A 57385-nucleotide genomic window follows, 5' to 3' on the forward strand; every position below is an offset into this window, starting at 1 on the left:
GCTTTTGATCGGGTGATCGTAGCGCTTCCAGAAACCCGTTAATCGCTTAACTCATTGAATCTCAAGGAGTTTTGCGTTCCGTTGTCGCTGGAAGTGGGGCGCATTATAAGGGGATTCGAGAGGGCGTCAACCGTTTATTTCATTAAAGTGAAACAAAGGCTGAAAACAGCGCCGCCACTGGCGGCGCATCGCGAGCTACGCTCGCTCCTACCTTAATAGGAGGTTACTCAGGCTTTAGGGTAACCCGGGCGAACGACTTCTTGCCGGCCTGGCACACATGGCTGGCACCCAGGGCAAACATGAAATCACGGTCGACAGCAGCGCCATCAACTTTTACCGCTCCCCCGGCCAGTAGGTCACGCGCCTGCGCCGAGTTCTTCACCAGGCCAGCGCGGTTCAGCACGGCAGCAATAGGCAGGCTTTCGACAGACACCACGTCAACCTCCGGCAGGTCTTCTGGAAGCTCGCCTTCCTTCATACGGTTACCCGCCGCACGGTGGGCATTGGCCGCTGCTTCCTCACCGTGGAAACGCGCAACGATCTCCTCGGCCAGCTTGATCTTGATGTCACGCGGGTTGGCACCCTTGGCCACATCAGCACGCAGCCCCTCGATCTCTTCCATCGAGCGGAAGCTCAGCAGTTCGAAATAGCGCCACATCAAGGTGTCAGGAATCGACACCAACTTGCTGTACATCACCCCTGGCGCTTCCTGGATACCCACATAATTGCCCAGCGACTTGGACATCTTCTTCACGCCGTCCAGCCCCTCGAGCAATGGCATGGTGACGATGTTCTGGGCCTCCTGGCCATAGGCACGCTGCAACTCGCGGCCCATCAGCAGGTTGAACTTCTGATCGGTACCGCCCAACTCGACGTCAGCCTTGAGCGCTACCGAGTCATAGCCCTGCACCAGCGGGTAAAGGAACTCATGGATGGCAATGGGCTGATTGGTGGTGTAGCGCTTGTCGAAGTCATCACGCTCGAGCATGCGCGCCACGGTGTACTGCGACGCCAAGCGAATGAAGTCTGCCGGTGACAGGGTGTCCATCCAGGTGGAGTTGAACGCGACCTCGGTCTTGGCCGGGTCGAGAATCTTGAACACCTGCTGTTTATAGGTTTCGGCGTTTTCCAGCACCTGCTCGCGGGTCAGGGGTGGGCGCGTGGCGCTCTTGCCGCTGGGGTCGCCGATCATGCCGGTGAAGTCACCAATGAGGAACACCACCTGATGGCCAAGGTCCTGGAACTGACGCAGCTTGTTGATCAGCACCGTGTGACCGAGATGAAGATCGGGCGCCGTGGGATCGAAGCCTGCCTTGATGCGCAAGGGCTGACCGCGCTTGAGCTTCTCAACCAGTTCCGACTCGACCAGTACTTCTTCGGCACCGCGCTTGATAAGCGCCAGCTGCTCTTCAACCGACTTCATAGACAAACCCGCAAGGCTCAGATTCAGGGGGAGCCAACCATACAAGATCGGCTGTCAAATACAAGTTCACAAAGGGATGTGACCCGGACCCGGCGTCGCGACGTCTACGCGCCCTTGCGTGAAAATGCTTTTGGTTATATTTTATACAGTTATTTCATCTTCATCATGTCATTCATCTTTTCCATTTCACCTTTTCAAAGTCCTTAGCCCATGACCAACGAACCGCCTAAAGCGCCCCCGCTTTATCCGAAGACACATATTCTGGCCGCCAGTGGCATCGCGGCCTTGCTCAGCCTGGCCCTGCTGGTGTTCCCCTCCAGCGACGTAGAAGCCAAGAAAACCACCCTTAACCTGGAGCTGGAAAGCCCAGCCGAGCAGCTCAAGGACGAATCGCGCACTGCCCCGCTGGTACAGGCCGAAGGTGAGCAAGGCTCGCCGTTCGCCCAGATCGAAGAGCCGGCACCCAGCACACAGAATGCTGAGCAAAAAGCGACGGCGACCGAGCCCGCCGCACAGGCTGTCAAGGCACCTGGCCACCGCGAGGTGACCGTCGCCAGCGGTGACACCCTCTCTACTTTGTTCGCCAAGGTTGGCCTCCCTGCCAATGCCGTCCACGACATCCTGGCCAGCAGCAAGCAGGCCAAGCAGTTCAGCCAGCTGAAGCATGGCCAGGTACTGCAGTTCGAGCTGGACAAAGACGGTCAACTCGCCAACCTGCACAGCAAAGTCAGCAGCCTTGAAACCATTCGCCTGACCAAGACCGACAAGGGCTACACGTTCAACCGAGAAATCAGCAAACCGGTCGTACGCACCGCTTACGCCCACGGCGTGATCAAAAGCTCCCTGTCGGCCTCTGCCCAACGCGCCGGGCTGTCCCACAACCTGACCATGGACATGGCACGGGTGCTGGGCTACGACATCGACTTTGCCCAGGATATTCGCCAGGGCGATGAATTCGATGTGGTCTACGAGCAGAAGGTGATGGATGGCAAAGTGGTCGGCACCGGCAACATCCTGTCGGCGCGCTTTACCAACCGCGGCAAGACCTACACCGCTGTGCGCTACACCAACAAGCAGGGCAACACCACCTACTACACGGCCGATGGCAACAGCTTGCGCAAGGCGTTCATCCGTACCCCGGTAGACTTTGCCCGCATCAGCTCGCGGTTTTCTGCAGGCCGCAAGCACCCCATTCTGAACAAGATCCGTGCGCATAAAGGCGTCGACTATGCAGCCCCTCGCGGCACACCGATCAAGGCTGCAGGCGATGGCCGTATCGAACTTGCCGGGCGCCGCGGCGGTTACGGCAACACGGTCGTTATCCAGCACGGCAATCGCTACAAGACCCTTTACGGGCACATGCAAGGTTTCGCCAAGGGCATCAAGACCGGCAGCACGGTCAAGCAAGGCCAGATCATCGGGTATATCGGCACCACCGGCCTGTCCACTGGCCCTCACCTGCACTACGAGTTCCAGGTGAACGGTGTGCACGTCGACCCACTGAGCCAGAAAGTGCCGATGGCCGACCCGATCGCCAAGAACGAGCGCCAGCGCTTCCTGCAGCAGAGCCAGCCCCTGATCGCCCGCATGGATCAGGAAAAGGCCACGCTGCTCGCTTCGAACAAGCGCTGACACCATGGCCCTCTACATTGGGGTAATGTCTGGCACCAGCCTCGACGGCCTGGACATTGCCTTGGTAGAACAAGGCGAGCAGCTTCATCTGCTCGCCACCCATTACCTGCCGATGCCCGCCGAGCTGCGCCAGGCGCTACTCAGCCTGTGCAGTAGCGGGCCCGACGAAATCGCCCGAGCCGCACTGGCGGAAAACCGCTGGGCCACACTGGCCGGTGAAGGTGTTGCGCAGCTGCTGGCACGTCAGGGGCTAAGCCCCGAGGATATCCGCGCCATCGGCAGCCATGGGCAGACCATTCGCCATGAACCTGCACGGGGGTTTACGGTGCAGATTGGCAACCCGGCGCTGCTGGCCGAGGTCACGGGTATCCGCGTTGTGGCCGATTTCAGACGCCGCGATGTGGCTGCCGGAGGCCAGGGTGCGCCCCTGGTACCGGCCTTTCACGAAACCTTGTTCAGCCACATTGGCCAGCGCCTGGCAATCCTCAACGTCGGTGGCTTCAGCAACCTGAGCCTGATTGCACAAGGCACACCCGTACACGGCTTCGACTGTGGCCCCGGCAACGTGCTGCTGGATGCCTGGGTAGAGCGCAAGCGCGGCCAGGCCTACGATGCTGACGGCGCTTGGGCCGCAACCGGGAGGGTGCAACCTGCCCTGCTCGGCAAACTGCTGGCTGATCCGTTCTTTGCGGGGAGCGGCCCAAAAAGCACAGGCCGTGAGGTGTTCAACCTGCCCTGGCTGGACAGCCATCTGGCCACGCTGCCCGCTTACCGCGACGAAGACGTCCAGGCGACCCTGCTGGAACTGAGTGCGCGCAGCATCATCGACTCGCTGAACAATGCCCAACCGGGTACCCAGGCCCTGCTGGTGTGTGGGGGCGGCGCCCGCAACGGCGCATTGATGGCTCGCCTGGCACAGTTGCTGCCGCAGGCGAAGGTTGCAAGCACAGCCGCCTATGGCATCGACCCTGACTGGGTGGAGGCCATGGCGTTCGCCTGGCTGGCCCATTGCTGCCTCGAAGGGGTTGCGGCCAACCGCCCCAGTGTCACCGCTGCACGCGGGCTACGCATACTGGGCGCCATCTACCCTGCATAGCACCCTGCTGCAGATAGCAAAACGCCGCGCAATTGCGCGGCGTTTTTTTGCAGCAAACTTCAGATCGAGAAGGAAGAGCCACAGCCGCAGGTGGTGGCGGCATTCGGGTTCTTGATCACGAACCGCGAACCTTCCAGGCCTTCCTGGTAGTCCACTTCGGCACCCGCCAGGTACTGGAAGCTCATCGGATCGACCACCAGCGACACCCCTTCGCGCTCGACGATGGTGTCATCTTCGGCGACATCTTCATCGAAGGTGAAACCGTACTGGAAGCCCGAGCAGCCGCCACCGGTGACGAATACACGCAACTTCAGGCGGTCATTGCCTTCCTCGGAAACCAGTGTCTTCACCTTTTGCGCAGCGCCGTGGGTAAATTCCAAAGCCGTGGGGGTGAAGGTTTCGACGCTCATGTTGATTCTCCCGGCGTGGTAGCCGCCATAAAACTCGATGGCGGCTATTATCCGCTTTCCCGAGAAAATCGGTCAACAATAGCAAGCGTCACCATGCCGCTTGCCATCCATCACCTGTCAGGGCAACAGGCCGGCATGGCCAAGGCCCATACGCTCGTCCAGGCCGAACAGGATGTTGAGGTTCTGCACCGCCTGGCCGGAAGCACCTTTGACCAGGTTGTCGATGACCGACAGCACCACCACCAGGTCGCCACCTTGCGGGCGATGAACGGCGATGCGGCAAACGTTCGCACCGCGCACGCTGCGGGTTTCCGGGTGGCTGCCGGCGGGCATCACGTCGACGAACGGTTCGTTGGCGTAGCGCTTCTCGAACAGTGCCTGCAGGTCTACCGACCTGTCGGCAACCGTGGCGTACAGGGTCGCGTGGATGCCGCGGATCATCGGTGTCAGGTGGGGCACGAAGGTCAGGCCGATGTCCTTGCCCGCAGCCAGTCGCAAGCCCTGGCTGATTTCTGGAAGATGGCGATGGCCCTTGACCGCATAGGCTTTCATGCTCTCACCAGCCTCGCAGAACAACGAGCCCACGGCCGCGCCACGGCCCGCGCCACTGACACCGGACTTGCAGTCGGCAATCAGGCGGGTCTCGTCAGCCAGCCCCGCCTCCAGCAACGGCAAGAAACCCAACTGGGTAGCGGTAGGGTAGCAGCCCGGTACCGCAATAAGCCGTGCCTGGCGAATCTTGTCGCGGTTCACCTCAGGCAAACCATACACCGCATCTGCCAGCAACTCCGGGGCGCCGTGGGGCTGGCCATACCATTTGCCCCATTCTTCAGCGTCCTGCAGGCGGAAGTCTGCCGAAAGGTCGATCACCTTGGTGCCGGCAGCCAGCAGTTCACCCGCCAAGGCATGGGCCACACCGTGTGGCGTAGCAAAGAACACCACATCGCAGGCACCCAGCGCCTTGCTGTCAGGCACGCTGAATGCCAGCCCGTCGTAATGACCGCGCAGGTTTGGGTACATGTCCGCCACTGGCAAGCCTGCCTCGGAGCGCGAAGTGATGATCGCCACTTCCGCCTGTGGGTGCTGTGCCAGCAGGCGCAACAGTTCGACGCCGGTGTAACCCGTGCCGCCGACGATACCGACCTTGATCATAACGCTTGCCCCTTATCAACGAGTCGCCTGGAAAAGTCACGATGATAGGGGCGCGATGCGTCTGTAACAACTCTTCGGGTGCCCCTGATGACACTTGGGCACTACTATCTGACGACCGTGAATACCCTGAAGGAACCACCTCGATGCTCTATCTATGGATCAAAGCGCTGCATATCGTCAGCGTGGTCTGCTGGTTTGCCGGCCTGTTCTACCTGCCACGGCTGTTCGTGTACCACGCCCAAAGCCAGGACAGCGTCAGCCAGGACCGTTTCGTGACCATGGAACGCAAGCTGTACCGCGGCATCATGAACCCGGCGATGATCGCCACCTACGTGTTCGGCATCTGGATGCTCTACCTCACGCCGGGCTGGCTCAGCCAAGGCTGGCTGCACGCCAAGCTGACACTGGTAATCCTGCTGACCGGCTACCATCACATGTGCGGCGCCCAGCGCAAACGCTTTGCCAGCGGCAGCAACACCCGCAGCCATGTGTACTATCGCTGGTTCAACGAAGTGCCCGTGCTGTTTCTGCTGGCTATCGTGATCCTGGTGGTGGTCAAGCCCTTCTGACGCAAAACGCAACGCCAGGCACCACAAGCTGTACACTACGCGCCCTCTTCAGCCTCAGGAGCCTTGCATGACCCGTTACGCCATGATCACCGGTGCTTCCAGCGGCCTGGGCCTGGCCCTGGCGGAAGCCCTGGCAAGGCGTGGGCGCAACCTGATCCTGGTGGCCCGCCACCGAGAAACGCTGGAGCCGGTGGCTATCGAGCTGACCCAGCGCTTTGGCGTTGAAGTGCTGTTGCGCGCCTGTGACCTCAGCCAGCCCCTGCGCCTGTCGGGCTTTGTGCTGGAGCTGGAAGAAGGCGAGCGGCGCATCGACCTGCTGGTCAACTGCGCCGGCCAACGCACCTACGGGCCGTTCCTGGCCCACGAGTGGGCAGACGAGCAGGACCTGCTGGAAGTCAACGTTCTGGCCCTGAGCCGCCTGTGCCACGCCATTGGCAACCTGATGGCGGTACAGGGCGGTGGCCAGATCCTCAACGTGGCCGGCCTGGCGAGTGTTGCGCCCGGCCCCTGGCTCGCTGCCTATGCCGCCAGCAAGGCGTATGTCATGAGCTTTACACTGGCCCTGCGCGAAGAGCTCGGGCGCACCGGCATCAAGGTTTCGGTGCTCTGCCCAGGCCCGGTGCGCTCATCACGCCGGCGCATACCCCGCCTGGATGGCAAGGCCCGGTGCATCAGCCCTGAGGAACTGGCGCTGTACACCGTACGTGCGCTGGACAAGAACCGCGCAGTGATCATGCCGGGCCGGCGCAACCGTTGGCTGGCATTCGCCCCTCGCCTGCTGCCGGGCTGGCTGGTGCGCAAGCTGGCCGGGGTCATCCACAGGCGCTATTGCCCGGCTGGCATGGAATAGCCACTGGGCGAGCGGCGCCCGGCTGAGTACACTCGGGCCGGACCTTCACCATGGAGCAAGTGCTGTGGACGATTTATTCATCAAGATCATCAACCGGGAAATCCCGGCAAAGATCATCTACGAGGACGACCAGGTTCTGGCGTTCCACGACATCGCCCCCCAGGCGCCGGTGCACTTTCTGGTCATTCCGAAAAAGCACATCCGCACCCTCAACGACCTGACCGAGCAAGACAAGGGCCTGGCCGGCCACATCCTGTTCACCGCCCAGCGTCTGGCCAAGGAGCTAGGCTGCGAAGAGGGTTTCCGGGTGGTCATGAACTGCAATGAGCAGGGCGGCCAGACGGTGTACCACATCCACATGCACGTGCTTGGCCAGCGCCAGATGAACTGGCCGCCGGGCTGATCCACGGCAAGCGACCCTGATGCTATTGGGGTAAACTGTCGGGCACATTCTTGCGGAGGTGCCCGATGGCTACCGAACGTCACTATTCCCCGCTCGACCGCTTGTTGCTGCAGGCCGATACCGCCATGCGCACCTTGCTGCCCTTCAGCGGCCAGCCGTCCCGGCCTTCACCGGCCATCATCCAGCCCGACGTCGACCTCGATGCCCAACAGGCGCGCCATGTTGCCGGGCTGATGCGCATCAACCACACCGGCGAAGTCTGTGCTCAGGCGCTGTACCAGGGCCAGGCCCTGACGGCGAAACTGCCTGAAGTGCGCAAAGCCATGGAACACGCTGCAGAAGAAGAAATCGACCACCTGGTCTGGTGCGAGCAGCGCATTCGCCAACTCAACAGCCACCCCAGCGTGCTCAACCCCCTTTTCTATGGCATGTCGTTCGGCATTGGCGCACTTGCCGGGCTGGTCAGCGACAAGGTCAGCCTGGGCTTCGTCGCCGCCACCGAGCACCAGGTGTGCAAACACCTCGACCATCATCTCCAGCAGATCCCTGTCGATGACCAGAAGTCCCGGGCGATTCTCGAGCAGATGCGCATCGACGAGGAACAGCACGCCGAAACCGCACTTGAGGCGGGCGGCTACCGCTTCCCGGCGCCCGTACGTTTTGGCATGAGCCTGCTGGCCAAGGTCATGACCAAGAGCACCTACCGTATCTAAAGGGCAGGCATGACCGAACGCTTCCAAGCAACGGACCTGGCACGTGCGGTTGAGGCCGGGGTGCTGCAACCCGGCCAGGACCGGGCGCTGCTGGCGTTTCTGCGACAGCAGCCGGCCGCTACCGGCAACCTGCAACTGGCGCACACGGCGTTCTACTTCGGTGCCCTGTTGATCATGGCGGCCATGGGCTGGCTGCTGAATGAGGCCTGGTTGCGCGTGGGTGACGGCGCGTTGTTGCTGGTCGCCAGCCTCTACATCTTGTTCATTACCCTGTTTGCACTCAGGCTGCAGCGGCGCGCACAACCGGTGGCGGCCGGCGTACTGGCAGCCGTGGCGGTCAGCATCGTGCCCTTGGCGGTTTTTGCCGTCGAACGCCTTCTGGGCTGGTGGCCACTGGAAGACACCCAAAGCAACTATCACCAGTACTACACCCATGTTCAGAGTGGCTGGCTGTTGATGGAAGCTGCAACCATCCTGGCCGGGCTGCTGATGCTGCGGCTTGTGCCCTACCCTTTCATCGTGATGCCGATTGCCGTGGCGCTGTGGTTCATGTCGATGGACTTGAGCGAGTGGTTCTTCGGCTCGCCGTTCACCTGGGAGCAGCGCCGTGAAGTGTCACTGTGGTTCGGGTTGGCGACCTTACTGGTGTTTCTGGTGGTAGATGGCCGCACCCGGCAGGATTATGCCCACTGGGGTTATCTGGCGGGCCTCGCCGCGTTCTGGGGAGGGCTGACGCTGGTGGATAACGGCAGCGAATTGGGCAAGGCCGTGTATTGCCTCATCAACCTCGTACTGATCGCCATGGCCGTGCTGCTGCGCCGGCCGGTGTTCATGGTGTTCGGCGCGCTGGGCGTGGCGACTTACCTGGGGTATCTGGCTTACGAGGTATTCGCCGACTCGTTGCTCTTCCCGGTCGTACTGACCTTGATCGGGCTGGGGGTGATCGGCCTGGGGTTGTTTTACCAGAAGCGGCGTGAGCGGTTGAGCCAGTGGATGCGGGGAAGGTTGCCGGGGTGGGTACAGGTGGCCCTGCCAGCGCTGCGCAGCTGATGGCACGGGTCACCCCGCCAAATCAAGCCGTCACGTACAGTTCTGCCAGAGCCGGCGATGTAACCCAAAAACCTGCTTCAACCGAGCTCTACAATTTCGTAGCCATGGGTAATCTCGACCCCGGCACGCTCTAGCATGATCGATGCAGAGCAATACTTCTCAGCGGACAACTCGACCGCCCGTTTAACCTGGGCTTCCTTCAGCCCGCGGCCTTTGACCACGAAGTTCATGTGGATCTTGGTAAAGACTTTCGGGTCTTCGCTGGCACGTTCGGCCTCAAGGAACGCTTCGCAGCTTTCCACTGCCTGACGCGACTTCTTGAGGATGCTGACCACATCGAAGCTACTGCAGCCGCCCAGGCCCAGCAGCAGCATTTCCATCGGCCGCACACCCAGGTTGCGACCACCCGCCTCGGGCGGGCCGTCCATCACCACGACGTGGCCGCTTCCCGATTCGCCGAGGAACATTGCCTCACCGGCCCACTGGATACGTGCCTTCATCTGCCTGGACTCCTGAATTCAAAAAAGGGTGTCAGCTTAGACCTTGTGCAGCCGCGGGAAAAGTACATGAAGCATCGGTTTAATACCGAAACATTTTGTAAGCGTCTGATAAGCTGGCGCCAAATGACTGGCGCCTTCGCCGGCTTGCTGTTGTAAAAGCCTATGGGTCGTATCGAACAGGATTTCGTGATGGTTGCTTCTGCCACAACCCCCAAGCTCAAGAACATCGACAGGCTGCTGGCGCACTGTCAGCGCCGCCACTACGCCGCCAAGAGCAACATCATGTGCGCCGGTGATCGAGCAGAGACGCTGTCGTTCATCATCAAGGGTTCGGTCACCATCCTCATCGAAGACGACGAAGGCCACGAAATGATCATCGCCTACCTGAACAGTGGCGACTTTTTCGGTGAGCTGGGCCTGTTCGAACCCGGGGGAGCCGAACAACACCGCAGTGCCTGGGTCAGGGCCAAGACCGAGTGTGAAGTGGCAGAGATCACCTATGGCAAGTTCCGCGAACTGGCACGCCAGGACCCGGACATGCTCTACGCCCTCGGCAGCCAGATGGCCCAGCGCCTGCGCAACACCACGCGCAAGGTAGGCGACTTGGCCTTTTTCGACGTCACTGGCCGGGTTGCCCGCTGCCTGCTTGAGCTGTGCAAGCAACCCGACGCCATGACTCACCCCGACGGCATGCAGATCAAGATCACCCGTCAGGAGATCGGCCGCATCGTGGGGTGCTCAAGGGAAATGGTCGGCCGCGTCCTGAAAGACCTCGAGGAGCGCAGCCTGGTACAGGTCAAGGGCAAGACCATGGTGGTGCACGGTACCCGCTAGGTTTTGGGGACATCGGCCAGCACCCTGGCATACGCTTGGGACAGCCGTGCGAACCACGGCGCTTCGGGCGCCACTTCATGCAGCGCAATATGCGCATCGGCACGGCAGCGCTGTTCAAGCTCACAGCACTGATTGAACCGATTGACGGCAGCCACCATTGATTCGCGCTCGTTGTCCAGCAGCAGCGCCCCGTGCACCAGCACCACCGGGCGCTTGCCCGCCAGGCTCTGCCGCCAGCGCTGGGCGGTACCGACCAGCTTGCGGCCGTTGAGGTTGACGTTGTAACGGCCGTCGCAGAACGCGCCTTCAATTTCCCCCACCGAGGCCACACCGCCCCACTCACGTAGCACGTCGCACAATGGCAGGCATAGACGCTGATAGGCGTTTTCGATGCGGCCGTGGTCGCCTTCACTACGAGGAGCGGGGTAAACCAGCGCGATGTTCACAGTGGAATGCGATTGAGGCACTGGCTCACCGCCGGTCTCACGCAGCAGCACCGGCCAGCCGCCAATCGCCAGTTCTGCGCAGGCGGCCTCGAAGTGTTGCAGCCGGCTCATACGACGGGGCATGACCAGCGCATGGTCCGTCGGGCGCCAGAACAGCACGCCACTTTCCCGTTCGCCGCGGCACACTGCACCCAGCAGTTCCTGCTCGGCGTGCAGGCCTTGTTCCACAGTCAAGGGAAGGGGTTGATCGGTCATTGATCCACCTATGATCGTTTCTTCGCTGCCTTCAAGGCCTGCCCCGGAAGCGGCAATGGCAGGGCCTGTAAAAAAGCCGGCAGTTGCGCCGGCTTGTTTTTGCTCAGTCCAGTTGCTGAACGGTTTTCTTCACCTGCTCGGGGAAGAACAGACGCTGCAGCTCAAGGCCCGGCTGCTCGGCCCGCATGAACGCCTCGCCCACCAGGAACGAGTAGACGTCATTGATTTCCATCAGCTCGACGTCGGCACGGTTCAGGATGCCGCTCTCGGTGATGGCCAGGCGGTCGCGAGGAATACGCGGCAGCAGGTCCAGGGTGGTCTCCAGGCTGACCTCGAAGGTGTGCAGGTTGCGGTTGTTCACCCCTACCAGCGGTGTGTCCAGGGTTTTCAGGGCACGCTCCAGCTCATCGCCGTCATGCACCTCCACCAGTACATCCAGCCCGACGTCTTTGGCCGTGGCGGCAAGTTCAGCCATTTTCACATCGTCGAGCGCAGACACGATCAGCAACACACAGTCGGCGCCCAAGGCACGGGCCTCGACGATCTGGTATGGGTCGACCATGAAGTCCTTGCGGATAACCGGTAGCGACACCGCGCCGCGAGCTTGCTGCAGGTACTCATCGGCGCCCTGGAAGTAATCCACATCGGTCAGCACCGACAGGCAGGTGGCACCACCCTTCTCGTAGCTGACCGCAATCTCGGACGGCACGAATACTTCACGGATCACGCCTTTGCTGGGCGAGGCTTTCTTGATCTCGGCAATCACCGCCGGCTGCTTGCGCTTGGCCTGCTCGATCATGGCATTGGCAAAACCGCGGGGGGCGTCTGCTGACTTGGCCAGCACGTCCAGCTCGGCAAGGCTCACCCGAGCCCGGCGTTCTGCCACCTCCTGAAACTTGCGGGCGATGATCCGTTCCAGCACCGTTGGCACACTCATGCTTCGTTCTCCACCTTGAATACCGCCGTAAAGGCGCCCAGCTCCTGCATTTTCTCCCAGGCCAGCCCCGTGTGCAGTACATCGCTGGCCAGTTCCACGCCAGCCTTCAGGCTCATGGCATGGTCGGCTGCATAGAGCGCCGCACCTGCGTTGAGAACGATCATTTCTGCAGCCTTCTGGCCGTTCTCGGTCTTGCGCCTGCCGAGGGCGTCACGAATGAGCGCCAGCGAAGCCTGCGGGTTTTCTACGGCGAGGCCATGCAGACTCTGGCTCTTCATGCCGAGGTCTTCAGGCTCCACCCAGTACTCGGTGATTTCGCCGTTTTTCAGTTCCGCCACGAACGTGGGTGCGGCCAGGCTGAACTCGTCCAGGCCGTCCTTGGAATGCACCACCAGTACATGCTTGCTGCCCAGGCGGTGCAGCACCTCAGCCAGCGGGCGACACAGCGCCTGGGTGAACACCCCGACCACCTGGTGCTTCACGCCGGCCGGATTCGTAAGCGGGCCGAGCATGTTGAACAAGGTCCGCAGCCCCAGGTCGCGGCGCGGGCCAGCGGCATGCTTCATGGCGGTATGATGGCTTTGCGCGAACATGAAGCCGATGCCCAGGCTGTCGATGCAACGGGCAACCTGCACAGGCGTCAGGTTCAGGTAGATGCCCGCTGCCTCCAGCAAGTCGGCACTGCCGCTTTTACCCGAAACGGCCCGGTTGCCATGCTTGGCCACCGTGCACCCCGCCGCCGCCAGCACGAACGACGAAGCGGTGGAAACGTTGAAAATATTGGCGCCATCACCGCCTGTGCCAACAATATCCACCACGCCATCAAGATTCTGCAGTTCGACCTTGTCGGCCAGTTCGCGCATCACGGAAACGGCGCCGACGATTTCATCGATGCTCTCGCTCTTCATGCGCATGCCCATCAGGAAGGCGCCAATTTGCGCCTCGCTGCACTGCCCGGTCATGATTTCGCGCATGACACTGCGCATTTCTTCGGTGGTCAGGTCCAGGTGGCCGACGATACGGCTCAACGCGCTCTTGATATCCATATTCGATCCTTAGCGGTGGCCGCCAGTCTGCTTGAGGAAGTTGGCGAACAGCTCGTGCCCTTGTTCGGTCAGTATCGACTCAGGGTGGAACTGCACCCCTTCAACATTCAGCGTCTTGTGGCGCAGCCCCATGATTTCATCCACCGAGCCGTCTTCGAGGGCGGTCCAGGCGGTGACTTCCAGGCAGTCTGGCAGGGTGTCGCGCTTGACCACCAGCGAATGGTAGCGGGTCACGGTCAACGGGTTGTTGAGGCCGGCAAACGCACCGAGGTCACGGTGGTAGACCGGGCTGGTCTTGCCATGCATCACCTGGCGCGCGCGCACCACATCACCACCGTAGGCCTGGCCGATGGACTGGTGCCCCAGGCACACACCCAGAATCGGCAGCTTGCCGGCAAAATGCAGAATGGCCTGGATGGAGACACCGGCCTCGCTCGGCGTGCAAGGGCCGGGGGAAACGACGATGCGCTCAGGCTGCAGGGCTTCGATCTGGGCGATGGTCAGCTCGTCATTGCGAATGACCTTGACCTCGGCACCCAGCTCGCCAAGGTACTGCACGACGTTGTAAGTGAATGAGTCGTAATTGTCGATCATCAGTAACATCGGGTTAAACCTCTTGAATCTACTGACTTCATAATTCGAACCTTCCCACACCTGTCGCAGGCGCGGCTTCGCCACAAAGGGCTGATACAGGAAGGCAAACAGGGACGGGCCGGGCAGGCCGGCAGGGGATAAAGTCAGGCGCGCCAACGCCAACGGGCGTGGGCCTTGATTACGCGCATCAAGAGTTTGCTGACGATCAACACAGGGTAGGTCTCGCTCATACGTTCGGGCACAGTAGCCTACCGGGGCGGCGGGCGCAATACGCCCGTAAACACTGGGAAACGAATGGACTTCGGAGCGATGCGCGCCGATTTGCTAAGGTCGATGGGGCTCCCCTGATAAAAACAAAGAAAAGGATGTTTCATGATGCGAAAACCCGCACTGCTGCGCCTCACCCTCAGCACCTTGGCCCTGGCCTGCAGCCAGGCATTCGCCGGCCCCTCGCCCTACTCCAACCTGATCGTGTTCGGCGACAGCCTCAGCGATGCCGGGCAGTTTGGCGGCATGCGCTTCACCAACCGTGACGCCAACGGCAACTACGCACCCGTGTCGCCGATGATCCTGGGCGCACACCTTGGCGTGAACCCGGCAGCCCTTGGCCCTTCCACCTCCCCGCTCAACCAGGCCGTAGGCCTGCCTGACGGAAACAACTGGGCGGTAGGCGGTTACACCACGCGGCAAATTCTGGACTCCATCACCACCACCTCGCAGACGGTGATCCCGCCAGGGCGCCCAGGGGCCGGTCAGTTGCTGCGGGAAAAACCGGGTTACCTGGCCAACGGCCTGCGCGCGGACCCCAACGCACTGTATTACCTCACCGGCGGAGGCAACGACTTCCTGCAGGGGTTGGTCAACGGCCCTGCTGATGCCATGGCAGCCGGCGCCCGGCTGGCCGCCAGCGCCCAGGCCCTGCAGCAGGGGGGCGCGCGCTATATCATGGTCTGGCTGCTGCCTGATCTAGGCCAAACCCCCAACTTCAGCGGTACGCCGCAACAAAACCCGCTGTCCCAGCTGTCTGGCGTGTTCAACCAGTCGCTGCTCAGCCAGCTCAGGCAGGTGGACGCGCAAGTCATTCCCTTGAACATTCCGGGGCTGCTGAGCGAAGCCCTGGCCAACCCCAACGCGTTCGGGCTGACCAGCGACCAGAACCTGGTCGGCACCTGCTACAGCGGCGAAGGTTGCGCAGGCAACCCCGTGTACGGCCTCAATGGCACAACACCCGACCCGAGCAAATTGCTGTTCAACGATGCGGTACACCCCACCATCGCCGGCCAGCGACTGATTGCCGATTACGCCTACTCCCTCATCGCCGCCCCGTGGGAGATCACCCTGCTGCCCGAGATGGCCCACGCCAGCGTGCGTGCGCATCAGGATGAACTACGCAACCAGTGGCAGGCGCCCTGGCAGGCCGTTGGCACGTGGCAACCCTTTGTTGCCACAGGTGCCCAGGACCTGGATTTCGGTAGCCAACCTGGCGCCGCCAGCGGTGATGGCCGTGGCTACAACCTGACCGTGGGCGCCAGCTACCGGCTCGACGATGCCTGGCGCCTAGGCTTGGCCGGTGGCGCCTACCGACAGAAGCTGGAAGCGGGGGCACAGGACTCTGACTACACGCTGGACAGCTACCTGGCCAGCGCATTCGCCCAGTACCGCAAACACCGCTGGTGGGCAGACGCTGCATTGACTGCCGGCCACCTGAACTACGGCGACCTCAAGCGGACCTTCGCCCTGGGTACCCATAACCGCAGCGAAAAGGGCAACACCGATGGCGAGACCTGGGCCGTGTCTGGCCGCGTCGGGTACAACCTGGCGCCAGACAGCAGCCGGTGGCAATTGGCACCGTTCGTCAGCGCCGACTATGCACGGGTGAAGGTGGACGGCTACGACGAGAAGAGCGGTCGCTCAACGGCGCTGGCCTTCGATGACCAGGACCGTACATCACGGCGCCTGGGCGTCGGCTTGCAGGGCAGCCTGCAGGTAGTGCCGGCAACGCGGTTGTTTGGCGAGGTGGCGCAGGAGCACGAATTCGAAGATGACCAGCAAGACGTGACGCTGCACCTGACGGGGCTGCCTGCCAACGACTTCACCTTGGCGGGGTATACCCCAGCCAGCAACCTGACCCGGGTTGGCCTGGGTGTCAGCCATGAAATCGTGGCAGGCGTGCACCTGCGAGGCAGCTATAACTGGCGCAAAAGCGACGAGCAGAAACAGCAGGGCCTAAGCCTGGGCGTTTCTGTCGACTTCTAACCTAGCCGCGAACGTAGCCTGCGATCTGCCTTGCGTGAACTTCAGAAGGCGGATCGCGAGCTTTACCCGCGCCTACAAGGCCGAGCGTGTGGTCAGTTCTGTTCGGCCAGTGCGACGGCGCGGAACATCGCCCGGCGCTTGTTGATGGTTTCTTCCCACTCCAGTGCGGGCACCGAGTCGGCAACGATGCCGCCGCCCGCCTGCACATGCAGTTCGCCGTCCTTGATCACCGCCGTACGGATGGCAATGGCGGTGTCCATGTTGCCGTTCCAGGCGAAATAACCGACTGCGCCGCCATAAACGCCACGCTTGACCGGCTCCAGCTCATCGATGATTTCCATCGCCCGGATCTTCGGGGCCCCCGACAGGGTGCCTGCCGGCAAAATCGCCCGCAGCGCGTCCATGGCAGTGAGGCCTTCGCGCAACTGGCCGGTGACGTTGGAAACAATGTGCATCACGTTGGAGTAGCGCTCGATCACCATCTTCTCGGTCAGGCGCACGCTGCCGGTGGCGGCCACGCGGCCCACGTCATTGCGGCCCAGGTCGATCAGCATCAGGTGCTCGGCGATTTCCTTGTCGTCCGACAGCAGGTCATCTTCCAGCGCCCGGTCCGCATCTTCGGTTGCGCCACGCGGGCGGGTGCCGGCGATGGGGCGCACGGTAACCAGGTTGTCCTCGACCCGCACCAGCACTTCCGGCGAGCTGCCCACCACGTGGAAGTCACCGAAGTTGAAGAAGTACATGTAAGGCGTTGGGTTGAAGCAGCGCAGCGCGCGGTACAGGTCGATGGGCGCTGCCTTGAAGTCGATCGACATACGCTGCGAGGGCACGACCTGCATGCAGTCGCCGGCCAGGATGTACTCCTTGATGCGCCCGACAGCGTTTTCGTAATCCTCGCGGGTGTAGCTGGAGCGGAACTCGGGCTCTGCCGCCGGTGGGCCGCTCAAGTCCAGGCCACGGCGCGGGGTGATGGGCTGGCGCAAGGTTTCGAGCAAGTCCTGCAAGCGGGCATTACCCTGTTCGAAGGCGTGTTCATCGGCCGGGTCGACCAGCACGATGGCGTGCATCTTGCCGGCCAGGTTGTCGAACACCACCACCGAATCAGACACCATCAGCAGAATATCCGGCACCGCCAGCGGGTCCGGGTTGGGGCTTGCACCCAGGCGTGTTTCCACGTAGCGCACGCAGTCGTACCCGAAGTAACCCACCAGGCCGCCATTGAAGCGCGGCAACCCCGGAATGTCGGCCACCTTGTAACGGTCCTTGAATGCCTCGACGAAGGCCAGCGGGTCTTCGACATCATGGCTTTCGACCTCAACGCCGTCCTGCAGGATGCTGACGTGATAACCGTGCACCCGCATCACTGTGCGCGAAGGCAGGCCGATCATGGAATAACGGCCCCACTTCTCGCCGCCCTGCACGGACTCGAGCAGGTAGGAGTTAGGCTGATCAGCCAGCTTCAGGTAGATCGACAACGGCGTGTCGAAGTCGGCCAGGGTCTCGCAGGCCAGGGGGATGCGGTTATAGCCGGCTGCAGCCAGGCGCAGGAATTCTTCGCGGGTCATGAGTAGCCTCGTGGCATAAAGCTTATGGTCGGGCAAACGGATGGGCCGGCACGCGCCGGCAGGCAGAAGTCAGGCGCGCCAACGCCAGCGGGCCAAGGCCTTGATGACTTTCATCCAGAATTTGCCGGTAACCGCCACGGGGGACTCTCTGTCGTGTGAGGCTTGAAGGTCCGCCAACGTTATCCCAGTGGCAGGGTCTACGCAACCGGGCAGCAGTGCGCGCAGGTCATCGATCACCAGACTGGGGGACTCTTCACCGATCGGCCGCCCATGGTTGTAGCCATAGGTAAGGCCCACACTCTGCACGCCAGCGGCCTTGGCCGCCTGCACGTCGCTGCGCGAGTCGCCAACAAACAACGACTGTTGCGCGGTCACGCCCGCCATCTGCATGACAAACAGCAGCGCCGCAGGGTCGGGCTTCTTCTGCGGCAGGGTGTCGCCACCGATGATCCAGCGGAAGTAGCTGCCGATCTTCATCTGGTCCAGCAGCGGCCCGACAAAACGCTCAGGCTTGTTGGTGATCAGCGCCATCTCCACACCGCGCTTGCTCAACCAGCGCAGGGTGTCTTTTACGCCTGGGTAGACCTGCGTCAGCGCATGGCTGTCGGCGTAGGCCTCCATGAACAACGCCAGGGCCCGTTCGGCCAGTGCATCATCTACCGAAGCATGATCGATGCCTCCGGCCAAGGCGCGGCGCACCAGCACCTGTGCACCGTTGCCCACCCACTGGCGCACGGCAGCAAGGCCGGCCGGGGGGCGGCCGAGTTCGAGCAGCATGCGGTCGACAGCGGCCGTCAGGTCTGGCACGGAATCGATCAGGGTACCGTCCAGATCGAACATCACCAGCCTGGGCAGCGTCCCCGGGAACAGCTGCTCGAAGCCGCTCATGGGCGGGCCTGAGCCAGTTCGCTGCGCATCTGCGCGATCACTTGTGCGTAGTCCGGGGCATTGAAAATGGCAGAACCGGCGACGAAGGTATCGGCACCTGCTGCAGCGATTTCACGGATGTTGCCCACATTGACCCCGCCGTCGATTTCCAGGCGGATATCACGGCCGCTGGCGTCGATCAGTGCACGGGCTTCACGCAGTTTGTCGAGGGTGCCCGGGATGAACTTCTGACCGCCAAAACCCGGGTTTACGCTCATCAGCAGCACCATGTCGACCTTGTCCATCACATACTTCAAGGCATCCAGGCTGGTGGCCGGGTTGAACACCAGGCCAGCCTTGCAGCCGCCATCCTTGATGAGTTGCAAAGAGCGATCGATGTGCTGCGAGGCTTCCGGATGGAAGGTGATGTAGCTGGCGCCGGCTTCGATGAAGTCGCCGATGATACGGTCGACCGGGCTGACCATCAGGTGCACGTCGATGGGCGCGGTGACGCCATACTTGCGCAGGGCGGTACACACCATCGGGCCGATGGTCAGGTTGGGGACATAGTGGTTGTCCATGACATCGAAGTGAACGATGTCTGCACCCGCAGCCAGAACCTTGTCGACATCCTCGCCCAGACGGGCGAAATCGGCAGAAAGAATGGAGGGGGCAATAGCGTAGGGCTGCATGGCGCACCTGTTGGCAGAATCACGGTGGCGCGCATTGTAACCCAGGCAAGCGAATGAGGGCTGACTGGTATCAATCGCGATGCGCCGCAGGTGGCGCACCGCGAGCAGCGGTCAGGCAGGCTGCTGGGTCCTCAGTTTTTCGCTGCGCCCACGCAGCCACTCCAGGGTCAGCAGCAGTACCACCGAGAACGCGATCAGCAAGGTGGCCGCCGCCGCGATGGTGGGGCTGAGGTTCTCGCGTATGCCGCTGAACATCTGCCGCGGCAGGGTCGCCTGCTCAGGCCCGGCCAGGAACAGCGTCACCACCACCTCGTCGAACGAGGTAGCAAAGGCAAACAGCGCCCCCGAAATCACGCCTGGGGCAATCAGCGGCAAGGTCACCCGACGGAATGCCAGCAGTGGCGATGCCCCCAGGCTGGCCGCCGCCCGCACCAGGTTGTGGTTGAACCCTTGCAGGGTTGCCGACACGGTGATGATGACGAACGGCACACCCAATACGGCGTGTACCAGAATCAGCGAGGTGAAGCTGTTGCCCAGGCCCAGCGGGGCGAAAAACAGGTAACTGGCCACACCGATGATCACCACCGGCACCACCATGGGCGATATCACCAGGGCCATCACCAGCGACTTGCCCGGGAAATCGCCCCGGGTCAGGCCGATGGCCGCCAGCGTACCGAACACCATGGCCAGCGCCGTGGCTGCCGGGGCAACGATGATGCTGTTCTTCAGCGCACGCATCCACTCGGCAGAGCCGAAGAAATCCTGGTACCACTGCAGCGAGAAGCCCTGCAACGGGTACACCAGGAAACTGCCGCTGTTGAATGACAGCGGCACGATGACCAGCACAGGCAGAATCAGGAACAACAGGATCAGGCCGCAGAGAATGCGCAGGCTGTAGAACCAGACCCGCTCAACGGGTGACATGTATGGGCTCAGCATGACAAGGCTCCTCAGCTCAGGCGCAGGCGGCTGGCGCCAACCAGCCAGCTATAGATCAGGTACAACAGCACGGTCGCCAGCAACAGCAGCCCGCCAAGGGCGGTGGCCATGCCCCAGTTGATACTGGTGTTGGTGTAGAACGCCACGAAATAGCTGACCATCTGGTCGTTCGGGCTGCCGAGCAGCGCCGGGGTGATGTAGTAGCCGATGGCAAGGATGAACACCAGCAGGCACCCGGCCCCTACACCTGCGTAGGTCTGCGGGAAGTACACCCGCCAGAAACTGGCGAACGGGTGGCAGCCCAGCGAAATGGCGGCACGCATATAGCTGGGCGAAATGCCTTTCATCACGCTGTACAGCGGCAGAATCATGAACGGCAACAGAATGTGCACCATCGAGATGTACACACCTGTGCGGTTGAAAACCAGCTCCAGCGGTTGATCAATGATGCCCATGGCCATCAGCGCACTGTTGATCAGGCCGCCCGACTGCAGCAGCACGATCCACGCCGCCACACGCACCAGAATCGACGTCCAGAACGGCAGCAGTACCAGGATCATCAGCAGGTTGCTCTGCCGGGTCGGCAGGTTGGCCAGCAGGTACGCCAGGGGGTAGGCCAGCACCAGGCAGATGGCAGTGATCACCACCCCCATCCACAGTGTGCGGGTGAAGATATCCAGGTAGATCGCCTGGTCGGGGGTGGCCTTGGCCAGTTCGCCCAGGTCGTCGATACGGTGGTCGAGCGAAGCCAGCAGGTAGAACGAGGTCACCGTGCTGGTGTTACGGCGTATCGCCTGCCAGTAGGCGGGGTCCCCCCAGCGCTCGTCCAGGGTTTGCAGTGCATCCTTGTACGACGCAGGCTCGCTTTTGAACGGCAGCGCGCGTGCGGTCTTGGCCAGCAGGCTCCGATAGCCGGCCAGCTCCATGTTCAGGCGCTTGGAAAGGTCGCCCAGGGTCTGGTTCTTGCGCGACTCGGCCAGGTCCTGGCTCAGTGCCTTGTAGACGTCCTCGCCGGGCAGGCTCTTGCCGTCCCACTGGCCGATGACCTCGACCGTGCGCGGCAGGCCGCTGACCACTTCCGGGTTGCCGACGCTCTTGTACAGCAGCGCGCCGATAGGCACCAGGAACACCAGCAGAAGAAACAGCGCCAGCGGCGCGATCAACGCCTGCGCCTTCCAGCGGTTGACCCGCTCGGCGCGCTTGAGGCGCTGCTTGAGATTTGAACCTGCGCCTTCTTTGAGGGGCACTGCGATGGCCATGGCAAACTCCGCGATACGAACTGAAAATGGGGCCGCAACGCGGCCCCCTTACGCTGGGCGTTTACTTCTTCGCCGCCCAGGCGTTGAAGCGTTGCTCCAGCTGCTCGCTGTTGTCGGCCCAGAAGGCCACGTCGATCTGCACCTGGTTGGCAATGTTCTCAGGCGTGGTCGGCATGTCTTTCTTCACATCTTCGGACAGCAACTCCACAGCCTTGGAATTCGCCGGCCCGTAGGCGATGTTCTCGGAGTAGGTCTTCTGCTGCGGCGGCTGCACGCTGAAGGCGATGAACTTCTTGGCCTGCTCGGTATCCTTGGCGCCTTTCGGAATGGCCCAGGCATCGAAGTCGTAGATACCGCCGTTCCACACCACCTTGAGGTTGCTTTCTTTTTGCACGGCGGCAATGCGCCCGTTGTAGGCCGAGCTCATGACCACGTCACCCGAGGCCAGGTACTGCGGCGGCTGGGCACCGGCTTCCCACCACTGGATGCTGGGCTTGAGCTCGTCGAGTTTCTTGAAGGCGCGGTCCACCCCTTCCTTGGTGCCCAGCACCTGGTAGACGTCCTTGGGTGCCACGCCATCGGCCATCAGGGCGAATTCCAGGGTGTACTTGGCCCCTTTGCGCAGGCCGCGCTTGCCAGGGAATTTCTTGGTATCCCAGAAATCGGCCCAGCTGGTGGGGGCCGTCTTGAGCTTGTCGGCGTTGTAGGCCAGCACCGTGGACCAGACGAAGAAGCCCACGCCACAAGGCTGGATGGCGCCGGGCACGTAATCGCCTTCGTTGCCGAACATCGCAGGGTCGAGTTCTTCGAACATGCCTTCGTCACAGCCACGGGCGAGCTCCGGCGACTCCACTTCCACCAAGTTCCATGACACGCTCTTGGTGTCGACCATCGCCTTGACCTTGGCCATTTCACCGTTGTACTCACCGGCGACGATCTTGCCATTACCGGCCTTTTCCCACGGCTCGTAGAATGCCTTCACCTGGGCCGCCTTGTTGGCGCCCCCGAACGACACCACGGTCAGGTCTGCAGCCATGCTCTGGCCAGCGGCGAACAGCCCCAGGGCCAGGGCGGTCAGTTTCAACTGCTTGCGCATTGTTATTTTCTCCACAGTACAGGGTTGGTGCAGCAAACCTTCATTGGGCTTCGGTAACCGGGTCGAGCGCACGGGCGTGCTCCACCTCCCAGCCCAGCGGTACCACATCGCCCACGGCCAGGGCCGGGTCGAGTTCGGCAATGGGCTGCTTCACGAAGAAATCGGCCTTGCCGCAAACCTCCAGGCGCACCCGCACGTGGTCGCCCAGGTAAATGAATTCGGCCACGCGGCCAGAGAAGCGGTTGACGCAGGCTTCGCTGTGGCCGTTGAGGCGCACGCGTTCCGGGCGGATCGACAAGGTAACCGGCTCGCCCGGGCTTCCTACGTTCACCGCCAGCGCCTCAACCCGCTCACCGCGCGCCAGCTGCACCTGGCAACGGTTGCCTTCGTGGCTCAGCAGGGTGCCATTGATGCGGTTGTTCTCGCCGATGAAGTTGGCGACGAAGGTGTTGCTGGGCGCCTCGTACAGGGTGCGAGGGTCGGCGATCTGCTGGATCTGGCCCTGGTGGAACACCGCCACGCGGTCAGACATGGTCAGCGCTTCGCCCTGGTCGTGGGTCACGTACACCACAGTGACGCCAAGGCGCTGGTGGATATGCTTGATTTCCATCTGCATGTGCTCACGCAGCTGCTTGTCCAGCGCCCCCAGCGGCTCATCCATCAGCACCAGTTGCGGCTCGAACACCAGGGCCCGGGCCAGCGCCACACGTTGCTGTTGCCCACCGGACAACTGGCCGGGGTAGCGCTTGGCGAAGGCCTCCAGCTGCACCATGTTGAGCACGCGCTTGACCCGTTCGCTGATATCGGTCTTGCTCAGGTTGCGCACCGTCAGCGGGAAGGCCAGGTTCTCGGCCACGGTCATGTGCGGGAACAGCGCGTAGTTCTGGAACACCATGCCGATGTCGCGCTTGTGCGGCGGCACGTTGTTGATGGAGCGCCCGGCCAGCTGGATTTCACCTGCGGTAGGGGTTTCGAAGCCGGCGAGCATCATCAGGCTGGTAGTCTTGCCTGAGCCAGAGGGCCCAAGCAGGGTCAGAAACTCGCCCTTGCGGATGTCCAGGTTGAGGTCTTTGACGATCAGCGACTCGCCGTCGTAGCTCTTCTGCACACCACGGAAGCTGACCAGCGTTTCGCCGGTTGCAGCGTTCGACTTCGCCTCGCTCATGCCTGCACCTTCTTGTTGGATGACTGCGTAGGCAAAAGCGTAGAAGAGTGGCAAGCACCGGAAAATCGGGGGCGCTGAGAGAATGCCATCATCCGGATGGAAGATTTTTTGTAGGGATTGCCCTACAAGGATGACGCGATTGGGACACCTGCCAGCACTGCCATCCATCCCTTGTGGGGGCGGGCGCAACCTGTGTGTCGCAATCAGACCAGCTTGTGCTCCATGGCGTACTTCACCAGCTCCGCCAGGGAGTTCACTTTCAGCTTCTGCATCAGCCGCGCCTTGTGGGTGCTGATGGTTTTGCTCGACAGCGCCAGCTGCTGGGCAATGTCGTTGACGTTAGCGCCTTGGGCCAGGCGCTCGAACACTGAAAACTCCCGCTCCGACAACAGCGTATGCAGCGGCCGAGACTCGGTAAGGCCGACCTCGAAAACCATGCGGTCCGCCAGCGCCGGGTCGATGTAGCGCCCACCCCCGGCCACCCGGCGGATCGCCGCCAGCAACAGCGCCGGGTCGCTGTCCTTGGTGGCATAGCCTGCCGCCCCGGCTTTCAATGCACGCGCCGCCATCTGCGCCTCGTCATGCATCGACAGCATCAGGATTGCCGGTGGGTCCTGCAGTGCGCGGATGCGCGGGATGGCTTCCAGCCCATTGACGCCCGGCATGGAGATATCCAGCAACACCACTTCGCAGGGCGTATGCCTGAGGGTGTCGAGCAACTGCTCGCCATTGCCGGCCTCGCCCGCCACCTGCATGTCCTTGGCCAGGCCGATCAACTGCTTGATGCCTTCGCGGACAATGGTGTGGTCTTCGGCCACCAGTACTCGAATCACGGTCGTTCTCCTATTCCAACGCAATGGCCACGCTCAGGCTGGTGCCCTCGCCCGGTTCACTGTGCAGCACCATGCTGCCACCCAGCATGAACACCCGCTCGCGCATGCCTACCAGGCCAAACGAAGTGGGCCGTGGCTGGTCGCGACAAAAACCCTGCCCGTCATCGCTCACGGTCATGCGCAATTGCCCCGCCTCAAGCACCAGTTCTATTTCCACGCTGTGGGCGTTGGCGTGGCGCATCACATTGGTCAGCGCTTCCTGAAGAATACGGAACAGGCCCGTTGCCTTGGCATCGCTCAATGCTGGCAGATTATCGGGCACCTGCACCAGGCACGGGATCTGCGTGCGCGCCTCGAAGCGCCGCGCCTGCCATTCGATGGCCGACGCGATGCCTGCATCCAGAATCGGCGGGCGCAGGGCCGTGGCCACATCGCGTACCAGCTGGAACAGCTGACTGATCAGCCGTTTCATAGTGGCCAGGCGCTCATTGAGGGCAGGGTCGAGTTCGGCAAACGCCAGCTCGCACATCGACACTTCCAGCTTCAACACCGTCAGCATCTGCCCCAGCTCGTCGTGCACTTCCCGGGCGATGCGGGCTTTTTCTTCCTCACGCACGCTTTCCAGGTGCGCGGACAATTCACGCAACTGCTCCTGGGAGCGTGCCAGGGCCAGGTTCTGCACGTGGTGGTAGTCGGCCCGGTCGTCGGGGTGTACCAAGGTGCGCAGCCCCATCTGCGGGTGCTGGATCTCGCTGGGTGTGTAGCCCACCAGCGCCTCGCTGCCCTCGCTGATGTACGGAAACTCCAGCCCGCCAACGGCCGGGTCGCGCTCCAGGCGGAACACCAGGCCCGGGACGTTACCGGCAATCCCCTTGAGCCTCGCCTCGCTCTCGCGCAGCGCGGCCATGGCCCGGTGGCGCTCGGTGACATCGGCAAGGTAGACCACCAGGTACTCGGCATCGCGAAAACGCAGAAAGCTCAGCGACAGCTCCACCGGGAGCAGGCTGTGATCGGCGCGCCGACACTGGGTTTCGAACTGCCCGATGCCCGCCTCGCCCGAGCGCGCGCGCTTCCACAGCTCCAGCCAGCGGTCCATGTTCAGGCCTGGCTCGAAATCGCCCAGTTGCCGGTCCAGCAGCGCCCCTTGCGCATACCCCAGCATGCGCTCGGCAGCAGGGTTGGCGTAGCGCACACGGCTGTCCCAGTTCACCCAGAGGGTGCCAACCGTGCTCTGATCGATCGCGAACTGGCTCAGCCGCGCAGCTTCATCGCGTGCATGCCGCTCCAGCAGGCGTTCCCGGGTAGTCAGCAGGCTACGCTCAAGTTCGCGCTGCTGCCGGCGCTGCCACATCAGGGTGGCCAGGGCCCCCAGCAGCAACATGCCCAGCAGCAAGGCCAGGTTCTGCCAGAACCCGGGCGACTCGCTCAGGCGGGGGTACCGGGGCTGCAGCCAGCGCTGGTGCAACTGCTCGAGCTGCTTGGCAGGCAACGCCTGCAAGCCATGTTCGAGCACATCGGCCAGCAGCGGCCAGTCCTGCCTCGAACCGATACGCAGCAACTGCGGCAGGCCGATATCCCCCACCACTGCCAGCTCACCAAACTCGCTCTCACGTGACAACCGGCTCAGCTGTGCTTCATCCATCACGGCAAAACTGGCCTGCCCGCTCACCAACAGTTGGAGGGCCTCTCGCTCATCAGGCACCCCTTGCAGGTTCAGGTTCCCGTAGTTGCCCCGCAGGTAGGTCGCCAACTGGCTGGGCATGCGCACCACCACCCGCTGCGCGGCATCGAGTTTTTCAAGCTCGACCGCCATGGCCCCATTGCGCGGCCCAACGATCAGTTGTGGCACGCGCATGTACGGGTCACTGAACAGCCACAGGCGCAGGCTGGCCGGGGTTTGCGTAAGGCCCGGGGCAAAGTCGATCTCGCCCGCCTGCAAGGCGTGCTCCAGGCTGGCCTGGTCCGGGAAGTTTCGCCAGGTAAGGTCCAGGCGCAGGGCCTGGGCGAGGCTACTCACCAATTCCACGTTGGCCCCGTACAGCTGCTGCAGGCGCCGGTCGAACTGGGCGTAAGGCGCCTGCAGCACCAGGCCCACCCGCAAGCTGCGATGGCTGTCCAGCCACTGCTGCTGGGCAGCCTCCAGCGCAACGGTGGGCACGGGCTCTGGCCTGGCCAGCGCGATCAGGGGGAGCCACAGGCAGCCAATCACCAACAGGCGACGCATTCGGTTCATCTACAGGCTCTTCCAGGCGAGGCGGCCATCGCGCATGGCCGTCCCGGCCAAATACCATTACGCTGCAGAAATCATTCAGGCCTTGGGTTGATACATGTCCACACTCTATCGCACGACGCTGGCAATGTGCTGCCTTGCCTCGATTCTTCCACTGGCTGCGCTGGCAGCGGATGCCGAAAAGCCTGCCGCCGCCACCGAAGCAACCCGCCCCGAAGCGGTTCGCCCGCCCTTGCTGGAGCGTAGCCAGGAGGATGCCCAGGCCCTGGAGCGCTTGGTGCCCAAAGCTGAACAGGAAACCTTGCAGGCCGGCACCGACAGCTTCCTGGCCCTGTGGAAACCCGCCAACGACGCCGACCCGAAAGGGGCAGTGATCATTGTGCCTGGGGCAGGTGAAACCGCCGATTGGCCCCGAGCGGTCGGGCCACTGCGGCAGAAATTCCCGGATGTGGGCTGGCACAGTTTGAGCGTCAGCCTGCCAGACCTGTTGATAGACAGCCCCCAAGCCCGGGTCGAGGACAAACCAGCCGAGGTGCCCGCCAGCCAGGACGGCCAGCGTGCACCCGTCAAGGATGAGCCGGCCGACGCCAATGCCAACGTCGCCCAGGCCACCGCAGCCGACCCGGACACTGCACAAGGTACTGATGCCGAAGTAGCCGACCAGCAGGCCGACCCCGCTGATGCCGAGCGCATCTTTGCCCGCCTGGATGCGGCCGTTGCGTTCGCCCAACAGCACAACGCCCGCAGCATCGTGCTGATCGGCCATGGCAGCGGCGCCTACTGGGCCGCCCGCTACCTCAGCGAGCGGCAGCCCCCGCAGGTACAAAAGCTGGTGATGGTGGCCGCGCAGACCCCGGCACGGGTCGAGCATGACCTGGAGAGCCTGGCGCCAACGCTGAAAGTACCAACGGCAGACATCTACTATGCCACCCGCAGCGCCGACCGCGCCGCAGCCGCGCAGCGCCTGCAAGCCAGCAAGCGGCAAAAGGACAGCCAGTATCGTCAGCTGTCGCTGATCGCCATGCCAGGCAACCAGGCTGCGGAGCAGGAACAATTGTTCCGCCGGGTACGGGGCTGGATGAGCACGCAAGGGTGACGCTTCAAATACCCCGCCGCTTGCGGATCATCGCATAGGCCTGGTGCAATTCGCGGGTGCGCTCGGTGGCCTCGCGCAACTGCGCCTCGCTGGCCCCCGTGCCAGCCAGCTTGTCCGGGTGGTGGCGGCTGACCAGGCGGCGATAGGCCTGCTTGATCACGGCGCCGTCGGTATCGGCCTCCACCGCCAGCAAGCGCATCGCTGCCGCATAGGTCATGCCCACGCCCGCCATGCCAGCGGTTTTGCGCGGCTCATACTCTTGCGACATCGCCTGCACCTGGCGGCGGCTCATGCCCAGCTTGTGCCCCCAGTCCAGCAGCAGTTCACGCTCCTTGTTGCCCATCCTGCCGTCAGCCCAGACCATGCGCCAGCTGGCGCGCATGGTACCTTCCGCCGCATGCGGCTGCTGGCGGATGCGGCGCAAGTAGGCGCCCAGCCGATCCTTGCCGGCCTTGCCGCGGTTGAACGCCTCGATTGCCCGCAGGCGCGCAGGCTCGTCCAGGTTCAGGCGCACCATCTCCTGCCGGGCCTGCTGGATATGCTGCTCGGCTACACGGCCGTCACACTTGGCCAGGCGCCCCAGCAAGACAAACAGCAGTTCTTCGTCACGCAGCGCAGGCCGCCCGCCGAGGCGTTCACGCACATCTTCCCACCCTTGCAGGCGCATATGGCGGTCCATCACCTGGCCGAGCAAGGCCCCCAGCAGGGCACCGGGAATGCTGGCAATGGCAAAGCCGGCACCGGCGCCAATCAACGTACCAGGCCACCACATGTCAGGCGTGCTCGCCAAGCAGGCGCTCGGCCTCGGCCAGGCGCTCCAGGGTGCCTACGTCCACCCATCGGCCAGCATGGCGCTCACCGCCGACCTTGCCGGCAGCCATGGCCTGGCGCAGCAGTGGCGCGAGCTTGAATGCGCCAGGCTGGCAACCGTCGAACAGCGATGGGTGCAGCAGGGAAATGCCGCTGAAGGTCAGGGTATCTGGGGCGTTATCCCCGTCGAGGACCTGGCCGTCGACCAAGCGAAAATCGCCGTGGCCGTGATGGCTGGGGTTGTCCACCAGCACCAGATGGGCCAGGCCCTGCAGCGGGCATTGCAACCGGGAAAAATCGTAGTCGGTCCAGATATCACCGTTTACCAGCACGAAGGGTTCATCGCCCAGCAAAGGCAGCGCCTTGAAGATACCGCCACCTGTCTCAAGGGGCTCGCCCTCGGCGGAGTAGCGGATATGCAGGCCAAAGCGGCTGCCATCACCCAGGTGGCGTTCGATCTGCTGGCCGAGCCAGGCATGGTTGATCACCACATCGGTAATGCCCGCAGCGGCCAGCGCCTGCAGGTGGTATTCGATCAATGGCCGCCCGGCAAGCGGCACCAGCGGCTTGGGCGTGTGCAGGGTCAAAGGGCGCATGCGCTCGCCCTTGCCTGCCGCCAGAATCATGGCTTTCATGCACGTGCCCCCGCCCGTAGCCCGGCGATCAACTCACCCAGCTCGGCCAGTTCGGGGCGGCGGGTGATCACCTCTTCTATATAGGCGAAAAAGCGCGGTACATCGCCCAGGTAACGTGGCTTGCCATCGCGGTGGCAGATGCGGGCAAAAATGCCGATCACTTTCAGGTGCCGCTGCACACCCATCAGGTCGCTGGCACGCTGGAAGGTGTCGAAATCGGCCTGTACCGGGATGCCGGCGGCCTTAGCCTTTTGCCAGTAGTCACGCAGCCAGCCCTGGACCCGGGCCTGCGGCCAGCTGACGAAGGCATCCTTGAACAGGCAAGTGATGTCGTAGGTGACAGGGCCATACACGGCATCCTGGAAGTCCAGCACCCCTGGGTTTGGCATGCTTTGCATCAGATTGCGCGGCATGTAGTCGCGGTGCACCAGCACCTTGGGCTGCGCCAGGGCGCTGTCGATCAGCAGTTGGCTGCAGCGCTGCCAGGCAGCGGCCTGCTGTTCATCGAAGGCCCGGCCAAGTTCGTGGCCCACATACCACTGGTGGAACAGCTCGACCTCACGGCGCAGCAAGGCTTCGTCGTAGCTGGGCAGTGCAGCCTCCATCGGCAGGCGCTGCACGGCCAGCAGGGCGTCGATGGCATCGGCGAACAAGGCGTCGGCATTGTCGGCATCGATGATGTCCAGGTAGGTCTGGCGGCCCATGTCGCCCAGCAGCAGGAAGCCTCGCTCCAGGTCCTGGGCGTGGATGAGTGGCACGTGCACCCCGCCACTGGCGAGCAAGTGGTCGATGGCGACGAACGGTCGGCAATCTTCCTGCGGGGGCGGGGCATCCATCACCACAAAACTGTGCCCTGCGCCTTCCCAGCGGAAGTAGCGGCGGAAGCTGGCATCACTGCTGGCTGGGGTCAGGCTGCCTGCTGGCACCTCGCCCCAGGCGTTGTTGCGGAAAAGATCCTCGAGCTGCTCGTGGAGCCACACCGTCAGTTGTTGCAGGCGTACATCGTGTTCAGGCATTACAAGGGTCTCCGACGGCCCTAGCCGTCAAGCGGGTCATGCTTTATTATCCAGCATCTTTTTCAGACCATCGAGAGGCGTGCGGCCCCACACGCGGGCAGATGGCACGCAGGAAGCCCGGACTAATAAGATGGCATTGAAATCCCCCGCGTTTCGTAGAAAGTTTCCGTTGCTGGTCACCGGCGGTCTGCTGGCCCTGCAACCTCTAGCCATGTCGCACGTCGTGGCAGCCGAACAATTCGACTGCCAAGTGTCCGCCTCCGGTGGTTGGGACTGCAAGCCCAAGGCTCAGGTCAACAACCTGCCGCCACGGCCGGTGCACGAGGGTGCTGCCGTCAGCGCCGGCACCGGCTCCGGTGGCGAAGCCGCCGGCGAGGCGCAAGCCGCCGACCGCCCGACGCTGGTTACCGAGGCCAAGGGCCGCGGCCTGAAGTCGCGCAGCGAAGACTACAGCCACCTGGACTGGGTCCCGCGTGACAAGCTCACCGCTGCTCAGCTGGCCGAAACCGGCCCGTATTGCGGGGGCGCCTATATCGAGCCAACCCGCCCAGGCATGGCCGACACCACGCCCAAGGACGAGTCGCCTACCTACATCAACGCCAAGGTGTCCAAGTACCAGCAGGAGCAGCAGATCGCTACCCTCGCCGGCAACGTGGTAATGCGCCAGGGCAGCATGCAGGCCGAGGCCGACGAGGCCAACCTCTACCAGACCGAAAACCGTGGCGAGCTCAAGGGTAACGTCAAGATCCGCGACAACGGTTCGCTGGTGGTGGGTGACCAGGCACAAATCCAGCTCGACACCGGCGAAGCCCAGGTCGACAACGCCGAATACGTGATGCACAAGTCGCACATTCGCGGCAGTGCCCTTTACGCCAAACGCGGTGAAAACGCGATCATCCGCCTCAAGGATGGGACGTACACCACCTGTGAACCGGGCAGCAACGCCTGGCAGCTCAAGGGCAACAACATCACCCTGAACCCGGCCACCGGTTTCGGTACCGCGACCAACGTCACCCTGCGGGTCAAGGATTTCCCGGTGTTCTACACACCGTACATCTACTTCCCGATCGACGACCGTCGCCAGTCCGGCTTCCTGCCGCCATCGTTCAGCACCAGCAGCGACACTGGCTTCATGCTGGTGACGCCGTACTACTTCAACCTGGCACCCAACTACGATGCCACGTTGTACCCGCGCTACATGACCAAGCGCGGCCTGCTGATGGAAGGCGAATTCCGCTACCTGACCCCTTCGAGCGAAGGCCAGTTCGGCGGCGCCTACCTCAACGACAAGAGCGACGAGCGCAAAGACCAGACTGATTACAAGGATCAGCGCTGGATGGTCAACTGGCAGCACAAGGGCGGCCTGGACGAGCGCCTGATGACCGAGGTGAACTACACCGACATCAGCGACCCGTTCTACTTCCAGGACCTGGAATCCGACCAGATCGGCGTCGATCACAAGGACTTCCTCGACCAGCAAGGGGCGCTCACCTACCGCGGCGACAGCTACACCGCACGGTTGAACGTTCACGCCTACGAGGCGGCCACCATTTCGCAGATCACGCCGTACGACCGCCTGCCGCAGATCACCTTCAATGGTGCGCTGCCATATCAGCCGGGCGGACTGAACATGGCGTATGAAACCGAAGCGGTGCGTTTCGACCGTGACCTGAAGAACGACTTCGTACGCGACAAGGATGGCAACCCCGACTTGTCCGCAGGGCTTCCGGGTCGCCGCCTGGACGAGAACATCTTTGGTGTGGCGCGTGCTAACGGCACTCGCTTGAGCGTGGCCCCGTCCATTAGCCTGCCGATGACGGCCAGCTATGGCTACGTGACGCCGAAGCTCAAGTATGCGTATACCAAATACGATCTGGATCTGGACGGCCAAGGTAAGCGCGACCTGATTGCAGACCCCAACCGGGCTGCACTGGAAGGCGACTTCAAGAGCAGCCAGAGCCGCGACATACCGATATTCAGCGTAGACAGCGGTCTGTACTTCGACCGCAACACTTCGCTGTTCGGCACCGACTACAAACAGACCCTCGAGCCACGCCTGTTCTACCTCTATGTCCCCTACAAGGACCAGAAAGACATCCCGCTGTTCGATACCAGCGAAACCCTGTTCAGCTACGACTCGCTGTTCCGCGACAACCGGTTCAGCGGCGGCGATCGCATCGGCGACGAGAACAAGCTGTCGCTGGGTGTTACTACCCGCTGGATCGAAGACAACGGCTTCGAGCGCCAGAACTTCAGTATCGGCCAGGCTTACTACTTCAAGGACCGCAAGGTTCAGCTACCAGGCATCGATTACAAGAATCGTCGCTACGCGCAGGCTGACACGTCGCCATATGCGCTGGTGTACAACTACTACTTCAACCGCGACTGGCGCTTCAACTCGGACCTCAACTGGGACCAGGACAGCCACACCACCCGCTCGGGCAGTGCCATGTTCCACTACCAGCCTGAAGACAACCCCAACAAGGTGGTCAACCTGGGTTACCGCTACCGCAATGACACCGTTGCCTTCGACTCCAGCACCGGTCGCTGGAAAGTGGACGGCGGTGACTACGGCACCCCGGGTAGCCCGAACTACATCAAGGACTACTACAAGATCCAGCAGCATGACTTCTCGGTCATCTGGCCGATCGTCCCGCAGTGGAGCGTCATCGCTCGCTGGCAGCATGACTACAACCGCAACCGTACCCTGGAAGCCATGGGCGGTTTCGAGTATGACAACTGCTGCTGGAAGCTGCGCCTGATCAACCGCTACTGGCTCGACTTCGACGACTACAGCCAGGCACTGCCACAGAACGAAAAAGGCGACCATGGTGTATTCCTCCAGATCGTCCTGAAAGGTCTGGGCGGTGTCGTGGGCAACAAGGTCGAATCTTTCCTCGACCAAGGCATTCAAGGTTATCGTGAACGTGAAGACCAAGCTTTTTAATCGACTGCGCCCAGTGCTGCTGGGCGTCGCTTTGCTGAGTGGCGCGGTGCATGCTGCGGTGCAGCCGCTTGATCGTGTGGTAGCCATCGTTGACAACGACGTGGTGATGCAAAGCCAGCTGGACCAGCGTGTCCGCGAGGTCCAGCAAACCATCGCCAAGCGCGGCGGCGGCGTGCCGCCCTCCGGCGCCCTGGAACAGCAGGTACTGGAACGCCTGATCGTCGAGAACCTGCAATTGCAGATCGGCGAGCGTTCCGGCATCCGCATCACTGACGAGGAACTCAACCAGGCCATCGGCACCATTGCCCAGCGCAATGGCATGTCCCTGGACCAGTTCCGTGCGGCCCTGGCCCACGACGGCCTGTCGTTCGACGACGCCCGTGAACAGGTCAAGCGCGAGATGATCATCAGCCGCGTGCGCCAGCGCCGTGTGGCCGAGCGCATTCAGGTTTCCGAGCAGGAAGTGAAAAATTTCCTGAATTCGGACCTGGGCAAGATGCAGATGTCCGAAGAGTACCGCCTGGCCAATATTCTCATCCCCACCCCTGAAGCGGCCAACTCCCAGGCCATCCAGGCAGCCGCCCGTCAGGTCGGCGATGTGTACCAGCAGCTCAAGCAGGGCGCGGACTTCGGCCAGATGGCCATTGCCCGTTCCGCCAGCGAGAACGCACTGGAAGGTGGCGAGATGGGCTGGCGCAATGCGGGGCAACTGCCACCGGACTTCGCCAAGATGCTGAGCAGCATGGCAGTAGGTGATATCACCCAGCCGATCCGCATCCCCAATGGCTTCATCATCCTCAAGCTCGAGGAAAAACGCGGCGGTAGCCAGAACGTGCTGCGCGATGAAGTGCACGTGCGCCACATTCTGATCAAGCCAAGTGAGGTGCGCAGCGAAGCGGCCACCGAACAACTGGCCGAGAAGATCTACGAACGCATCAACAACGGCGAAGACTTTGCCACCCTGGCCAAGAGCTTCTCGGAAGACCCGGGCTCGGCGCTCAACGGCGGCGACCTCAACTGGGTTGACCCGAACAGCCTGGTACCGGAGTTCCGCGAGCAGATGGCCAACGCCCAGCAAGGCGTGGTGACCAAACCGTTCAAGACCCAGTACGGCTGGCATGTCATGGAAGTGCTGGGCCGTCGTGCCACCGACAGCACCGAACAGGCACGCGAGCAGCAGGCCATGACCGTTTTGCGTAACCGCAAGTACGACGAAGAGCTGCAAACCTGGCTGCGCCAGATTCGCGACGAAGCCTACGTTGAAATCAAGCTGCCTGGCGCTGACCAGGCCGCCCAGTGAAGCCACTGCGCTTCGCCGTCACCCCCGGCGAGCCAGCGGGCATAGGCCCCGACCTGTGCCTGCTGCTCGCCGCAGACGCCCAGCCCCACCCCCTGATTGCCATCACCAGCCGTGACCTGCTCGCCGAGCGGGCCGCCCAGCTGGGGCTGGCGGTCGACCTGCTGCCGGTAGGGCCACAACAATGGCCGGACCGGCCTGCGCCAGCGGGCAGTCTCTATGTGTGGGACACGCCACTGGCGGCCCCGGTAGTGGCGGGCCAACTGGACAACGCCAACGCCGCGTTCGTCCTGGAAACCCTCACCCGCGCCGGCCAAGGCTGCCTGGACCAACACTTTGCCGGCATGATCACCGCGCCGGTGCACAAGGGCGTCATCAACGAAAGTGGCATCGCCTTCTCTGGGCACACCGAGTTTCTGGCCGAACTGACCCACACCGAGCAGGTGGTGATGATGCTGGCCACCCATGGCCTGCGCGTTGCCCTGGTGACCACCCACCTGCCCCTGCGCGATATCGCCGACGCCATCACCGCCGAGCGTCTTGAGCGGGTTACACGCATCCTGCATGCAGACATGCGTAACAAGTTCGCCATCCCCCACCCTCGCATTCTGGTATGCGGCCTGAACCCCCATGCGGGTGAGGGTGGCCACCTGGGCCGCGAGGAAATCGACATTATCGAGCCAGCCCTGGCCCGCCTGCGCGCCGAAGGCATGGACCTGCGCGGGCCATTGCCAGCCGATACCCTGTTTACCCCCAAATATCTGGAGCACTGCGATGCGGTGCTGGCGATGTATCACGACCAAGGCCTGCCCGTACTCAAGTACAAGGGCTTTGGCGCGGCGGTCAACGTGACCCTGGGGCTGCCCATCATCCGTACCTCGGTTGACCACGGCACTGCCCTGGACCTCGCTGGCACCGGCAACATCGACACCGGCAGCCTGCGCGTTGCGCTGCAAACTGCCTACCAGATGGCCGAGAACCGACCATGAACGAGCAATACCAACACCGGGCGCGCAAGCGCTTCGGTCAGAACTTCCTGCACGACGCAGGCATCATCGACCGCATCCTGCGGGCTATCAACGCCAAGGCTGGCGAGCACCTGCTGGAAATCGGCCCGGGCCAGGGCGCCCTCACCGAGGGGCTGCTGGGCAGTGGCGCGCAACTGGACGTGGTGGAACTGGACAAGGACCTTGTGCCGATCCTGCAGCACAAGTTCGCAGATCGCGGCAACTTCCGCCTGCACCAGGGCGACGCCCTGAAGTTCGACTTCAACCAGCTGGGCGTCCCCCCACGCAGCCTGAAAGTGGTCGGCAACCTGCCCTACAACATCTCGACGCCCCTGATCTTCCATTTGCTCAGCCATGCCGGGCTGATCCGCGACATGCATTTCATGCTGCAAAAGGAAGTGGTCGAGCGCATGGCCGCAGGGCCCGGCGGTGGCGATTGGGGCCGCCTGTCGATCATGGTGCAGTACCACTGCCGGGTGGAACACCTGTTCAACGTTGGCCCAGGCGCCTTCAACCCGCCGCCCAAGGTGGACTCCGCCATTGTGCGCCTGGTACCCCACGAAGTGCTGCCACACCCGGCCAAAGATGCGCGCCTGCTGGAGCAGGTGGTACGCGAGGCGTTCAACCAGCGCCGCAAAACCCTGCGCAACACCATGAAGGGCCTGCTCGACAGCCAAGCCATCGAAGCGGCTGGCGTGGACGGCAGCCTGCGGCCCGAGCAGCTTGACCTGGCAGCCTTCGTGCGCCTGGCTGACCAATTGGCAGACCAGCAAGCCTGACCTCAGTGCGACTATTGGGCATCTGCTCAATCCGCATGCCGAGCGGCGCAGGGCCAGTGCTGGCCCTGCGCACCATCAATGGCCTAGACTGCATCATTGCGTCAGTTCGCCCAAGGCCCTTGCATGACCGACCCCCGCTATCAGATCGACGTCAGCGTCGTGACCCGTTATCTCAAAGAACAATCCGACCCGGATAACAGCCGTTTCGCCTTCGCCTACACCATTACGGTGCAGAACAACGGCTCACTCAAAGCCAAGCTGCTGTCACGCCACTGGCTGATCACCAATGGTGATGGTGAAGTGGAGGAAGTGCGCGGCGCCGGCGTGGTCGGGCAGCAACCCAACATCGACCCGGGCCAGAGCCATACCTACAGCAGCGGCGCGGTGATCACCACCCGCGTCGGCACCATGCAGGGCAGTTACCAGATGTTCGCCGAAGACGGCAAACGTTTCGATGCCACCATCGCGCCTTTCCGCTTGGCTGTACCCGGGGCATTGCACTGATGGCTACCTATGCCGTCGGCGATCTGCAAGGCTGCCTGGAACCGCTGAAATGCCTGTTGGACCGGGTGAAATTCAACCCAAGTGTGGACCGCCTGTGGCTGGTGGGCGACCTGGTGAACCGCGGCCCGGAATCACTCGAAACCTTGCGCTTTCTGTACGCCATGCGCGACTCGCTGGTGTGCGTACTCGGCAACCATGACCTGCACCTGCTGGCCGCATGGCACAACGTCGAGCGCTTGAAAAAAAGCGACACGCTGCGTGAGGTCATCGAGGCGCCCGATGCCGATCAGCTGTTCGACTGGCTGCGCCGGCAAAAGCTGCTGCATTACGATGAAGCACGCGGCATCGCGCTGGTTCATGCGGGCATCCCCCCGCAGTGGACGCTGGGCAAAGCCCTTGAGTTGGCGGCAGAGGTGGAAGCGGTGCTGCGCGATGACAACCGCCTGCAGCTTTATCTGGACGGCATGTACGGCAACGAGCCGAACAAGTGGAGCAAGAACCTTGCGGGTGTCGAACGCCTGAGGGTGATCACCAACTGCCTCACACGCATGCGATTCTGCACCGCCGAGGGCAAGCTGGACCTCAAGAGCAAGGAAGGCCTGGAAACAGCACCCAAGGGCTTCAAACCCTGGTATGCCCACAAGGGCCGGCGCTCGCGCCACGTGAAGATCATCTTTGGCCACTGGGCCGCCTTGCAGGGCCAGGTCGACGAACCTGGCATCATCGCGCTTGACACCGGTTGCGTATGGGGTGGCGCCATGACCCTGTACAACGTCGACAGTGGCGAATATCACCATTGCGACTGTGGCGAAGGCGGCACCCTGCGCTCAGCGGCGCACCCAACTACACTGAACGATCAGACTTGAAGGAAGCACTACTCATGAGCGAATTCAAACGCATCCCCCCCGAGCAGGCCCTGGCGCTCAAGCAGGCAGGTGCGGTAGTGGTGGACATTCGCGACCCGCAGGCATTCGCCGCCGGCCATATCAGCGGTGCCCGGCACCTGGACAACCAATCGGTCCCGGATTTCATCCGCAGCGCCGACCTGGACGCCCCTACGCTGGTAGTGTGCTACCACGGCAACTCCAGCCAGAGCGCTGCGGCCTACCTGGTGAACCAGGGCTTTTCAGACGTGTACAGCATCGATGGCGGTTTTGAGCTGTGGCGTGCCACCTTCCCTGCAGAAACTGCCCAAGGCACCGACGAATAATTTTTTCATAGTGACTGCAGCCCGCGCCCCGTGCGGGCTGGGGCCTAATCTGACGAACGGTCGTTCGCAACTTCTGCCTGCCCCGCCCTTGACCTTGCCGATAACCAACTATTCTTAAGCTCAGGCCATCCGGAAAAAGGGGAGAGCCGGTACACCGGCGTGCGGGTCATCGGTAGCGTTACAGGGTGTTCTGGGGGGTACACAGCAGCCGGGGAAATTCGGTTGCATGCCAGCATCAGCTGACTGATCCGGCGTCGTCTCTACGTATCGAGCGAGGTGACGTCATGAGTATTTTTAGCCACTTCCAACAACGCTTCGAGTCCACGCGCCAGGAAGAACTCTCGCTGCAGGAGTACCTCGAGCTGTGCAAAGAGGATCGCAGTGCCTACGCATCGGCGGCCGAACGCCTGTTGCTGGCAATCGGTGAACCCGAGCTGATCGACACCTCTGCCAACTCCAGGCTGTCGCGTATATTTTCCAACAAAGTCATTCGGCGCTACCCGGCCTTTGCCGACTTCCATGGCATGGAAGAGTGCATCGACCAGATCGTCTCCTACTTCCGCCACGCCGCCCAGGGCCTGGAAGAGAAGAAACAGATCCTCTACCTGTTGGGCCCGGTTGGCGGCGGTAAATCGTCCCTTGCCGAAAAGCTAAAGCAGCTGATGGAGCGGGTACCGTTCTATGCCATCAAGGGGTCGCCTGTATTCGAATCCCCCCTGGGGCTGTTCAACGCCACTGAAGACGGGGCCATTCTCGAGGAAGAGTACGGCATCTCGCGGCGATACCTGAGCACCATCATGTCGCCCTGGGCCACCAAGCGCCTGCAGGAGTTTGGCGGCGACATCAGCAAGTTCAAGGTGGTCAAGCTGTACCCTTCTATCCTCAACCAGATCGCCATCGCCAAGACCGAACCGGGCGACGAGAACAACCAGGATATCTCTGCGCTTGTGGGCAAGGTGGATATCCGCAAGCTCGAGGAATTCCCGCAGAACGACGCCGATGCCTACAGCTATTCGGGCGCGCTGTGCCGGGCCAACCAGGGCCTGATGGAGTTTGTGGAAATGTTCAAGGCACCGATCAAGGTGCTGCACCCCCTGCTTACCGCTACCCAGGAAGGCAACTACAACAGTACCGAAGGCCTGGGGGCGATCCCCTACTCGGGCATTCTGCTGGCCCACTCCAACGAATCGGAGTGGCACACGTTCCGCAACAACAAGAACAACGAGGCCTTCATCGACCGTATCTACATCGTCAAGGTGCCGTATTGCCTGCGCGTCAGCGATGAGATCAGGATCTACGACAAGCTTCTGGTCAACAGCTCACTGTCCAAGGCCCACTGCGCACCCGACACCTTGAAGATGCTCGCCCAATTCACCGTACTTTCGCGCCTCAAGGAACCGGACAACTCGAACATCTACTCCAAGATGCGCGTGTACGACGGTGAAAACCTCAAGGACACCGACCCCAAGGCCAAGTCCATTCAGGAGTACCGAGATTCGGCCGGTGTCGACGAGGGCATGAACGGCCTGTCCACCCGGTTTGCCTTCAAGATCCTGTCCAAGGTCTTCAACTTTGACCCGCACGAAGTAGCCGCCAACCCAGTACACCTGTTGTATGTGCTGGAACAGCAGATCGAACAGGAACAGTTCCCCGCCGAAGTGCGTGAGCGCTACCTGCGTTACCTGAAGGAATACCTGGCCCCTCGCTATATCGAGTTCATTGGCAAGGAAATCCAGACGGCCTACCTGGAGTCGTACAGCGAATACGGGCAGAACATCTTCGACCGCTATGTCCTCTATGCCGACTTCTGGATCCAGGACCAGGAATACCGCGACCCGGAAACCGGTGAAATCCTCAACCGCATCGCCCTTAACGAAGAACTGGAAAAAATCGAGAAACCTGCCGGCATCAGCAACCCGAAGGACTTCCGCAACGAGATCGTCAACTTCGTGCTGCGCGCCCGCGCCAACAACAACGGCAAGAACCCGAGCTGGCTCAGCTATGAAAAGCTGCGGGTGGTGATCGAGAAGAAAATGTTCTCCAACACCGAGGATCTGTTGCCCGTCATCAGCTTCAATGCCAAGGCCAGCAAGGAGGACCAACAGAAACACAACGACTTCGTCACGCGGATGGTGGAGCGTGGCTACACCGACAAGCAGGTTCGCCTGCTGTCGGAATGGTACCTGCGTGTAAGGAAATCGCAATAGAGCGCCAAGCTGTGAGCTGCAAGCTGCAAGCTGTTCGTCGTACGGTTCAGTACCTACGCAATAGCTTGCAGCGGCGCTGCCTGCTCTTTCTTGAAGCTTGCAGCTTGAAGCTTGTAGCTCGCAGGCTTGTAGCTCCGCGCTGCATCCAGTTACCGGAGGGACCATGAGCTACGTTATCGACCGACGCCTGAACGGCAAGAACAAGAGCACGGTCAACCGCCAGCGTTTCTTGCGGCGGTACCGCGATCACATCAAGAAAGCCGTCGAAGAGGCGGTGAGCCGCCGCTCGATCATGGACATGGAGCACGGCGAACAGATCAGTATTCCGGGGCGCGATATCGATGAACCGGTGCTGCACCACGGGCGTGGTGGCAAGCAGACCATCGTGCACCCTGGCAACAAGGAATTCACCGCCGGTGAACACATCGCCCGGCCCCAGGGTGGCGGCGGCGGGGGTGGCCGGGGCAAGGCCGGCAACTCGGGTGACGGCATGGACGACTTCGTCTTCCAGATCACCCAGGAAGAGTTTCTGGAATTCATGTTCGAAGACCTGGAGCTGCCGAACCTGGTCAAACGTCACATCACCGGGGCCGACACCTTCAAAAATGTGCGCGCAGGCGTGGCCAGTGAAGGCAACCCCTCACGCATCAACATCGTGCGCACATTGCGTTCGGCCCACGCCCGGCGCATTGCCCTGACCGGCAGCAGCCGTGCCCTGCTGCGCGAGGCGCAAAAGGAGCTCGAACGCCTGCGGGTGGAGGAACCTGACAATTTCACTGATATCCAGGAGGTCGAGCAGGAAATCGTCCGCCTCAAGGCGCGCATCAACCGCCTGCCCTTCCTCGATACGTTCGACCTCAAATACAACCTGCTGATCAAGCAGCCCAACCCCAGCTCCAAGGCCGTGATGTTCTGCCTGATGGATGTCTCCGGCTCGATGACGCAAGCCACCAAGGACATCGCCAAGCGCTTTTTCATTCTTTTGTACCTGTTCCTGAAACGTAACTACGACCGTATCGAGGTCGTGTTCATTCGCCACCACACCAGCGCACGCGAAGTGGATGAGGAAGAGTTTTTCTACAGTCGCGAAACCGGCGGCACCATCGTCTCCAGCGCACTCAAGCTGATGCAGGAGATCATGGCCGAGCGCTACCCGGCCAGTGACTGGAACATCTACGCCGCCCAGGCGTCGGATGGTGACAACTGGAATGACGATTCACCTATCTGCCGGGATATCCTGACCAAGCAGATCATGCCCCATGTGCAGTACTACACGTATGTCGAGATCACCCCGCGTGAGCACCAGGCGCTATGGTACGAATACGAGCGCATCGGCGATGCATTCCCAGACACCTTTGCCCAGCAACAGTTGGTATCGGCCGGCGATATCTACCCGGTCTTCCGTGAACTCTTCCAGCGCAGGTTAGCCACATGACCGCCAGAGCACAGAGACGCCAGCCCATTTCCACCGGGTCAGAGTGGACATTCGAACTGATCCAGAACTACGACCGGGAAATCGGCCGCCTGGCCGAGCGCTACGCCCTGGATACGTACCCCAACCAGATCGAGGTCATTACCGCCGAGCAGATGATGGATGCCTATGCATCCGTCGGCATGCCTCTGGGCTATCACCATTGGTCGTACGGCAAACAGTTTCTCAGCACCGAAAAATCCTATACCCGTGGGCAGATGGGCCTGGCCTACGAGATCGTGATCAACTCCGACCCCTGCATCGCCTACCTGATGGAAGAAAACACCATGTGCATGCAGGCACTGGTCATTGCCCACGCCTGTTATGGCCACAACAGCTTCTTCAAGGGTAACTACCTGTTCCGCACCTGGACCGACGCCAGTTCGATCATCGACTATCTGGTTTTTGCCAAGCAGTACATCGCTCAATGCGAAGAGCGTCACGGCATCGACGCGGTAGAAGACCTGATCGACTCATGCCATGCCCTGATGAACTACGGCGTGGACCGCTACAAGCGGCCCTACCCTATTTCCGCCGAAGAAGAGCGGCGCCGCCAAAAGGACCGCGAAGAACACCTTCAGCGGCAGATCAACGACCTGTGGCGCACCATCCCCAAGAGCGCCGAGAAGGGCAGTGACCGCGATGACGCTCGCTTCCCAGCCGAACCTCAGGAAAACATCCTCTACTTCATCGAGAAGAACGCGCCACTGCTGGAGCCCTGGCAGCGAGAGGTAGTGCGTATCGTGCGCAAGATCGCCCAGTACTTCTACCCGCAACGCCAGACGCAAGTCATGAACGAAGGGTGGGCTACATTCTGGCACTACACCCTCATGAACGACCTCTATGACGAAGGGTTGATCACTGAAGGGTTCATGATGGAATTTCTGCAGTCGCATACCAGTGTGGTGTTCCAGCCAGGCTTCGACAGCCCGTATTACAGTGGCATCAACCCCTACGCACTCGGGTTTGCCATGTACACCGACATCCGCAGGATATGCGAGCACCCGACTGAAGAAGATCGCCGCTGGTTCCCCGACATTGCCGGCAGTGACTGGCTCGCTACCCTCAAGTTTGCCATGAGCAGCTTCAAGGACGAGAGTTTCATTCTTCAGTACCTGTCGCCCAAGGTCATGCGTGACTTGAAGCTGTTCAGCATTCTCGATGATGACCAGCGCGACGACCTGCTGGTACCCGCCATTCATGACGAAGCGGGCTACCGTGTCATTCGCGAGCAACTAGCTGCCCAGTACAATTTGGGCAACCGTGAACCCAACGTGCAGATCTGGAGTGTGGACCGTCGTGGCGACCGCTCACTGACCCTGCGCCACCAGCAGCACAACCGCAAACCGCTGGGTGACTCCACCGAAGAAGTGCTCAAGCACCTGCATCGGTTATGGGGTTTCGATATCCATCTCGAAACCGTACAGGGTGACAAAGTGATGAAGACCCACCACATGCCGCCGCGGGGCGACCATGCCGAAGGGGCTGACTACGGCCGCATGGACCTGGCGGTGGTCCACCACCTGTAACCCCAACACCATGGCTGCCGGCGGGTTATCCTGTCGGCATTCATGGAGAGTTGTACATGCACATTTACAAAGTCGGCGGCGCAGTACGTGACCGCCTGCTCGGCCTTCCTGTCAGCGATACCGACTGGCTGGTGGTTGGCGCAACCGTCGAAGACATGCACGCCAAAGGCTATCGCCCGGTTGGCACAGACTTCCCCGTCTTCGTGGACCCACGTACCGGCGATGAATACGCCCTGGCCCGTACCGAGCGCAAAAGCGGTCGGGGCTACGGCGGCTTCACCTTCTACGCCAGCCCCGACGTCACCCTTGAAGAAGATCTGATCCGCCGCGACCTGACCATCAACGCCATGGCCGAAGACGAACACGGCAAGGTCCACGACCCCTACCATGGCCAGGATGATCTCGAAAAGCGCCTGCTCCGCCATGTTTCGCCGGCCTTTGCCGAGGACCCCCTGCGCGTGTTGCGCGTGGCCCGCTTTGCCGCCCGCTACGCACCCATGGGTTTCCGCATTGCCGACGACACCCTGACGTTGATGCAGCAGATCAGTGCTTCGGGTGAGCTGCAGGCACTGACCGCCGAGCGCAGCTGGAAGGAGATCCAGCGAGCACTAATGGAGGCGCAGCCACAGGTGTTCTTCCAGGTGCTAGACGCCTGCCAGGCACTCGAGCAGATGATGCCAGAGCTTCACCGAGGGCCTTTGTGCCTGGCCGCACTCCAACAGGCAGCGGCCCATGCCCAGCCCCTGCACGTGCGCTGGGCGTGCCTGCTGGGCAGGCTGGCACCAGAGCAGGTCAAGGCGGTGAACAAGCGCCTCAAGGCCCCCAGGGAATGCCAGGAGCTGGCCCAGCTGACCAGCCAATGCCTGACGCTGGCAGACCGCGCACTGGAGTTGCCTGCCACTGGCCTGCTGGAGCTGCTACAGCGGTTTGACGTGTACCGGCGCCCCCAGCGTTTCGAGGACTTCATCGCCGCCTGCGAAATGACGGCCTTGGGCGATGGAAAAGCCGCCTACCCTCAGGCCGATCACCTGCGCAGCGCAGCAGCAGCAGCCAGAGCGGTGAATGCGCAGCCCCTGGTGCAGGCCGGCCTTACAGGCCAAGCGCTCGGCGAAGCCCTGAAGGCCGAAAGACTAAAAGCCCTGCAGCCCTAGGCGCGAGCGCAACCCAGGCGCCGCCATCGCGTGCCTGCCGATCAAGCTGGCGTCAACTGCACCCCACGCCACTCGAATGCAACAGGCGCCAGCACCTGATCGATCTGCGCTTCTTGCCAGAGCTGCCCCATGGGCTTGCCCACCCCCGGGTGCACCAGCTCCGGGGCCAGCAGCGCAAGGGGCCACAACACAAAGGCGTTTTTCAGGATTTCAGCACGCGGTAGCACCAGCCCATCGAAATTGCCGTGCAGATCGTCATACATCAACACATCGATATCCAGCGGCAAGCCCTTGCGATCCGGGGCGTAGCGGCCATTGTCGGCTTCGATGAACTTGAGACGGCGGTCCAGTTCGATCAGCGGCAATGTGGTCTGCCCGGTCACCACGAAATTGATGAACGGCCCGCTCTTGATACCCACCGGCTGGCTCTCGAACACAGGCGAGCACCGCATGCCGGTGAGAATGGCGGCCAGCGCATCGAGCCCGGCACACAGGTGCGCATGGCGGTCGATATTACTGCCCAGGCCCAGGTAAACCGTGCTTACAGACATCCGCGCTCGATCTCCACGCCAACACCGCCACGGGCTGCCGGAACGGCGCCTGGCTTGGTCAGCTTCAGCCGCACCCAAGGGATGTTGAACTCTTGCATCAGCACCGCTACCAGGCGCTCGGCGAAGGTTTCCACCAACTCGAAGCGCGCCTGCTCGGCAAAGGCCTGGATCCGCGCCGAGACGCTGGCGTAGTCCAGTGCCAGGCTCAGGTCGTCGCCGGCAGCCGCCGGGCGGTTGTCCCAGCCGAAGCTGAGGTCCAGGCGCAAGCACTGGCGAATATCCCGCTCCCAGTCATAGGCACCAATAACGGTATCGACTTCCAGGCCTTCGATGAACACTCTGTCCAAGCACTTCTCTCCACAGCACGACAAGGGCGACGGGCGCCGTTAGAATCAGGGCGTCCTCGCCCGGAATAGTTAGCATGTTTTGGTTACTGGCGTTACTCGCCTACCTGCTTGGCTCGCTGTCCTTTGCCATTGTTCTCAGCCGCCTTGCGGGCAGCCCGGACCCTCGTTCCAGTGGCTCGGGCAATGCCGGCGCCACCAACATGCTACGCCTTGCAGGGCGCAAGATGGCGATCCTGACCCTGCTCGGCGACCTGTGCAAGGGCCTGCTGCCAGTACTTGTCGCCCGCGCTGCCGGCCTCGACCTGCAGGCGCAGGCCTGGATAGGCATTTGTGCAGTGCTGGGCCACCTGTATCCGCTGTACTTCCGCTTCCACGGCGGCAAGGGCGTTGCAACAGCTGCCGGCATGCTCATGGGCCTGTACTTCCCGGCGGCGCTGCTGGCCATCTGTACCTGGCTGCTCACCCTCTACCTTACCCGTACCAGCTCGCTTGCGGCACTGATTGCAACCCCGCTGACCCTGCCATTGCTGGCCTGGCGCCAGCCCGAGGCGCTGCTGCCCATGACCGTACTGACAATACTGATCGTGTGGCGGCACCGCAGTAACCTGCGCGACCTGTTTGCCGGCCGCGAGCGGCATTTTTAACACTCACTGCGGCCAAACCTTACAGCGGGGGCAACTGCTCCATGGGCCAGCGGGCCTGCACGCTGATTGCCAGGTCCTGCTGTTGACCGGCTAGAAGCCGCTGGCAACCCGCATACGCGATCATCGCGCCATTGTCGGTACAAAATTGCGGACGCGCGTAATAGACGTTGCCTTTGATGCTGGCGAGCATGTCCTCGAGCGAGGCACGCAGGGCCTTGTTGGCGCTCACACCACCGGCAATGACCAGGCGCTTGAGGCCGGTTTGCTTGAGTGCCCGCTTGCACTTGATGGTCAGCGTCTCCACCACCGCCTGCTGGAACGCCAGGGACACGTCGCAACGGGTTTGCTCGTTGTCGTCCCCCGCATTGCGGCACTGCTGCCAGGTGTTCAGGGCGAAGGTCTTCAAGCCGCTGAAGCTGAACTCCAGGCCTGGGCGGTCCGTCATCGGCCGCGGGAATACAAAGCGCCCAGGCGTGCCGCGCTCGGCAAGGCGAGCGATTTCCGGGCCGCCGGGGTAGTTGAGGCCAATCAGCTTGGCCGTCTTGTCGAACGCCTCGCCCGCCGCATCGTCAAGGCTCTCGCCCAGCAACTGATACTGGCCGATGCCATCGACACGCACCAACTGGGTGTGGCCGCCGGACACCAGCAAGGCGACGAACGGAAACTCCGGCGGGCTCGCCTCCAGCATGGGTGCCAGCAGGTGGCCTTCCATGTGGTGCACGCCAATGGCCGGCACACCCCAGGCAAATGCCAGCGCCTGAGCACACGACGCACCGACCAGCAGCGCACCCACCAGGCCAGGGCCAGCGGTGTAGGCGATGGCGTCGATATCGGTGGCCGCGCAGCCTGCATCGCCCAGTACCTGGCGGATCAGCGGCAGCATGCGCTTGACGTGGTCGCGCGAAGCGAGCTCCGGTACAACGCCGCCAAACACACGGTGCAGGTCGATCTGGCTGAACAGCGCATCGGCCAGCAGGCCGCGTTCGCTGTCGTATAATGCGACGCCAGTCTCGTCGCAGGATGTTTCCAATCCCAGTACTAGCATGGGCTCGTCCCTTGTGGGGGCTGAATTCGAAGCCGCGCATGATAGTCCCCGTGTTGGATGCCGACCAGCGGTTTTCGATCAGAGGCTTTGCATTCCGGCGTGCTAAGGGTTAACATCCGCAACCCTTGAAAACCGACGTTCTCCAGCACACCTTTGTTTTGCCAGGAGCGCGTCTACCCCGGTAATGAATTAAGGTAGCCCTGGATGCCAGCCGTCAAAGTTAAAGAGAACGAACCCTTCGACGTAGCTCTGCGTCGTTTCAAGCGCTCCTGCGAAAAAGCCGGTGTACTGGCTGAAGTTCGTAGCCGCGAGTTTTACGAAAAGCCGACTGCAGAACGCAAGCGCAAGGCAGCTGCTGCTGTCAAGCGTCACGCCAAGAAAGTTCAGCGCGAACAGCGCCGCGCCGTTCGTCTGTACTAATACAGGCGTTCAACGCAAAGCTTCTGCCCTGCCCGGCTAACCGCCGGGCGATGGCAGTGGTCGTTTTACACTTGAGCAACTCGCTCAAGGCCCCTGCACACGCTTCACTCACCGTGCTGCGGGCAACCTGCCTTTAACGTCAGAGCTGGTCATCTTTGTTGTAGACCAGACGTGCACGTCCGACTGACGGGTCCTTTGGGCCGGCGACGAGCACACCTTCCCTCGCATTACTCCAAGCCGCACTCGCCACATTCGGCGTGTGAGCGATTAGACTTGCCAGTTGCCAGATTGACGAGACTGCCATGGCCGGGCTGATTCCCCAAAGCTTCATTGACGACCTGATCAACCGCCTCGACATCGTCGATGTGGTGAGCTCACGCGTGCAACTGAAAAAGGCCGGCAAGAACTACTCGGCCTGCTGCCCGTTCCACAAGGAAAAAACCCCGTCCTTCACGGTCAGCCCCGACAAGCAGTTCTACTACTGCTTCGGCTGTGGTGCCGGTGGCAACGCCCTTGGCTTCGTCATGGACCACGACAACCTGGATTTCCCCCAGGCCGTGGAAGAGCTCGCCCGCGCCGCCGGCATGGAAGTACCCCGCGAGCAAGGCCGGCGTGACCACAAACCACGCCAGCCAACCGATTCGCCGTTGTACCCGCTGCTGGACGCCGCCTCGGAGTTCTACCGCCAGGCGCTGCGCAGTCACCCAACCCGCAAGGCTGCTGTGGACTACCTCAAGGGCCGCGGCCTGTCCGGCGAAGTGGCCCGCGACTTTGGCCTGGGCTTCGCGCCACCGGGCTGGGACAACCTGCTCAAGCACCTGGGCGCCGACACCCTGCAGCAAAAGGTCATGATCGATGCCGGGCTGCTGATCGAGAACGCTGAAAGCGGCAAGCGTTACGACCGTTTCCGCGACCGGGTGATGTTCCCCATTCGCGACAGCCGCGGCCGTATCATCGCCTTCGGTGGCCGGGTGCTGGGCGACGACAAGCCCAAATACCTGAACTCCCCGGAAACGCCTGTGTTCCACAAGGGCCAGGAGCTGTACGGGCTGTATGAAGCACGCAAGCATAACCGCAACCTCGACGAGATCATCGTGGTGGAGGGCTACATGGACGTCATCGCCCTGGCCCAGCAAGGCCTGCGCAATGCCGTGGCCACGCTTGGCACCGCCACCAGCGAAGAACACCTCAAGCGCCTGTTCAGGGTGGTACCCAGCGTACTGTTCTGTTTCGACGGCGACCAGGCCGGGCGTAAAGCGGCCTGGCGCGCCCTCGAATCGACCTTGTCGAACCTGCAGGATGGGCGCCGTGCGCGCTTCCTGTTTCTGCCCGAGGGCGAAGACCCAGACAGCCTGGTGCGGGCAGAAGGCACAGATGCGTTCAAGGCGCGTATCAACCAGCACGCCCAGCCTTTGGCCGACTATTTCTTCGAGCAGTTGAGCCTGGAAGCAGACCCGCGCTCGCTCGAGGGCAAGGCGCACATGGCGACGCTGGCTGCACCGTTGATCGAAAAAATACCGGGTGCCAACCTGCGCCAACTGATGCGCAACCGCCTCAGGGAGATCACCGGGCTGGACCTGCAGCAGGTCGAGCAACTGGCCCAGCAGGCACCGCCCCCCAGCAGCGCACCGGACTACGACCCCGGCTACGATTACGATGCCATGGTCAGCTACACCCCCGATTACGGTGACATGCCGCAACCGGAATATACTGCAGCCCACCAGGAGCAGGCGTGGACGCCGAAAAAAGGCGGTGGCAAGAAACCCTGGAGCGACAAGCCCTGGGACAAGAACCGCAAAGGTGGCAAGCCTTGGCAACGCGACGAGGCGCCGCCGCGCGTACCGGCGCCGGTAGAGCCGCCCACACTGGCCGCCCTGCGCACACTGCTGCACCACCCGCTGCTGGCAGGCAAAGTTGAAGACGCCAGCCATTTTGCCGATGAAGAACACCTGTACAGCCAGCTGCTGGTGGCATTGATCGAAGCCGCACAGAAAAATCCTGGGCTAAGCTCAATGCAGTTGATCGCACGCTGGCACGGCACCGAACAAGGCCGCCTGCTACGGGCGCTGGCAGAAAAGGAATGGCTGATCGTGGCCGACAGCCTTGAACAACAGTTTTTCGACACCATTACTAGCTTGTCCGCCCGCCAACGCGAGCGCAGCCTGGAACAACTGCTCAGGAAATCACGTCAAAGCGAATTGACCAGCGAGGAAAAAACCCAGCTTCTCGCCCTGCTGAGCCGTAATGTTCCCGCACAAACGCCGACCTCATCTGGCGCGTGAGGCCCATGCTCGGGTATAATCCTCGGCTTGTTTTTTGCCCGCCAAGACCTTCAGTGGATAGGGTGTTATGTCCGGAAAAGCGCAACAGCAGTCTCGTATCAAAGAGTTGATCACCCGCGGTCGTGAGCAGGGCTACCTGACTTACGCGGAGGTCAACGACCACCTGCCCGAGGATATTTCAGATCCGGAGCAGGTGGAAGACATCATCCGCATGATCAACGACATGGGGATCAACGTATTCGAGAGTGCTCCGGATGCGGATGCCCTTCTGTTGGCGGAAGCCGACACCGACGAAGCCGCGGCCGAAGAAGCCGCTGCTGCGTTGGCGGCAGTTGAGACCGATATTGGCCGCACGACCGACCCGGTGCGCATGTACATGCGTGAAATGGGCACCGTCGAGCTGCTGACCCGTGAAGGCGAAATCGAAATCGCCAAGCGTATCGAGGAAGGCATCCGTGAAGTCATGGGCGCCATCGCTCACTTCCCGGGCACTGTCGACTACATCCTCGGCGAATACGACCGCGTCACCACCGAAGGTGGCCGCCTGTCGGACGTTCTCAGTGGTTACATCGACCCTGACGACAATATCGCCGCGCCTACCGAAGAAGTCCCTGTTCCAGGCGCCAAGGCTGCCGCGACCAAGGAAGAATCGGAAGACGAAGAAGAAGAGTCCGACAGCGACGACGAGGAAGAGACTGAGAGCGGTCCAGACCCGGAAGTCGCGCGTCAACGCTTCGGGGCCGTCTCCGACCAGCTCCAGGCCACCAACAAAGTGGTCAAGAAGCATGGTCGTGGCCACAAGGAAAGCGTCGCCGCCCTGCAGGCACTGGCCGATCTGTTCATGCCGATCAAGCTGGTCCCCAAGCAGTTCGAAGTGCTGGTCGAGCGTGTTCGCGATGCCCTGAGCCGCCTGCGTCAGCAGGAACGCGCCATCATGCAACTGTGCGTGCGTGATGCCCGCATGCCTCGCGCCGACTTCCTGCGCATGTTCCCAAGCAACGAAACCGACCAGACCTGGAGCGGTGACCTTGCCAAGCGCAACACCAAATGGGCTGCCGCCCTGGGTGAAAAGGACGCGGCCATCGTCGCCTGCCAGCAGAAGCTGATCGACCTTGAAAACGAAAGCGGCCTGACCGTTGCCGAGATCAAGGAAATCAACCGTCGCATGTCCATCGGCGAAGCCAAGGCCCGCCGCGCCAAGAAAGAAATGGTCGAGGCGAACCTGCGTCTGGTGATCTCCATCGCCAAGAAGTACACCAACCGTGGCCTGCAGTTCCTGGACCTGATCCAGGAGGGCAACATCGGCTTGATGAAAGCGGTGGACAAGTTCGAATACCGCCGTGGCTACAAGTTCTCCACCTACGCCACCTGGTGGATTCGTCAGGCGATTACCCGCTCCATCGCCGACCAGGCGCGCACCATCCGTATTCCGGTGCACATGATCGAGACGATCAACAAGCTCAACCGTATTTCCCGGCAGATGCTGCAGGAAATGGGTCGCGAGCCGACCCCGGAAGAGCTGGGCGAGCGCATGGAAATGCCTGAGGACAAGATCCGCAAGGTATTGAAGATCGCCAAAGAGCCGATCTCCATGGAAACCCCGATCGGTGACGATGAAGATTCGCACCTGGGTGACTTCATCGAGGACTCGACCATGCAGTCCCCGATCGACGTTGCCACGGTCGAAAGCCTCAAGGAAGCCACCCGTGACGTGCTCTCGGGCCTGACCGCACGCGAAGCCAAGGTGCTGCGCATGCGCTTCGGTATCGACATGAACACCGACCACACCCTCGAAGAGGTGGGCAAGCAGTTTGACGTGACCCGTGAGCGGATCCGTCAGATCGAAGCGAAGGCGCTGCGCAAGCTTCGCCACCCCACCCGCAGCGAGCACCTGCGCTCCTTCCTCGACGAGTGACGGCGTAGCGTTAACGTATTGGGGCCGCTTTTGCGGCCCCAATTGCGTCTGCTGCAAAGCAAAAGGCCACCAGCGCATCGGCGCGCGCAAGGCCCTGTAACCCTTAAAAAAACTCCCCTTCTCAAGCCTACGCTTGCGGCATTGGCCGTCTACACTCGTTTCAGAACTTCTGAACGCGAGGCCGCTATGCCCCTGATGCCGGCCAACCTGGTGCTGTACGGCTTACCCACGGTACTGTTGCTGATGATGGTGCTGGCCGTTGTCATGCGTATCAATCGGCGCCTCAGCTCGGAAATTTCCCGCCGTATTGCCCTGGAACAGGAGCTGCGCAGCAGCGAGTACCACTACCGCGGCCTGGTCGAAAGCCTGTCGGCTATTGCCTGGGAGGCGGACGCCAACGACTTCACCTTCAGTTATGTGTCCCCCCACGCCGAAAACCTGCTCGGCTACCCGCTGAGCGACTGGCTCAAGCCCGGTTTCTGGCGCAGCATTCTGCACGCCGACGACGCTCTCTGGGCTCAGGCCTATTGCGACAGCGAGACTGCGGCAGGGCGAGACCACAGCCTGGACTACCGGGTTATACGCGCCGACGGCCAGCCGCTGTGGGTGCGCAATATCGTCAGCATGATCAAACACGGTCACCAGCCCGTCATACGCGGCCTGATGATCGACATCAGCGAAACCAAGCGCACCGAAGATGCCCTGCGCTTGTCCGAGCAGAAGTTTGCCTCGGTGTTTCAACAATGCCCGGACATCCTGCTGATCGCACGCCACAGCGATGGCTGCCTGCTGGAAGTGAACGAAGCGTTCGAAGAGCAGATTGGCCTTACGCCAGGCGAAGTGATAGGCCGTACGGCGACCGAACTCAACCTCTGGGCCGTGGCAGGCACAGGGCCACTGCTGCTCGACCGCCTGCACCAGGGCGGTATCCGCAACCTGGAGATGAGCTTCCGCCGCAGCAATGGCCACTTGTTCACAGGCCTTACCTCCGCTGAAACCTTCGAGCTGGACGGTACGCCCGCGCTGGTGGTGGCCGTGCGAGACATCAGCCAGCTAAAGGAAACCCAGGAACAGCTGCAAACCTCTGAAGAGAAGTTCGCCAAAGCCTTCCACGCCTCCCCAGACGGCCTGCTGTTGTCGCGCCAAAGCGATGGCCTGCTGCTGGAAGTGAACGAAGGTTTCTGCCGGCTTACCGGTTACGCACTCAACCCGACCATTGACCAGACTTCGCTCGACCTGGGCATCTGGGTAGACCTGAACGAGCGTAAACGCCTGCTTGCCCGGCTAAACCAGGACGGGTTCGTGCGCGACTTCACCTGCCACATACGCCGCAGCGACGGGCAGATCCGGCTGTGTGAGCTGTCTGCACGCCCGCTGCCGATTGCCGGCACCGACTGCATGTTGACCATCGCCCGCGACATCACCGAACGCCACCTGATGCAGGAAAAACTGCAACTGGCGGCCACGGTGTTCGAGAACACCGCCGAGGGCGTGCTGATCACCGACATTGACCAGCGCATCAGTGCGGTCAACCGCGCCTTCAGTGAAATCACTGGCTACAGTGAAATCGAGGCCCTGGGCCAAACCCCTCGCCTGCTCGCGTCCGGTCAGCATGACAGTGCGTTCTACGCGGCCTTGTGGCATCAGCTGACCGCCGAGGGCCACTGGCAAGGCGAGATCTACAACAAGCGCAAGAACGGTGAGTTTTACCCCAGCTGGCTCACCATCAGCGCCGTGCGCAATACAGACCGGGACATCACCCACTTCGTTGCGGTATTCGCCGACATTTCCAGTATCAAGCACGCCCAGGCCAAGCTGGACTATCAAGCGCACCACGACCCGCTAACCGGCCTGCCCAACCGCGCCCTGTTCGAGAACCGCCTGCAAGCCGTGCTCACCTGTGCGCAGGTGTCCAACCGCCAGGGCGCAGTGCTGTTCCTCGACCTCGACCGTTTCAAGCACATCAACGACAGCCTTGGCCACCCAGTGGGTGACCTGTTGCTCAAGGGTATCGCCCAACGCCTGAAGGAGCAGGTGCGTGACGTGGACACCGTCGCCCGCCTGGGTGGCGACGAGTTCATCATCCTGCTGCCCGGCCTGCACAAGCCCAGCGACGCCAGCTCCATCGCCAACAAGCTGCTGGCCTGCTTTAGTGCGCCATTCCAGGCTGGCGAGCACGAGTTTTTCACCAGTGCCAGCATCGGTATCAGCCTTTATCCACAGGACGGCACTGATGTTGCCACCCTGATCCGCAACGCCGACGCCGCCATGTACCGGTCCAAGGCCAAAGGTCGCAACCGGGTCGAAGCCTACACCTGCGACCTCACAGCCCAGGCCAGCGAACGCATCGCCCTGGAGCACGAGTTGCGGCGAGCCATCGAGCGCAACGAGATGAGCCTGTGTTTTCAGCCCAAACTCAGCCTGCAAACCCAGACCCTGGTCGGCGCAGAAGCCTTGATCCGCTGGAGCCACCCGACCTTTGGCGAAGTGCCCCCGGAGCACTTCATTCACCTGGCAGAAGAAAACGGCACCATCCTGCAAATTGGCGATTGGGTACTGGAGCAAGCCTGCCGGCAAATGCAGGCCTGGAAGCAGCGCTACGAGCCTTTCGGCCCGCTGTCCATCAACCTGGCCGGCGCCCAGCTGCGCCAACCCCACCTGGCGCGCCGCATCGAGGCGCTACTCAAACAGCACAAGCTCAAGGCTGGCGACCTGCAACTGGAAATCACCGAGAACTTCATCATGAGCCAGGCCGAAGAGGCCCTGGCCGTGCTGCACCAGTTGAAAAGGCTCGGCGTACAACTGGCCATCGATGACTTCGGCACCGGCTATTCGTCGCTCAGCTACCTCAAGCGCCTGCCGCTGGACATCCTGAAAATCGACAAGTCGTTCATTCGCGGCCTGCCAGACGATCCCCACGACGCCGCCATCGCCCGCGCAATCATCGCCCTGGGCCGCAGCATGCAGCTCACGATCATCGCCGAAGGCGTGGAAAACCAGGCCCAACAACGTTTCCTGGCAGCCGAGGGCTGCGAGCAGATCCAGGGCTACATCGTCAGCCTGCCGCTGATGCCTGACGAGTTCGCGGCCACGTTCCTTCGCATAGCACTATCGGATCTTTCAGATGGCACTGGTGCGCAACCCTCGTTATAATCCCGGCCTCCTACTGAGGGCCTATAGCTCAGTTGGTTAGAGCAGAGGACTCATAATCCTTTGGTCCACGGTTCGAGTCCGTGTGGGCCCACCATACTCAAAGCCGCGCACTGCGCGGCTTTCGTGTTTTTGGCGGAACCACCTCAGATACAGTCCTATGGTCTAAAGGTACAAATTAGGTACAGTGCGGCTTCGCTTGCACGCCTTTGGAGTCCTTCATATGGCTACAATCGTCAAAACCCCTGCCGGCAGCTGGAAGGCCGTCATCCGCAAAACCGGATGGCCGACCAATGCCAAAACCTTCCGCACCAAACGCGACGCCGAGGATTGGTCACGACGCACCGAAGACGAGATAGTGCGCGGTGTGTACATCCAGCGCAGCGGCTCCGAGCGCATGACGCTTGAAATAGCGCTCAAGCGCTACCTGACCGACATTACACCTACAAAGAAGCCTACGACTCAACGCGGTGAGATCTCCAAGGCTAAAAAGCTAACGGAGCATCTGGGCAAGTATTCTCTCGCAGCCCTTTCCGCTGAAACCATTGCCAACTATCGCGACAAGCGCCTTAACGAGCCAGGCCGCGCAGGCACGACCAGCAACAACACCGTTCGCCTGGAACTGGCTCTACTGAGCCACGTTTTCACGGTCGCGATCCAAGAATGGGGGCTGGGCCTGACGTTTAACCCCGTGTTGAATATACGCAAGCCAAGCCCCGGGGAGGGTCGCAATCGTAGACTCTCGCCGGATGAGGAACGGCGGCTGTTCGCAGAGGTGAATCGGCATAGCAATCCAATGCTTGGGTGGATCGTTGGCATCGCTCTGGAAACTGGTATGCGCTCAGGTGAAATCGCGTCGCTACGCAGACCTCAGGTGGATACAGAGCGACGCATCGTAAGACTCGTTGACACGAAAAATGATGGTTAACGAACTGTGCCACTGAGCAAGCGAGCGACTGCGCTTTTCAAAGCCGCGATGATGAATCCCGCTCGCCCTAGCGATTGCAATCTGGTGTTTTTTGGTGAACCTGGGAAGGACGGGAAACGTCGCCCCTATGCGTTCACAAAAATCTGGGGGCTACTGGTCAAGAAACTACAGCTATCCGACTTCAGATTTCACGACTTGAGACATGAGGCGGTAAGCCGCCTTGTGGAGGGCGGTCTCTCCGACCAGGAGGTATCGAGCATCAGCGGCCACAAATCAATGCAAATGTTGAAAAGATATACGCACTTACGCTCCGAGGATCTAGTTGCCCGACTAGATAGCATGTCAAAAAGAAAGAAAAGTTTAGCTAAACTCCAAAAGGAGGTTTAGCTAAAGTCCTTAGCTCTTTTATCGCGACTCACAAGCTGAAAATAAATTTTAGCCGCTAAAAAACCACAACTCTGGAAAAGTTTAACTAAAAAACCAAGAGGCACTATAGCTAAACTTTTTCACCGTCAAGTGGAGTTTGAAAAAATACTTTTAAAAATCGCGCTAGGTGTCATAGGATATCCGAAATTAGGCGGAGGACACCTAACATGACCACGGAAGAATACATACGCGACTTATTCTCTGGGGCTCCACTTTTGTCCCTTGAGCAGCTTGCAGAGGTATTACATAGAAGCAAGGACGGCCTGAGAATCAGCCTGAGTGGCGACAATGAGGTATCGAGAAAATTTCTTCCTTGCAAGGTCAGAATTGGCAGAAGGATTTACTTTAGAACCGCAGATGTAGCCAAGGTTCTCGAGCAGGGCTGACGACGATGTCTATATCCCTAATTGTAAAAAGGAAGGTATCCAGTCATTTCACAATTATCCCTAACGATGTAATAAATGACAAAAACCTAAGCTGGAAATCGTTAGGATTATTGGTGAAATTGCTGTCCCTACCCCCAGGCTGTTCATACCTGACAATGGAATCGCTATCCAAGAAAAATGGCACTGGTGCAGCCGCAACCAGGAGCGGCCTGCATGAGCTTGAGACCGCTGGCTATTTGAGCATCGAGCGTACCCATGACTCCCGAGGTCGATTCGCAAAAACGGTGTGGCATATCTCTGACGAACCATCTGAAAGGACCGACTCTGCACCATATTGCGAAAATCCAAAGATGGATAATCCGAAGACGGATCAGCCGCATCTGGAGAAACAAGCACATATAAATACTAAACAAACAATAAAACCAAAAAATAAAAAAACTACTACGTCACTCGACTCAGCCCTAGAGGCCGGGGATCCACCACTGCGGTTGGCGGCATTGGTCTCCGCGGAAACCAGGAGCCAGATTTTCAAGGCGCTGGAGCTGGTTGCACCCGTGGACCAGCAGCGGATGCTGAACGAGCTCTCAGCTGCCATCAAAGCAGGATCGATCAAAACCACAGCGATAAGGTGGTTCCACGGAGTGATCAAGCGATATCGAGATGGCAGTTACAACTTCAAGGATCAATCCTCTGCATGGGAGCCAACTAGCGCCGATAACGCGCCCCCAAGGACCCCGACAGCAACTCCGAGAGAAAGCCCCTCAACTGTCAAGAACGAGGGTCGGTCTACCGTAGGAAAGGAATATTTAAAGAAGTTAAA

50 protein-coding genes, 1 tRNA gene and 2 pseudogenes (1 of these 53 cut by a window edge) are annotated in these 57385 nt (G+C 61.6%); 30 read left to right on the forward strand and 23 right to left on the reverse strand.

The window, feature by feature from the left end:
- Positions 1-223 precede the first annotated feature (223 nt).
- Positions 224-1423, reverse strand: coding sequence for a tyrosine--tRNA ligase (gene tyrS / locus PPA02S_RS21145; protein WP_028633508.1), 1200 nt, complete (start codon positions 1421-1423; stop codon positions 224-226).
- A gap of 210 nt (positions 1424-1633) precedes the next feature.
- Here tyrS and PPA02S_RS21150 point away from each other — a divergent pair, with 210 nt between their 5' ends.
- Positions 1634-3055, forward strand: coding sequence for a peptidoglycan DD-metalloendopeptidase family protein (locus tag PPA02S_RS21150; RefSeq protein WP_028633509.1), 1422 nt, complete (start codon positions 1634-1636; stop codon positions 3053-3055).
- Between the two features lie 4 nt (positions 3056-3059).
- Positions 3060-4151, forward strand: a complete 1092-nt coding sequence (locus PPA02S_RS21155; RefSeq protein WP_028633510.1) for an anhydro-N-acetylmuramic acid kinase — start codon at positions 3060-3062, stop codon at positions 4149-4151.
- A gap of 59 nt (positions 4152-4210) precedes the next feature.
- Here PPA02S_RS21155 and erpA read toward each other — a convergent pair whose 3' ends face one another.
- Positions 4211-4561: an iron-sulfur cluster insertion protein ErpA gene (gene erpA, locus PPA02S_RS21160; protein WP_028633511.1), complete on the reverse strand. Its 351-nt coding sequence runs from the start codon at positions 4559-4561 to the stop codon at positions 4211-4213.
- 117 nt (positions 4562-4678) lie between these two features.
- Entirely contained in the window at positions 4679-5713 is a 1035-nt protein-coding gene (gene argC / locus PPA02S_RS21165) for an N-acetyl-gamma-glutamyl-phosphate reductase (RefSeq protein ID WP_028633512.1), read from the reverse strand.
- Between the two features lie 143 nt (positions 5714-5856).
- Here argC and hemJ point away from each other — a divergent pair, with 143 nt between their 5' ends.
- From hemJ to PPA02S_RS21190, 5 genes are all read left to right on the forward strand, one after another.
- Complete coding sequence (gene hemJ, locus PPA02S_RS21170; protein WP_028633513.1) at positions 5857-6282, forward strand: protoporphyrinogen oxidase HemJ; 426 nt, start codon at positions 5857-5859, stop codon at positions 6280-6282.
- 67 nt (positions 6283-6349) lie between these two features.
- A complete protein-coding gene (locus tag PPA02S_RS21175) occupies positions 6350-7132 on the forward strand; it encodes an SDR family NAD(P)-dependent oxidoreductase (protein WP_028633514.1) in 783 nt (260 codons plus the stop codon).
- A 64-nt stretch (positions 7133-7196) separates the two neighbouring features.
- Positions 7197-7535, forward strand: a complete 339-nt coding sequence (locus PPA02S_RS21180; RefSeq protein WP_028633515.1) for a histidine triad nucleotide-binding protein — start codon at positions 7197-7199, stop codon at positions 7533-7535.
- 65 nt (positions 7536-7600) lie between these two features.
- Entirely contained in the window at positions 7601-8248 is a 648-nt protein-coding gene (coq7, locus tag PPA02S_RS21185) for a 2-polyprenyl-3-methyl-6-methoxy-1,4-benzoquinone monooxygenase (protein WP_028633516.1), read from the forward strand.
- Between the two features lie 9 nt (positions 8249-8257).
- The gene (locus PPA02S_RS21190) at positions 8258-9298 is read left to right on the forward strand and encodes a hypothetical protein (RefSeq protein WP_028633517.1); all 1041 of its coding nucleotides are present in this window, start codon (positions 8258-8260) and stop codon (positions 9296-9298) included.
- A 77-nt stretch (positions 9299-9375) separates the two neighbouring features.
- On the opposite strand, the gene PPA02S_RS21195 is transcribed toward PPA02S_RS21190, so the two are convergent.
- Positions 9376-9798, reverse strand: a complete 423-nt coding sequence (locus tag PPA02S_RS21195) for an OsmC family protein (protein WP_004376171.1) — start codon at positions 9796-9798, stop codon at positions 9376-9378.
- Positions 9799-9987: 189 nt separating this feature from the next.
- Here PPA02S_RS21195 and crp point away from each other — a divergent pair, with 189 nt between their 5' ends.
- The gene (crp, locus tag PPA02S_RS21200) at positions 9988-10632 is read left to right on the forward strand and encodes a cAMP-activated global transcriptional regulator CRP (RefSeq protein ID WP_028633518.1); all 645 of its coding nucleotides are present in this window, start codon (positions 9988-9990) and stop codon (positions 10630-10632) included.
- On the opposite strand, the gene PPA02S_RS21205 is transcribed toward crp, so the two are convergent.
- From PPA02S_RS21205 to PPA02S_RS21220, 4 genes are all read right to left on the reverse strand, one after another.
- Positions 10629-11333 (reverse strand): lipoate--protein ligase family protein, encoded by a 705-nt coding sequence (locus PPA02S_RS21205; protein ID WP_028633519.1) that lies wholly within the window; start codon positions 11331-11333, stop codon positions 10629-10631. The two genes, crp and PPA02S_RS21205, sit on opposite strands and share 4 nt — an antisense overlap.
- 103 nt (positions 11334-11436) lie before the next feature.
- Entirely contained in the window at positions 11437-12270 is an 834-nt protein-coding gene (trpC, locus tag PPA02S_RS21210; RefSeq protein WP_028633520.1) for an indole-3-glycerol phosphate synthase TrpC, read from the reverse strand.
- A complete protein-coding gene (gene trpD / locus PPA02S_RS21215; RefSeq protein ID WP_028633521.1) occupies positions 12267-13316 on the reverse strand; it encodes an anthranilate phosphoribosyltransferase in 1050 nt (349 codons plus the stop codon). Before trpD ends, trpC begins: the two co-directional genes overlap by 4 nt.
- Positions 13317-13325: 9 nt before the next feature.
- Complete coding sequence (locus tag PPA02S_RS21220; protein WP_028633522.1) at positions 13326-13919, reverse strand: aminodeoxychorismate/anthranilate synthase component II; 594 nt, start codon at positions 13917-13919, stop codon at positions 13326-13328.
- A gap of 366 nt (positions 13920-14285) precedes the next feature.
- Here PPA02S_RS21220 and estP point away from each other — a divergent pair, with 366 nt between their 5' ends.
- Complete coding sequence (estP, locus tag PPA02S_RS21225) at positions 14286-16166, forward strand: esterase EstP (RefSeq protein WP_028633523.1); 1881 nt, start codon at positions 14286-14288, stop codon at positions 16164-16166.
- A 92-nt stretch (positions 16167-16258) separates the two neighbouring features.
- On the opposite strand, the gene trpE is transcribed toward estP, so the two are convergent.
- The 9 genes from trpE to PPA02S_RS21270 form a co-directional block, all read right to left on the reverse strand.
- A complete protein-coding gene (trpE, locus tag PPA02S_RS21230) occupies positions 16259-17731 on the reverse strand; it encodes an anthranilate synthase component I (RefSeq protein ID WP_028633524.1) in 1473 nt (490 codons plus the stop codon).
- A 69-nt stretch (positions 17732-17800) separates the two neighbouring features.
- Complete coding sequence (locus PPA02S_RS21235) at positions 17801-18619, reverse strand: phosphoglycolate phosphatase (RefSeq protein WP_028633525.1); 819 nt, start codon at positions 18617-18619, stop codon at positions 17801-17803.
- On the reverse strand, positions 18616-19290 hold the full coding sequence (gene rpe / locus PPA02S_RS21240) for a ribulose-phosphate 3-epimerase (protein ID WP_028633526.1): 675 nt from the start codon (positions 19288-19290) through the stop codon (positions 18616-18618). The genes PPA02S_RS21235 and rpe overlap by 4 nt, the downstream gene beginning before the upstream one ends.
- 111 nt (positions 19291-19401) lie before the next feature.
- Positions 19402-20229 (reverse strand): ABC transporter permease, encoded by an 828-nt coding sequence (locus PPA02S_RS21245; protein WP_028633527.1) that lies wholly within the window; start codon positions 20227-20229, stop codon positions 19402-19404.
- Positions 20230-20240: 11 nt separating this feature from the next.
- Positions 20241-21488, reverse strand: coding sequence for an ABC transporter permease (locus tag PPA02S_RS21250; protein WP_028633528.1), 1248 nt, complete (start codon positions 21486-21488; stop codon positions 20241-20243).
- Positions 21489-21549: 61 nt separating this feature from the next.
- The gene (locus tag PPA02S_RS21255; RefSeq protein ID WP_028633529.1) at positions 21550-22584 is read right to left on the reverse strand and encodes an ABC transporter substrate-binding protein; all 1035 of its coding nucleotides are present in this window, start codon (positions 22582-22584) and stop codon (positions 21550-21552) included.
- Positions 22585-22624: 40 nt separating this feature from the next.
- The gene (locus PPA02S_RS21260) at positions 22625-23749 is read right to left on the reverse strand and encodes an ABC transporter ATP-binding protein (protein WP_028633530.1); all 1125 of its coding nucleotides are present in this window, start codon (positions 23747-23749) and stop codon (positions 22625-22627) included.
- Between the two features lie 203 nt (positions 23750-23952).
- On the reverse strand, positions 23953-24582 hold the full coding sequence (locus PPA02S_RS21265) for a response regulator (RefSeq protein WP_028633531.1): 630 nt from the start codon (positions 24580-24582) through the stop codon (positions 23953-23955).
- Positions 24583-24592: 10 nt separating this feature from the next.
- Complete coding sequence (locus tag PPA02S_RS21270) at positions 24593-26815, reverse strand: PAS domain-containing sensor histidine kinase (protein WP_028633532.1); 2223 nt, start codon at positions 26813-26815, stop codon at positions 24593-24595.
- A gap of 94 nt (positions 26816-26909) precedes the next feature.
- Between PPA02S_RS21270 and PPA02S_RS21275 the strand changes: the two genes are divergently transcribed.
- Positions 26910-27908: an alpha/beta hydrolase family protein gene (locus PPA02S_RS21275; protein ID WP_028633533.1), complete on the forward strand. Its 999-nt coding sequence runs from the start codon at positions 26910-26912 to the stop codon at positions 27906-27908.
- Positions 27909-27912: 4 nt separating this feature from the next.
- On the opposite strand, the gene PPA02S_RS21280 is transcribed toward PPA02S_RS21275, so the two are convergent.
- The 3 genes from PPA02S_RS21280 to PPA02S_RS21290 are packed head-to-tail and all read right to left on the reverse strand — an operon-like array spanning position 27913 to position 30369.
- Complete coding sequence (locus PPA02S_RS21280; RefSeq protein WP_028633534.1) at positions 27913-28680, reverse strand: TerB family tellurite resistance protein; 768 nt, start codon at positions 28678-28680, stop codon at positions 27913-27915.
- A 1-nt stretch (position 28681) separates the two neighbouring features.
- Entirely contained in the window at positions 28682-29353 is a 672-nt protein-coding gene (gene murU, locus PPA02S_RS21285) for an N-acetylmuramate alpha-1-phosphate uridylyltransferase MurU (RefSeq protein WP_028633535.1), read from the reverse strand.
- Positions 29350-30369 carry an aminoglycoside phosphotransferase family protein gene (locus PPA02S_RS21290; protein ID WP_028633536.1) on the reverse strand — a complete coding sequence of 340 codons (1020 nt, stop codon included), beginning with the start codon at positions 30367-30369 and terminating at the stop codon, positions 29350-29352. The genes murU and PPA02S_RS21290 overlap by 4 nt, the downstream gene beginning before the upstream one ends.
- 130 nt (positions 30370-30499) lie before the next feature.
- Here PPA02S_RS21290 and PPA02S_RS21295 point away from each other — a divergent pair, with 130 nt between their 5' ends.
- From PPA02S_RS21295 to PPA02S_RS21345, 11 genes are all read left to right on the forward strand, one after another.
- Positions 30500-33316: an LPS-assembly protein LptD gene (locus PPA02S_RS21295; RefSeq protein ID WP_028633537.1), complete on the forward strand. Its 2817-nt coding sequence runs from the start codon at positions 30500-30502 to the stop codon at positions 33314-33316.
- Positions 33297-34616 (forward strand): peptidylprolyl isomerase SurA, encoded by a 1320-nt coding sequence (surA, locus tag PPA02S_RS21300; RefSeq protein WP_028633538.1) that lies wholly within the window; start codon positions 33297-33299, stop codon positions 34614-34616. The genes PPA02S_RS21295 and surA overlap by 20 nt, the downstream gene beginning before the upstream one ends.
- Positions 34613-35602: a 4-hydroxythreonine-4-phosphate dehydrogenase PdxA gene (pdxA, locus tag PPA02S_RS21305; RefSeq protein ID WP_028633539.1), complete on the forward strand. Its 990-nt coding sequence runs from the start codon at positions 34613-34615 to the stop codon at positions 35600-35602. The genes surA and pdxA overlap by 4 nt, the downstream gene beginning before the upstream one ends.
- Positions 35599-36399, forward strand: coding sequence for a 16S rRNA (adenine(1518)-N(6)/adenine(1519)-N(6))-dimethyltransferase RsmA (gene rsmA / locus PPA02S_RS21310; protein WP_028633540.1), 801 nt, complete (start codon positions 35599-35601; stop codon positions 36397-36399). Before pdxA ends, rsmA begins: the two co-directional genes overlap by 4 nt.
- Before the next feature lie 123 nt (positions 36400-36522).
- Positions 36523-36903, forward strand: a complete 381-nt coding sequence (gene apaG / locus PPA02S_RS21315) for a Co2+/Mg2+ efflux facilitator ApaG/CorD (RefSeq protein WP_028633541.1) — start codon at positions 36523-36525, stop codon at positions 36901-36903.
- Positions 36903-37769, forward strand: coding sequence for a symmetrical bis(5'-nucleosyl)-tetraphosphatase (locus PPA02S_RS21320; RefSeq protein WP_028633542.1), 867 nt, complete (start codon positions 36903-36905; stop codon positions 37767-37769). The genes apaG and PPA02S_RS21320 overlap by 1 nt, the downstream gene beginning before the upstream one ends.
- 14 nt (positions 37770-37783) lie before the next feature.
- Positions 37784-38113 carry a thiosulfate sulfurtransferase GlpE gene (gene glpE / locus PPA02S_RS21325; RefSeq protein WP_028633543.1) on the forward strand — a complete coding sequence of 110 codons (330 nt, stop codon included), beginning with the start codon at positions 37784-37786 and terminating at the stop codon, positions 38111-38113.
- Between the two features lie 284 nt (positions 38114-38397).
- Positions 38398-40320 (forward strand): PrkA family serine protein kinase, encoded by a 1923-nt coding sequence (locus PPA02S_RS21330; protein ID WP_028633544.1) that lies wholly within the window; start codon positions 38398-38400, stop codon positions 40318-40320.
- 163 nt (positions 40321-40483) lie between these two features.
- Positions 40484-41755 (forward strand): YeaH/YhbH family protein, encoded by a 1272-nt coding sequence (locus PPA02S_RS21335; RefSeq protein WP_028633545.1) that lies wholly within the window; start codon positions 40484-40486, stop codon positions 41753-41755.
- Positions 41752-43320, forward strand: coding sequence for a SpoVR family protein (locus tag PPA02S_RS21340; RefSeq protein ID WP_028633546.1), 1569 nt, complete (start codon positions 41752-41754; stop codon positions 43318-43320). Before PPA02S_RS21335 ends, PPA02S_RS21340 begins: the two co-directional genes overlap by 4 nt.
- Before the next feature lie 56 nt (positions 43321-43376).
- A complete protein-coding gene (locus tag PPA02S_RS21345; RefSeq protein ID WP_028633547.1) occupies positions 43377-44471 on the forward strand; it encodes a multifunctional CCA addition/repair protein in 1095 nt (364 codons plus the stop codon).
- Positions 44472-44512: 41 nt separating this feature from the next.
- Here PPA02S_RS21345 and folK read toward each other — a convergent pair whose 3' ends face one another.
- Together folK and folB are read right to left on the reverse strand one after the other, a co-directional pair.
- Positions 44513-45022, reverse strand: coding sequence for a 2-amino-4-hydroxy-6-hydroxymethyldihydropteridine diphosphokinase (gene folK, locus PPA02S_RS21350; protein WP_028633548.1), 510 nt, complete (start codon positions 45020-45022; stop codon positions 44513-44515).
- Positions 45013-45369, reverse strand: coding sequence for a dihydroneopterin aldolase (gene folB / locus PPA02S_RS21355; RefSeq protein ID WP_028633549.1), 357 nt, complete (start codon positions 45367-45369; stop codon positions 45013-45015). Before folB ends, folK begins: the two co-directional genes overlap by 10 nt.
- Positions 45370-45443: 74 nt before the next feature.
- Between folB and plsY the strand changes: the two genes are divergently transcribed.
- A complete protein-coding gene (gene plsY / locus PPA02S_RS21360; protein ID WP_028633550.1) occupies positions 45444-46013 on the forward strand; it encodes a glycerol-3-phosphate 1-O-acyltransferase PlsY in 570 nt (189 codons plus the stop codon).
- 19 nt (positions 46014-46032) lie between these two features.
- Here plsY and tsaD read toward each other — a convergent pair whose 3' ends face one another.
- Entirely contained in the window at positions 46033-47058 is a 1026-nt protein-coding gene (gene tsaD, locus PPA02S_RS21365; protein ID WP_028633551.1) for a tRNA (adenosine(37)-N6)-threonylcarbamoyltransferase complex transferase subunit TsaD, read from the reverse strand.
- Between the two features lie 204 nt (positions 47059-47262).
- Between tsaD and rpsU the strand changes: the two genes are divergently transcribed.
- The 8 genes and pseudogenes from rpsU to PPA02S_RS22890 all read left to right on the forward strand — a co-directional run.
- Complete coding sequence (rpsU, locus tag PPA02S_RS21370) at positions 47263-47478, forward strand: 30S ribosomal protein S21 (RefSeq protein ID WP_003255575.1); 216 nt, start codon at positions 47263-47265, stop codon at positions 47476-47478.
- Positions 47479-47780: 302 nt separating this feature from the next.
- The gene (gene dnaG / locus PPA02S_RS21375; RefSeq protein WP_028633552.1) at positions 47781-49760 is read left to right on the forward strand and encodes a DNA primase; all 1980 of its coding nucleotides are present in this window, start codon (positions 47781-47783) and stop codon (positions 49758-49760) included.
- A 67-nt stretch (positions 49761-49827) separates the two neighbouring features.
- Positions 49828-51675: an RNA polymerase sigma factor RpoD gene (gene rpoD, locus PPA02S_RS21380; RefSeq protein ID WP_028633553.1), complete on the forward strand. Its 1848-nt coding sequence runs from the start codon at positions 49828-49830 to the stop codon at positions 51673-51675.
- A gap of 201 nt (positions 51676-51876) precedes the next feature.
- A pseudogene (locus tag PPA02S_RS21385) lies at positions 51877-54828 on the forward strand (EAL domain-containing protein); the annotation flags it as partial.
- A 17-nt stretch (positions 54829-54845) separates the two neighbouring features.
- Positions 54846-54922 (forward strand) — tRNA-Ile (locus PPA02S_RS21390).
- Positions 54923-55048: 126 nt separating this feature from the next.
- A pseudogene (locus PPA02S_RS21395) lies at positions 55049-56140 on the forward strand (site-specific integrase).
- Between the two features lie 206 nt (positions 56141-56346).
- Positions 56347-56565 carry a helix-turn-helix domain-containing protein gene (locus PPA02S_RS21400; protein ID WP_028633554.1) on the forward strand — a complete coding sequence of 73 codons (219 nt, stop codon included), beginning with the start codon at positions 56347-56349 and terminating at the stop codon, positions 56563-56565.
- Positions 56566-56570: 5 nt separating this feature from the next.
- A protein-coding gene (locus tag PPA02S_RS22890; RefSeq protein ID WP_174435896.1) for a helix-turn-helix domain-containing protein crosses the window boundary here: on the forward strand, positions 56571-57385 show its 5' portion. 79 nt of this gene lie beyond the right edge of the window; only the first 815 of its 894 coding nucleotides appear in the window; it begins with the start codon at positions 56571-56573; the stop codon falls past the right edge of the window.

The sequence above is a fragment of the Pseudomonas parafulva NBRC 16636 = DSM 17004 genome (assembly GCF_000730645.1).
Lineage (GTDB): Bacteria > Pseudomonadota > Gammaproteobacteria > Pseudomonadales > Pseudomonadaceae > Aquipseudomonas > Aquipseudomonas parafulva.

Excerpts from the sequence above, each read along its gene's own strand:
- rpsU (WP_003255575.1), top strand. The coding sequence starts at position 47,263 with ATGCCAGCCGTCAAAGTTAAAGAGAACGAACCCTTCGACGTAGCTCTG.
- coq7 (WP_028633516.1), top strand. The coding sequence starts at position 7,601 with ATGGCTACCGAACGTCACTATTCCCCGCTCGACCGCTTGTTGCTGCAG.
- PPA02S_RS21220 (WP_028633522.1), bottom strand. The coding sequence starts at position 13,919 with ATGTTACTGATGATCGACAATTACGACTCATTCACTTACAACGTCGTG.
- tsaD (WP_028633551.1), bottom strand. The coding sequence starts at position 47,058 with ATGCTAGTACTGGGATTGGAAACATCCTGCGACGAGACTGGCGTCGCA.
- hemJ (WP_028633513.1), top strand. The coding sequence starts at position 5,857 with ATGCTCTATCTATGGATCAAAGCGCTGCATATCGTCAGCGTGGTCTGC.
- erpA (WP_028633511.1), bottom strand. The coding sequence starts at position 4,561 with ATGAGCGTCGAAACCTTCACCCCCACGGCTTTGGAATTTACCCACGGC.
- PPA02S_RS21345 (WP_028633547.1), top strand. The coding sequence starts at position 43,377 with ATGCACATTTACAAAGTCGGCGGCGCAGTACGTGACCGCCTGCTCGGC.
- estP (WP_028633523.1), top strand. The coding sequence starts at position 14,286 with ATGCGAAAACCCGCACTGCTGCGCCTCACCCTCAGCACCTTGGCCCTG.
- PPA02S_RS21280 (WP_028633534.1), bottom strand. The coding sequence starts at position 28,680 with ATGTGGTGGCCTGGTACGTTGATTGGCGCCGGTGCCGGCTTTGCCATT.
- PPA02S_RS21245 (WP_028633527.1), bottom strand. The coding sequence starts at position 20,229 with ATGCTGAGCCCATACATGTCACCCGTTGAGCGGGTCTGGTTCTACAGC.
- dnaG (WP_028633552.1), top strand. The coding sequence starts at position 47,781 with ATGGCCGGGCTGATTCCCCAAAGCTTCATTGACGACCTGATCAACCGC.
- PPA02S_RS21260 (WP_028633530.1), bottom strand. The coding sequence starts at position 23,749 with ATGAGCGAGGCGAAGTCGAACGCTGCAACCGGCGAAACGCTGGTCAGC.
- rsmA (WP_028633540.1), top strand. The coding sequence starts at position 35,599 with ATGAACGAGCAATACCAACACCGGGCGCGCAAGCGCTTCGGTCAGAAC.
- folK (WP_028633548.1), bottom strand. The coding sequence starts at position 45,022 with ATGTCTGTAAGCACGGTTTACCTGGGCCTGGGCAGTAATATCGACCGC.
- apaG (WP_028633541.1), top strand. The coding sequence starts at position 36,523 with ATGACCGACCCCCGCTATCAGATCGACGTCAGCGTCGTGACCCGTTAT.
- crp (WP_028633518.1), top strand. The coding sequence starts at position 9,988 with ATGGTTGCTTCTGCCACAACCCCCAAGCTCAAGAACATCGACAGGCTG.
- tyrS (WP_028633508.1), bottom strand. The coding sequence starts at position 1,423 with ATGAAGTCGGTTGAAGAGCAGCTGGCGCTTATCAAGCGCGGTGCCGAA.
- murU (WP_028633535.1), bottom strand. The coding sequence starts at position 29,353 with ATGAAAGCCATGATTCTGGCGGCAGGCAAGGGCGAGCGCATGCGCCCT.
- PPA02S_RS21155 (WP_028633510.1), top strand. The coding sequence starts at position 3,060 with ATGGCCCTCTACATTGGGGTAATGTCTGGCACCAGCCTCGACGGCCTG.
- PPA02S_RS21340 (WP_028633546.1), top strand. The coding sequence starts at position 41,752 with ATGACCGCCAGAGCACAGAGACGCCAGCCCATTTCCACCGGGTCAGAG.
- rpoD (WP_028633553.1), top strand. The coding sequence starts at position 49,828 with ATGTCCGGAAAAGCGCAACAGCAGTCTCGTATCAAAGAGTTGATCACC.
- glpE (WP_028633543.1), top strand. The coding sequence starts at position 37,784 with ATGAGCGAATTCAAACGCATCCCCCCCGAGCAGGCCCTGGCGCTCAAG.
- PPA02S_RS21250 (WP_028633528.1), bottom strand. The coding sequence starts at position 21,488 with ATGGCCATCGCAGTGCCCCTCAAAGAAGGCGCAGGTTCAAATCTCAAG.
- PPA02S_RS21235 (WP_028633525.1), bottom strand. The coding sequence starts at position 18,619 with ATGAGCGGCTTCGAGCAGCTGTTCCCGGGGACGCTGCCCAGGCTGGTG.
- PPA02S_RS21150 (WP_028633509.1), top strand. The coding sequence starts at position 1,634 with ATGACCAACGAACCGCCTAAAGCGCCCCCGCTTTATCCGAAGACACAT.
- PPA02S_RS21330 (WP_028633544.1), top strand. The coding sequence starts at position 38,398 with ATGAGTATTTTTAGCCACTTCCAACAACGCTTCGAGTCCACGCGCCAG.
- argC (WP_028633512.1), bottom strand. The coding sequence starts at position 5,713 with ATGATCAAGGTCGGTATCGTCGGCGGCACGGGTTACACCGGCGTCGAA.
- PPA02S_RS21335 (WP_028633545.1), top strand. The coding sequence starts at position 40,484 with ATGAGCTACGTTATCGACCGACGCCTGAACGGCAAGAACAAGAGCACG.
- PPA02S_RS21400 (WP_028633554.1), top strand. The coding sequence starts at position 56,347 with ATGACCACGGAAGAATACATACGCGACTTATTCTCTGGGGCTCCACTT.
- PPA02S_RS21320 (WP_028633542.1), top strand. The coding sequence starts at position 36,903 with ATGGCTACCTATGCCGTCGGCGATCTGCAAGGCTGCCTGGAACCGCTG.
- PPA02S_RS21175 (WP_028633514.1), top strand. The coding sequence starts at position 6,350 with ATGACCCGTTACGCCATGATCACCGGTGCTTCCAGCGGCCTGGGCCTG.
- trpE (WP_028633524.1), bottom strand. The coding sequence starts at position 17,731 with ATGACCCGCGAAGAATTCCTGCGCCTGGCTGCAGCCGGCTATAACCGC.
- PPA02S_RS21270 (WP_028633532.1), bottom strand. The coding sequence starts at position 26,815 with ATGAACCGAATGCGTCGCCTGTTGGTGATTGGCTGCCTGTGGCTCCCC.
- PPA02S_RS21255 (WP_028633529.1), bottom strand. The coding sequence starts at position 22,584 with ATGCGCAAGCAGTTGAAACTGACCGCCCTGGCCCTGGGGCTGTTCGCC.
- PPA02S_RS21195 (WP_004376171.1), bottom strand. The coding sequence starts at position 9,798 with ATGAAGGCACGTATCCAGTGGGCCGGTGAGGCAATGTTCCTCGGCGAA.
- trpC (WP_028633520.1), bottom strand. The coding sequence starts at position 12,270 with ATGAGTGTGCCAACGGTGCTGGAACGGATCATCGCCCGCAAGTTTCAG.
- PPA02S_RS21275 (WP_028633533.1), top strand. The coding sequence starts at position 26,910 with ATGTCCACACTCTATCGCACGACGCTGGCAATGTGCTGCCTTGCCTCG.
- PPA02S_RS21190 (WP_028633517.1), top strand. The coding sequence starts at position 8,258 with ATGACCGAACGCTTCCAAGCAACGGACCTGGCACGTGCGGTTGAGGCC.
- rpe (WP_028633526.1), bottom strand. The coding sequence starts at position 19,290 with ATGCAGCCCTACGCTATTGCCCCCTCCATTCTTTCTGCCGATTTCGCC.
- trpD (WP_028633521.1), bottom strand. The coding sequence starts at position 13,316 with ATGGATATCAAGAGCGCGTTGAGCCGTATCGTCGGCCACCTGGACCTG.
- PPA02S_RS21295 (WP_028633537.1), top strand. The coding sequence starts at position 30,500 with ATGGCATTGAAATCCCCCGCGTTTCGTAGAAAGTTTCCGTTGCTGGTC.
- PPA02S_RS21205 (WP_028633519.1), bottom strand. The coding sequence starts at position 11,333 with ATGACCGATCAACCCCTTCCCTTGACTGTGGAACAAGGCCTGCACGCC.
- plsY (WP_028633550.1), top strand. The coding sequence starts at position 45,444 with ATGTTTTGGTTACTGGCGTTACTCGCCTACCTGCTTGGCTCGCTGTCC.
- PPA02S_RS21290 (WP_028633536.1), bottom strand. The coding sequence starts at position 30,369 with ATGCCTGAACACGATGTACGCCTGCAACAACTGACGGTGTGGCTCCAC.